The organism is Azospirillum brasilense (genome assembly GCF_005222205.1).
GTDB classification, from domain to species: Bacteria; Pseudomonadota; Alphaproteobacteria; order Azospirillales; family Azospirillaceae; genus Azospirillum; species Azospirillum brasilense_G.
This window is the reverse complement of sequence record NZ_CP032346.1, coordinates 281,940-337,370: the sequence shown is the minus strand read 5'-3', so window position 1 is coordinate 337,370 and position 55,431 is coordinate 281,940. Positions and strand designations below refer to the sequence as shown.

At 68.8% G+C, this 55,431-nt stretch carries 56 protein-coding genes and 1 pseudogene (2 of these 57 running past the window's edge); 23 read left to right on the top strand and 34 right to left on the bottom strand.

Annotated features, from left to right (window positions below; translation table 11 throughout):
- Together D3869_RS34465 and D3869_RS15610 are read right to left on the bottom strand one after the other, a co-directional pair.
- Positions 1-1,428 carry the 5' portion of a PP2C family protein-serine/threonine phosphatase gene (locus tag D3869_RS34465; protein ID WP_137140914.1) on the bottom strand. It extends 561 nt beyond the left edge of the window, so 1,428 of the gene's 1,989 nt are visible here — the first part of the coding sequence; it begins with the start codon at positions 1,426-1,428; its stop codon lies beyond the left edge, outside the window.
- A gap of 156 nt (positions 1,429-1,584) precedes the next feature.
- Complete coding sequence (locus tag D3869_RS15610) at positions 1,585-2,589, bottom strand: zinc metalloprotease HtpX (RefSeq protein ID WP_137140913.1); 1,005 nt, start codon at positions 2,587-2,589, stop codon at positions 1,585-1,587.
- 233 nt (positions 2,590-2,822) lie between these two features.
- Here D3869_RS15610 and D3869_RS15605 point away from each other — a divergent pair, with 233 nt between their 5' ends.
- Positions 2,823-3,734: a DnaJ C-terminal domain-containing protein gene (locus D3869_RS15605; RefSeq protein WP_137140912.1), complete on the top strand. Its 912-nt coding sequence runs from the start codon at positions 2,823-2,825 to the stop codon at positions 3,732-3,734.
- Between the two features lies 1 nt (position 3,735).
- A complete protein-coding gene (locus D3869_RS15600) occupies positions 3,736-4,104 on the top strand; it encodes a chaperone modulator CbpM (RefSeq protein WP_137140911.1) in 369 nt (122 codons plus the stop codon).
- Position 4,105: 1 nt separating this feature from the next.
- Here D3869_RS15600 and D3869_RS15595 read toward each other — a convergent pair whose 3' ends face one another.
- Both D3869_RS15595 and D3869_RS15590 read right to left on the bottom strand, forming a co-directional pair.
- A complete protein-coding gene (locus tag D3869_RS15595; RefSeq protein ID WP_014198714.1) occupies positions 4,106-4,297 on the bottom strand; it encodes a hypothetical protein in 192 nt (63 codons plus the stop codon).
- 324 nt (positions 4,298-4,621) lie between these two features.
- Complete coding sequence (locus D3869_RS15590; protein ID WP_137140910.1) at positions 4,622-5,551, bottom strand: NAD(P)/FAD-dependent oxidoreductase; 930 nt, start codon at positions 5,549-5,551, stop codon at positions 4,622-4,624.
- Positions 5,552-5,728: 177 nt separating this feature from the next.
- Here D3869_RS15590 and D3869_RS15585 point away from each other — a divergent pair, with 177 nt between their 5' ends.
- The 3 genes from D3869_RS15585 to D3869_RS15575 all read left to right on the top strand — a co-directional run bounded on the left by D3869_RS15585 (position 5,729) and on the right by D3869_RS15575 (position 7,044).
- Positions 5,729-6,118 carry an Hpt domain-containing protein gene (locus D3869_RS15585; RefSeq protein ID WP_137140909.1) on the top strand — a complete coding sequence of 130 codons (390 nt, stop codon included), beginning with the start codon at positions 5,729-5,731 and terminating at the stop codon, positions 6,116-6,118.
- Positions 6,119-6,193: 75 nt separating this feature from the next.
- Positions 6,194-6,565, top strand: a complete 372-nt coding sequence (locus D3869_RS15580) for a response regulator (protein ID WP_247895871.1) — start codon at positions 6,194-6,196, stop codon at positions 6,563-6,565.
- Between the two features lie 98 nt (positions 6,566-6,663).
- Positions 6,664-7,044, top strand: coding sequence for a hypothetical protein (locus tag D3869_RS15575; protein WP_014198709.1), 381 nt, complete (start codon positions 6,664-6,666; stop codon positions 7,042-7,044).
- A gap of 7 nt (positions 7,045-7,051) precedes the next feature.
- Here D3869_RS15575 and D3869_RS15570 read toward each other — a convergent pair whose 3' ends face one another.
- Together D3869_RS15570 and wrbA are read right to left on the bottom strand one after the other, a co-directional pair.
- Entirely contained in the window at positions 7,052-7,999 is a 948-nt protein-coding gene (locus tag D3869_RS15570) for a glutathione S-transferase family protein (RefSeq protein WP_137140907.1), read from the bottom strand.
- A gap of 67 nt (positions 8,000-8,066) precedes the next feature.
- Complete coding sequence (gene wrbA / locus D3869_RS15565; RefSeq protein WP_137140906.1) at positions 8,067-8,669, bottom strand: NAD(P)H:quinone oxidoreductase; 603 nt, start codon at positions 8,667-8,669, stop codon at positions 8,067-8,069.
- 126 nt (positions 8,670-8,795) lie between these two features.
- Here wrbA and D3869_RS15560 point away from each other — a divergent pair, with 126 nt between their 5' ends.
- Entirely contained in the window at positions 8,796-9,734 is a 939-nt protein-coding gene (locus tag D3869_RS15560) for a LysR family transcriptional regulator (protein WP_137105249.1), read from the top strand.
- Between the two features lie 31 nt (positions 9,735-9,765).
- Here the strand turns inward: D3869_RS15560 and D3869_RS15555 are convergent, their stop codons facing one another.
- Entirely contained in the window at positions 9,766-11,052 is a 1,287-nt protein-coding gene (locus D3869_RS15555; protein ID WP_247895870.1) for a tetratricopeptide repeat protein, read from the bottom strand.
- A 600-nt stretch (positions 11,053-11,652) separates the two neighbouring features.
- Between D3869_RS15555 and D3869_RS15550 the strand changes: the two genes are divergently transcribed.
- The 5 genes from D3869_RS15550 to D3869_RS15530 all read left to right on the top strand — a co-directional run bounded on the left by D3869_RS15550 (position 11,653) and on the right by D3869_RS15530 (position 16,151).
- Entirely contained in the window at positions 11,653-12,297 is a 645-nt protein-coding gene (locus D3869_RS15550) for a transglycosylase SLT domain-containing protein (RefSeq protein ID WP_247895869.1), read from the top strand.
- A 57-nt stretch (positions 12,298-12,354) separates the two neighbouring features.
- Positions 12,355-13,194: a 23S rRNA (adenine(2030)-N(6))-methyltransferase RlmJ gene (locus tag D3869_RS15545; RefSeq protein ID WP_137140903.1), complete on the top strand. Its 840-nt coding sequence runs from the start codon at positions 12,355-12,357 to the stop codon at positions 13,192-13,194.
- Positions 13,195-13,304: 110 nt separating this feature from the next.
- Positions 13,305-14,300, top strand: a complete 996-nt coding sequence (locus D3869_RS15540; protein WP_137140902.1) for a hypothetical protein — start codon at positions 13,305-13,307, stop codon at positions 14,298-14,300.
- Between the two features lie 31 nt (positions 14,301-14,331).
- A complete protein-coding gene (locus tag D3869_RS15535; RefSeq protein WP_137140901.1) occupies positions 14,332-15,333 on the top strand; it encodes a hypothetical protein in 1,002 nt (333 codons plus the stop codon).
- 92 nt (positions 15,334-15,425) lie between these two features.
- Positions 15,426-16,151 (top strand): fused DSP-PTPase phosphatase/NAD kinase-like protein, encoded by a 726-nt coding sequence (locus tag D3869_RS15530; RefSeq protein ID WP_247895868.1) that lies wholly within the window; start codon positions 15,426-15,428, stop codon positions 16,149-16,151.
- A gap of 22 nt (positions 16,152-16,173) precedes the next feature.
- On the opposite strand, the gene D3869_RS15525 is transcribed toward D3869_RS15530, so the two are convergent.
- Complete coding sequence (locus D3869_RS15525; protein WP_175426504.1) at positions 16,174-17,952, bottom strand: tetratricopeptide repeat protein; 1,779 nt, start codon at positions 17,950-17,952, stop codon at positions 16,174-16,176.
- 469 nt (positions 17,953-18,421) lie between these two features.
- Between D3869_RS15525 and D3869_RS15520 the strand changes: the two genes are divergently transcribed.
- Positions 18,422-20,989 carry a hybrid sensor histidine kinase/response regulator gene (locus D3869_RS15520; protein ID WP_247895867.1) on the top strand — a complete coding sequence of 856 codons (2,568 nt, stop codon included), beginning with the start codon at positions 18,422-18,424 and terminating at the stop codon, positions 20,987-20,989.
- Between the two features lie 21 nt (positions 20,990-21,010).
- On the opposite strand, the gene D3869_RS15515 is transcribed toward D3869_RS15520, so the two are convergent.
- Positions 21,011-22,804: an ABC transporter ATP-binding protein gene (locus tag D3869_RS15515; protein ID WP_137140898.1), complete on the bottom strand. Its 1,794-nt coding sequence runs from the start codon at positions 22,802-22,804 to the stop codon at positions 21,011-21,013.
- A 176-nt stretch (positions 22,805-22,980) separates the two neighbouring features.
- Here D3869_RS15515 and D3869_RS15510 point away from each other — a divergent pair, with 176 nt between their 5' ends.
- Positions 22,981-23,997, top strand: coding sequence for a patatin-like phospholipase family protein (locus D3869_RS15510; RefSeq protein WP_137140897.1), 1,017 nt, complete (start codon positions 22,981-22,983; stop codon positions 23,995-23,997).
- A gap of 41 nt (positions 23,998-24,038) precedes the next feature.
- Here the strand turns inward: D3869_RS15510 and D3869_RS15505 are convergent, their stop codons facing one another.
- The gene (locus D3869_RS15505; RefSeq protein ID WP_137140896.1) at positions 24,039-24,353 is read right to left on the bottom strand and encodes a hypothetical protein; all 315 of its coding nucleotides are present in this window, start codon (positions 24,351-24,353) and stop codon (positions 24,039-24,041) included.
- 181 nt (positions 24,354-24,534) lie between these two features.
- Here D3869_RS15505 and D3869_RS15500 point away from each other — a divergent pair, with 181 nt between their 5' ends.
- Complete coding sequence (locus tag D3869_RS15500; protein WP_137140895.1) at positions 24,535-25,065, top strand: GNAT family N-acetyltransferase; 531 nt, start codon at positions 24,535-24,537, stop codon at positions 25,063-25,065.
- A 79-nt stretch (positions 25,066-25,144) separates the two neighbouring features.
- On the opposite strand, the gene D3869_RS15495 is transcribed toward D3869_RS15500, so the two are convergent.
- Entirely contained in the window at positions 25,145-25,324 is a 180-nt protein-coding gene (locus tag D3869_RS15495) for a hypothetical protein (protein WP_014198692.1), read from the bottom strand.
- Between the two features lie 140 nt (positions 25,325-25,464).
- Positions 25,465-26,217: a porin gene (locus D3869_RS15490; protein ID WP_247895866.1), complete on the bottom strand. Its 753-nt coding sequence runs from the start codon at positions 26,215-26,217 to the stop codon at positions 25,465-25,467.
- Between the two features lie 304 nt (positions 26,218-26,521).
- Between D3869_RS15490 and D3869_RS15485 the strand changes: the two genes are divergently transcribed.
- Positions 26,522-28,411 carry a potassium/proton antiporter gene (locus D3869_RS15485; RefSeq protein WP_137140893.1) on the top strand — a complete coding sequence of 630 codons (1,890 nt, stop codon included), beginning with the start codon at positions 26,522-26,524 and terminating at the stop codon, positions 28,409-28,411.
- Positions 28,412-28,439: 28 nt separating this feature from the next.
- On the opposite strand, the gene D3869_RS15480 is transcribed toward D3869_RS15485, so the two are convergent.
- Entirely contained in the window at positions 28,440-30,521 is a 2,082-nt protein-coding gene (locus D3869_RS15480; protein WP_137140892.1) for a putative bifunctional diguanylate cyclase/phosphodiesterase, read from the bottom strand.
- A 344-nt stretch (positions 30,522-30,865) separates the two neighbouring features.
- Positions 30,866-31,741 (bottom strand): RNA polymerase sigma factor RpoH, encoded by an 876-nt coding sequence (gene rpoH / locus D3869_RS15475; protein WP_137140891.1) that lies wholly within the window; start codon positions 31,739-31,741, stop codon positions 30,866-30,868.
- Between the two features lie 252 nt (positions 31,742-31,993).
- Here rpoH and D3869_RS15470 point away from each other — a divergent pair, with 252 nt between their 5' ends.
- Both D3869_RS15470 and D3869_RS15465 read left to right on the top strand, forming a co-directional pair.
- Positions 31,994-32,368: a response regulator gene (locus D3869_RS15470; protein ID WP_137140890.1), complete on the top strand. Its 375-nt coding sequence runs from the start codon at positions 31,994-31,996 to the stop codon at positions 32,366-32,368.
- A 144-nt stretch (positions 32,369-32,512) separates the two neighbouring features.
- Entirely contained in the window at positions 32,513-33,523 is a 1,011-nt protein-coding gene (locus tag D3869_RS15465) for a M23 family metallopeptidase (protein WP_137140889.1), read from the top strand.
- A gap of 15 nt (positions 33,524-33,538) precedes the next feature.
- On the opposite strand, the gene D3869_RS15460 is transcribed toward D3869_RS15465, so the two are convergent.
- From D3869_RS15460 to D3869_RS15430, 6 genes are all read right to left on the bottom strand, one after another.
- Positions 33,539-33,994 carry a hypothetical protein gene (locus D3869_RS15460; RefSeq protein WP_137140888.1) on the bottom strand — a complete coding sequence of 152 codons (456 nt, stop codon included), beginning with the start codon at positions 33,992-33,994 and terminating at the stop codon, positions 33,539-33,541.
- Positions 33,995-34,182: 188 nt separating this feature from the next.
- Positions 34,183-34,671: a YajQ family cyclic di-GMP-binding protein gene (locus D3869_RS15455; RefSeq protein WP_137140887.1), complete on the bottom strand. Its 489-nt coding sequence runs from the start codon at positions 34,669-34,671 to the stop codon at positions 34,183-34,185.
- 108 nt (positions 34,672-34,779) lie between these two features.
- Entirely contained in the window at positions 34,780-35,316 is a 537-nt protein-coding gene (locus D3869_RS15450) for a hypothetical protein (protein ID WP_137140886.1), read from the bottom strand.
- 22 nt (positions 35,317-35,338) lie between these two features.
- Positions 35,339-35,974, bottom strand: a complete 636-nt coding sequence (locus tag D3869_RS15445) for a hypothetical protein (protein ID WP_137140885.1) — start codon at positions 35,972-35,974, stop codon at positions 35,339-35,341.
- Positions 35,971-36,522: a MotA/TolQ/ExbB proton channel family protein gene (locus tag D3869_RS15440; protein WP_247895865.1), complete on the bottom strand. Its 552-nt coding sequence runs from the start codon at positions 36,520-36,522 to the stop codon at positions 35,971-35,973. The genes D3869_RS15445 and D3869_RS15440 overlap by 4 nt, the downstream gene beginning before the upstream one ends.
- Positions 36,523-37,044: 522 nt before the next feature.
- Positions 37,045-37,455 carry a bacteriohemerythrin gene (locus D3869_RS15430; RefSeq protein ID WP_137140882.1) on the bottom strand — a complete coding sequence of 137 codons (411 nt, stop codon included), beginning with the start codon at positions 37,453-37,455 and terminating at the stop codon, positions 37,045-37,047.
- A gap of 168 nt (positions 37,456-37,623) precedes the next feature.
- Here D3869_RS15430 and D3869_RS15425 point away from each other — a divergent pair, with 168 nt between their 5' ends.
- A complete protein-coding gene (locus tag D3869_RS15425; protein WP_137140881.1) occupies positions 37,624-37,917 on the top strand; it encodes a DUF3072 domain-containing protein in 294 nt (97 codons plus the stop codon).
- 25 nt (positions 37,918-37,942) lie between these two features.
- Here the strand turns inward: D3869_RS15425 and D3869_RS15420 are convergent, their stop codons facing one another.
- From D3869_RS15420 to D3869_RS15395, 6 genes and pseudogenes are all read right to left on the bottom strand, one after another.
- Positions 37,943-38,947, bottom strand: coding sequence for a peptide ABC transporter ATP-binding protein (locus D3869_RS15420; RefSeq protein WP_094306968.1), 1,005 nt, complete (start codon positions 38,945-38,947; stop codon positions 37,943-37,945).
- Positions 38,947-39,936: an ABC transporter ATP-binding protein gene (locus D3869_RS15415; protein ID WP_137141970.1), complete on the bottom strand. Its 990-nt coding sequence runs from the start codon at positions 39,934-39,936 to the stop codon at positions 38,947-38,949. Before D3869_RS15415 ends, D3869_RS15420 begins: the two co-directional genes overlap by 1 nt.
- A gap of 8 nt (positions 39,937-39,944) precedes the next feature.
- Entirely contained in the window at positions 39,945-40,871 is a 927-nt protein-coding gene (locus tag D3869_RS15410) for an ABC transporter permease subunit (protein ID WP_137140880.1), read from the bottom strand.
- Positions 40,872-40,879: 8 nt separating this feature from the next.
- A pseudogene (locus D3869_RS15405) lies at positions 40,880-41,889 on the bottom strand (ABC transporter permease subunit).
- 132 nt (positions 41,890-42,021) lie between these two features.
- Positions 42,022-43,623: an ABC transporter substrate-binding protein gene (locus D3869_RS15400; protein ID WP_137140879.1), complete on the bottom strand. Its 1,602-nt coding sequence runs from the start codon at positions 43,621-43,623 to the stop codon at positions 42,022-42,024.
- Positions 43,624-43,759: 136 nt separating this feature from the next.
- Entirely contained in the window at positions 43,760-44,230 is a 471-nt protein-coding gene (locus tag D3869_RS15395; protein WP_137140878.1) for a GNAT family N-acetyltransferase, read from the bottom strand.
- A 260-nt stretch (positions 44,231-44,490) separates the two neighbouring features.
- On the opposite strand from D3869_RS15395, the gene D3869_RS15390 reads away from it, so the two are divergent.
- A complete protein-coding gene (locus D3869_RS15390) occupies positions 44,491-44,883 on the top strand; it encodes a hypothetical protein (RefSeq protein WP_137140877.1) in 393 nt (130 codons plus the stop codon).
- Between the two features lie 58 nt (positions 44,884-44,941).
- Here D3869_RS15390 and D3869_RS15385 read toward each other — a convergent pair whose 3' ends face one another.
- Positions 44,942-45,706 carry a class I SAM-dependent methyltransferase gene (locus D3869_RS15385; RefSeq protein WP_137140876.1) on the bottom strand — a complete coding sequence of 255 codons (765 nt, stop codon included), beginning with the start codon at positions 45,704-45,706 and terminating at the stop codon, positions 44,942-44,944.
- A gap of 113 nt (positions 45,707-45,819) precedes the next feature.
- Here D3869_RS15385 and D3869_RS15380 point away from each other — a divergent pair, with 113 nt between their 5' ends.
- Complete coding sequence (locus D3869_RS15380; protein WP_137140875.1) at positions 45,820-46,617, top strand: helix-turn-helix transcriptional regulator; 798 nt, start codon at positions 45,820-45,822, stop codon at positions 46,615-46,617.
- Between the two features lie 29 nt (positions 46,618-46,646).
- The gene (locus D3869_RS15375; RefSeq protein WP_137140874.1) at positions 46,647-47,603 is read left to right on the top strand and encodes a DMT family transporter; all 957 of its coding nucleotides are present in this window, start codon (positions 46,647-46,649) and stop codon (positions 47,601-47,603) included.
- Here D3869_RS15375 and hutU read toward each other — a convergent pair.
- Genes hutU through hutI form a run of 4 tightly spaced genes read right to left on the bottom strand, consistent with a single transcriptional unit; the run spans position 47,581 to position 51,243 of the window.
- The gene (hutU, locus tag D3869_RS15370) at positions 47,581-49,269 is read right to left on the bottom strand and encodes a urocanate hydratase (protein WP_137140873.1); all 1,689 of its coding nucleotides are present in this window, start codon (positions 49,267-49,269) and stop codon (positions 47,581-47,583) included. The genes D3869_RS15375 and hutU overlap by 23 nt on opposite strands.
- 43 nt (positions 49,270-49,312) lie before the next feature.
- Complete coding sequence (locus D3869_RS15365) at positions 49,313-49,738, bottom strand: type II toxin-antitoxin system VapC family toxin (protein WP_137140872.1); 426 nt, start codon at positions 49,736-49,738, stop codon at positions 49,313-49,315.
- Complete coding sequence (locus D3869_RS15360) at positions 49,735-49,983, bottom strand: hypothetical protein (RefSeq protein WP_014198665.1); 249 nt, start codon at positions 49,981-49,983, stop codon at positions 49,735-49,737. Before D3869_RS15360 ends, D3869_RS15365 begins: the two co-directional genes overlap by 4 nt.
- 45 nt (positions 49,984-50,028) lie before the next feature.
- On the bottom strand, positions 50,029-51,243 hold the full coding sequence (hutI, locus tag D3869_RS15355; RefSeq protein ID WP_137140871.1) for an imidazolonepropionase: 1,215 nt from the start codon (positions 51,241-51,243) through the stop codon (positions 50,029-50,031).
- Between the two features lie 48 nt (positions 51,244-51,291).
- Here hutI and D3869_RS15350 point away from each other — a divergent pair, with 48 nt between their 5' ends.
- The gene (locus D3869_RS15350; RefSeq protein ID WP_137140870.1) at positions 51,292-52,167 is read left to right on the top strand and encodes a ChbG/HpnK family deacetylase; all 876 of its coding nucleotides are present in this window, start codon (positions 51,292-51,294) and stop codon (positions 52,165-52,167) included.
- A 172-nt stretch (positions 52,168-52,339) separates the two neighbouring features.
- The gene (locus tag D3869_RS15345) at positions 52,340-53,125 is read left to right on the top strand and encodes a class I SAM-dependent methyltransferase (protein ID WP_137140869.1); all 786 of its coding nucleotides are present in this window, start codon (positions 52,340-52,342) and stop codon (positions 53,123-53,125) included.
- On the opposite strand, the gene D3869_RS15340 is transcribed toward D3869_RS15345, so the two are convergent.
- The 3 genes in view from D3869_RS15340 to D3869_RS15330 are tightly spaced (each overlapping or abutting the next) and all read right to left on the bottom strand, a layout consistent with a single transcriptional unit that may run on beyond the window.
- Entirely contained in the window at positions 53,089-53,502 is a 414-nt protein-coding gene (locus tag D3869_RS15340; protein ID WP_137140868.1) for a GtrA family protein, read from the bottom strand. The genes D3869_RS15345 and D3869_RS15340 overlap by 37 nt on opposite strands.
- Positions 53,499-55,136, bottom strand: a complete 1,638-nt coding sequence (locus D3869_RS15335) for an AMP-binding protein (protein ID WP_137140867.1) — start codon at positions 55,134-55,136, stop codon at positions 53,499-53,501. The genes D3869_RS15340 and D3869_RS15335 overlap by 4 nt, the downstream gene beginning before the upstream one ends.
- Positions 55,133-55,431, bottom strand: partial view of a MarR family winged helix-turn-helix transcriptional regulator gene (locus tag D3869_RS15330; protein WP_137140866.1) — the 3' portion only. It continues 235 nt past the right edge of the window; 299 of the gene's 534 nt are visible here — the last part of the coding sequence; its start codon lies off the right edge, out of view — the gene reads right to left on this strand; the stop codon is at positions 55,133-55,135. Before D3869_RS15330 ends, D3869_RS15335 begins: the two co-directional genes overlap by 4 nt.

Genomic DNA, 55,431 nt, shown 5'->3' with positions numbered 1-55,431 from the left:
CAGGAAGGCCGCCGGGACGCCCCAGCCGGAGACCCCGGCCACCACCAGCAGGCAATGGCGCTCGTCCAGCTCGATCACGTCGTAGAAGTCGCCGCTGACCGCCGGACCGGGGACCAGCAGGCCGAAGAACTGGCTGTCGCGCCCGGCGGGAAGCTGCTGCGGCAGCAAGTTCGCCTGCACGTCGCGGGCGGCGCGCTGCTCCTCCTCGATCAGCTGTTCGGCGGCGGCCAGCTTCTCCGTGCGGGTCTCCAGCTCGGCCGTGCGCATCAGCAGCTGGGCGTCCAGCGTCTCCTCGCGGTAGGACGCCTCCAGCGCCATGCTGCGGAAGACGCGGGCGAGGCGGCCCATCTCGTCGTTGCGCTCCATCGCCTCGTTCAGGGTGAAGGGGTTGAAGCGTCCGGCCTCGACGGCGGCGACGGCCTCGCCCAGCCGTTCGATCGGGGCCATCTGGCTGCGCGCGAAGCGGACGGCGCCGTAGACGCCCGCCGCCAGGACGAGCAGGCCGACCAGAACGCCGATCTTCACATGGCGACCGACCACCGACGACAGGTCCTCCGCCGGCAGGCGGACCACCGCGATGCCCGCCCCCTGCCCGGCCGCCCCCTGCCCCGCCACCGCCGGCACCGGGGCGAAGGCGGTCAGCCGGTCGCCCTCGCGCAGCAGGCCGGTCTCGCCGGCCGCCGCCGCGGCCTTTGCCGCCTCGACCGCCCGCTCCGACAGCGGCCCGGCGCTGGGGCCGGTGGCGTGCACGGCGAGGCGACCGTCGCGCTCCAGCAGCCACGCGCCCTCCACCGTGCCGCTGGCCAGCAGGGAGGCCATCACCCCGTCCACCCCGGCCTTGCGGGCAATGTCGCCCAGCCGGCGCACGTCGGCGCCGACCTGGACGATGCGCGGCTTGTCGACGCCGGCCACGCCGGCGAACTTCATCAGCTTGCCGCCTTCGGTGGCGGCGTCGGTCACCACCTTCTCCGGCGCGCGGTTCAGCAGGCCGTAATAGGGAGCCTGGCGCGGCTGCGCCCGGGAGTCCGGGCCGAAGGTGATGTCGGGGCCGGGGATGTTGTGCAGATAGGCGCGGCCCCGGTTGTCGGTGACCCAGATCTCGTCCGGCCCGCCGCCGTCCGCGACGGCCTTCAGCCGGTCGGTCACCGCCTTGACCGGCGCCTTGCCCGCCTCCATCACCGCCACGAGATGGGCGGCGAGCGTCGCCTCCGACAGCAGCCGGTCGCCGAGCAGAGCCTCGACGTCGCGCGGGACCTCGCGCGCCAGCGTGGCGGAGCGGGCCAGCAGGGTCGCCGCGCCGCGGCCGTCCGCTTCCACCCGCGACTGGATCGCCGAATGGGTCGTCCAGGCCAGCAGAATCGTGACCAGCGCCACCGCCAGCGTCACCAGCCCGGAGATCAGGAGGACCAAACGCCCTTGAAAGGTCATGGAGGGGACCCGCCTTTTGTAGCCAACCGACCGCCGCGGGCGCTCCGCCGTCCCCGGACAAGCCTGGGATCTGGAAAAATTGCCCGACCGCGCCCGTCGGTTCTACCCAGCCGGGCACCCCGAGTCCAGGAGTGGCGGACGCGCCCCCCTGTAACCTCAGTACCAGTAGCCGCCGATGCGATAGCGCGGGCGCCGCAGCGCCGCCGGCATGGCGAGATGCGGCGGGGCGTGCAGGGGATGGGCGTCGAGCCCCGGCAGGACCGGCGGCGGGGTGCGCAGCGCCATCAGGCGGCGCACGCGCTCCTCGGTCTCCGGGTGGGTGCGCAGCAGCGACGGGATGTTCTGCGCCCGGCGGCGCCCGGGAAAGCGCAGCCCCTCCCACGGGCTGTGCTGAAGCCGCTCGATGCGGGCGAGCGCCGAGGCCACGCCCTCCGGGTCGCCGGTCAGGTGGGCGGCGTCGAGGTCGGCGTCGAATTCCCGGGTGCGCGAAAGGGCGAGCTGCAGGAGCACGCCGATCCAGGGTGCGGCGATAAGCAGCAGCACCAGCAGCCAGGGAACCGCCTCATGCCGCATCATCAGCAGGGGCAGGTTGAGAATCAGCAGGGCCATGCCGAAAACCGACATCAGCCGGGTCAGGCTGGTCACCGTGTCGGCCAGCCCCATCACGGTCAGGTCGTTGTTGCGCACGTGGCTGACCTCGTGGGCCAGCACGCCGGCCAGCTCGCGCAGGCTGAGCGCGCGCAGCAGCCCGTCGGTGACCGCGATGGCCGAGCGGCTGCGGCTGCCCACGGCGAAGGCGTTCAGCGCCGGGCTGGCGACGTACCACAGCTCCGGCACCGCGGGCAGTTCCGCCCGACGGGCGATGGCGGCCAGCGCGTCGAACAGGACCGGGGCCTCCGCGTGTCTCAGGCGGCGGGCACCGAACATGCCGAGCACCATGCGCGGCGACAGGCGCGGGCTGAACAGCAGGCTGATCGCTCCGCCAAGCAGCGCCCACAGCACCCCCTCCACCCCCGCCAGGATCATCCCGCACAGCGCCAGCAACAGCACCATGCCGCCGAGCAGAAGGAGGGATTGCAGGACGTTCGCGATCTTGTGGCGCCGCCGCAGGTCGGCGGTCGCCTGATCCGTGGGCATGAAGGACCGGTGACTGTGCGGCATGACGGGGGCTCCCTCCCTGACCATCTCCCTTTGGAACCGTTCGACCGGAGACGGGTCCGGCCCGCCTCATATTGGCGCGTGCCGCCCCGCCGTCATCCCGACCGCAAGCACAGGCGTCGTGCGCTGGACGGAAGGGCACCCCTCTTGATTTGCGGGGGAGCGTCGAACACATACACGTCGAACGTGCTCACCCGTCAGCCGCTGACCCCCGCTTTTCAATCACGGTCATCGCCATGAGCAATCCCTACGAGATTCTGGGCGTATCCCCCACCGCGTCGGACGACGAAATCCGCAAGGCCTACCGCAAGCTGGCCAAGAAGCACCACCCCGACCTCAACCCCGGCAAGGCGGAGGCCGAACAGCGCTTCAAGGACATCAGCGCCGCCTACAGCCTGCTGTCGGATGCCGACAAGCGCGCCCGCTTCGACCGTGGGGAGATCGACGCCTCCGGCCAGGAACGGCCACAGCGTCAGTATTACCGCGACTTCGCCGAAGGCCCGGCGGGCGCCCGCTACGCCCACGCCGAGGGCTTCGCGTCGGACGATCTGGAACACATCTTCGCCGACCTGTTCGGCGGCGGGCGCGGCTTCGCCCGCGGCGGCGCCATGCCGATGAAGGGCGGCAACCTCAGCATGGCGCTGACGGTCGATTTCCTGGCGGCCGCCAAGGGCGGCAAGCGCCGCGTCACCATGCCGGACGGGAAGACGCTGGACATCGACCTCCCCGCCGGGCTGGAGGACGGCGGCACCATCCGCCTGAAGGGCCAGGGCCTGCCCGGCAGCAACGGCGGTCCGCCCGGCGACGCGCTGGTGACCGTCAAGGTCACCCCCCACCCCTGGTTCCGCCGCGACGGCGACGACATCCATCTCGACCTGCCGGTGACCCTGGCCGAGGCGGTGCTGGGCGGCAAGGTGCGCGTCCCGACCATCGACGGGCCGGTGATGCTGACCGTTCCGAAGGGGGCGAACAACGGCACGCGCCTGCGGTTGAAGGGCAAGGGCCTTCCAGGAGCGAACAGCGCGCGCGGCGACCAGTATGTGACGCTGCGCATCGCTTTGCCCGACGCCCCCGACCCGGCGCTGGAGGCGTTCGTCCGGGATTGGAAGTCCGACCACAACCCGAGACGGGACATGGAGGCCGCGTGAGATGGGCCAGGACGACAGGCAAGCGGACGGCGCGGGATGGCGGACCGAGGAGGTGCTGGCCACCTGCCGGCGCGTCTCCTCCGCCCAGCTGACGGTGTGGGTGGAACGGCACTGGCTGCGGCCGCGGCACGAGGGGACCGGTTTCGTCTTCAGCGCGGCCGACATGGCCCGGCTGGAACTGATCTGCGATCTGCGGGAGGATCTGGCGCTCGACGACGAGGCGATGCCGGTCGTGCTGTCGCTGCTCGACACCGTCTATGGGCTGCGGCGTCGCCTGCGCGTGCTGGCCGAAGCCATCGGCGATCTGCCGCCGGAGGCCCGCTATCTCCTGCAGGACGAGCTGCGGAAGCGGGAGGAGAAGGAAGAGTAGCTCAGCTCCGGACGCCGAAGGCCCGTCCGCTCAGCGCGATGTCCTGATTGAAGCCTTCCGCGACCCGGTCGTTGCCGCCGGACTGCATGCACAGCGTCACGTTGATGGCGCTGAGGATGGCGTGGTCGATCTGCTCCGGCTTGGCGTTGTGGCGTTTGATGGCTTGAAGCGCGCGGGTCACGGATTGGGCCATGGAGCAGGTTCCGTTCGTTCTGGCAGGCTGCCCGGGTTGATCGATGACGGCATCATGCCGCCCCTTCGCTCGTCCCGCTGTGCACCGGGCCACAACCCGCCGCACGGACCGCCTTTCGCAATGGCGAGAGTCCTAAGGCCCAAATTCTTAATCAGGTGTAAACGTCCGGCCGAGCCCGAAAGGCATAACCCTTTATGCCTTTCCTGGAAGCTCCATCAAACCAAGAGCATAGCTCAAGCCATTGGCTTGGTATTACCACTCATTAATGTCAAATGCGACATTTTGCCCGGCACCATTGGCCGCCCGATAGTGCGGCTGCGCCCCTCAGAGGTCCCCGTCCTCCGCCAGGAGTCGGCGATGGATGGCGGTGGCGGCGATCGCGGCCTGTCCCATGGCGACCGAGATCTGGTTCAGCCCCTCCACGATGTCGCCCGCGGCGTAGAGCCCTTCGATCCCGGTCTGCTGGTGCCCATCGGTGACCAGCCGTCCGTCCGGGCCGATGCGCACGCCCAGCCCCTTCACCGGTTCGATGCGCGGGTGGCAGCCCAGGGCGGAGTACAGCGTGTCGAAGGTCAGCCGCTCGCCGGACGCCGTGGTCAGGGCGGCGATCCGCCCGCCCTCGGTGTGGATTTCCACCACCGGCTCCTCGACGGCGCGCAGCCCGGCCTCGGCCATGCGGCGCTCCTCCGCCTCTTCCAGGGTCATCGGTTCGCCCAGCGTCAGAAGGGTGATGTCGCGGGAATAGGTGCGCAGGAACAGCGCCTCCCCCAAAGCCCCGGTGCCGTGGCCGATGACGCCGATGCGATGGCCGGTCACCTCGAACCCGTCGCAGATCGGGCAATGGCGGACCAGCCCCCGCTGCACCGCCTGATAGAGGTTGGGCAGTTGCGGCTCGCGGTCGATCACGCCGGTCGCGGCCAGCACGGTGCGGGCGCGGTACAGCCGTCCGTCCTCCGTCCGCACGCGGTAGCCATCGTCGCCCCGCTCCACCGTGGTCACCGTTCCCGGCACGATCCGAGCCCCGTAGCGCTCCGCCTGGGCGCGCATGCGGGCCAGCAGTTCGTCGCCGGTTACCCCGTCCGGAAAGCCCGCGTGGTTGTGGGACAGCGGAATCCAGGAGGCCCGGCTCGCCCCGGAATCGACCACCAGGAAACGGCGGCGGTAGCGCGCCAGATAGATCGCCGCGGTCAGTCCGGCGGGACCACCGCCGACGATCAGGGTGTCCAGACGCTGTTCTTCGGTTGTGGCAATCATCGCTTGGGCGTCCCAGCGGTCGTTGGCGACGTTGGGGAACAGGCTGTGCCTCCCCAGGTTCCACAGCGGGGTGCTGCACCGCCGAAGCGTCCATTCGCCGCGCCGGCCTTGGCTTGACCGGGTTGAATTGCCCCACGCACTGTACGGCCATACCGTGTCCTGCCGGGAGCCGCAGCCGTGCCCCAGCCCTCGTCCGCCCCATTCGAACCGCCGACGCCCAACACCGCCCCATGCGACCGGGACATCCTCGATGTCGAACCGATGCTGCGCAACTTCGGCGGTCCCGGCCCCACCGTCACGATGCTCTACGCCCTGTTCCTGGAAAACGCCGATGAGCTGTCGCGCGCCTTGAAGGAACGGCTGGCCATCGGCGACCTGGACGGCGTCCGGATGGCCGCCCATTCGGCCGCGGGGGCCGCCCGCACCGCCGGGGCCGGTCGGCTCGCCGACCTCTTCGGCTCGGTGGAGGACGCGGCCCTGCGCGGCGACGCGGCGGTCGCGCGCCGGGATGCGGCGGCCCTCGACCGCGCGCTGGCCGACGTGAAAATTTTGATCGCACGCATTTGAGTTTCTTTCGCGCTGATATATCATGCGGATGCAACCCAAGTTGGGTAGCCCACGGGACGAAGCGCGAGGGTGGCCGTGTCGTTCAATTCCTGCGCGGTGCTGGTCGTCGAGGACGAGGTGGTGACCCGCAGCGTCTCGGTGCGGCTGCTGAAGCAGCTGGGCGTCGGCACGGTGATCGAGGCCGCCGACGGGGCGGAGGCGCTGGCCCGCTGCAACCGCGTCGATTTCGACGCGATCTTCTGCGACGTGGACATGGCGCCGATGGGCGGTCTGGCCTTTCTGGAGGCTTTGGACGGGCGGGCGCCGGTCATCATGCTGACCAAGCACGACGGGTCGGACGTCGTCCTGTCGGCCCTGCGCTCCGGCGCCACCGGCTATCTGGTGAAGCCGCTGACCCCGCTCGGCCTGCGCGAGAAGCTGGAAAAAGCGCTGACCGCGAAAGGGTAGAACCTTGACCGCGACATTATACTTTTTGTAACCACGGCGGAATTATTCTGTACACGGTGCATTGCTGCACCCTTGTGCGGATTGCCGGGAGATTCCGCATGCCCATGAATGTTCTGGAAGTGGCGATTTACGCCATGGTGCTCACCGCGTCGCAGCCGCGCCCCTACGAGTGCGTCGCGGTGCAGCCGGAGGGGGTGAACTGCACGAACGGCCTCGCCGTGGCGTCCGAGACGCCGAACGGAGTCATGGCCTTCAACACCGGCGTGCAGGTCATCAAGGACAACCAGGGCCGCGTGCGGCTGAGCAACGGGATCACCACCCATTTCGATTCCTCGGCCTGGGTGGCCTTCAAGAACCCCGGCGGACAGACCCTGGTCAGCGTGCGCAAGACCGGGCCGTTCCGCTTCAAATTCTCCAACAGCTTCCAATGCGAGATGATCGGGCAGAACCAGGACATGGCCCGCTGCTACAAGCCCTGAGGTTCGCTCACCCCACCCCGTCCCGTCCGTGCGGCGCGTCGAGGTCCAGCGCCGGCCCCTTCGGCACGACGCCGGTCGGGTTGATCATGGTGTGGCTCGCGTAATAGTGCCGCTTGATGTGGTGGAAATCGACCGTCTCCGCCACGCCGGGCACCTGATAGAGCTCGCGCAGATAGCCGGACAGGTTCGGATAGTCGGCGATGCGGCGCAGGTTGCACTTGAAGTGGCCGACATAGACGGCGTCGAAGCGCACCAGCGTGGTGAACAGGCGCCAATCGGCCTCGGTCTGCCGGTTCCCCAGCAGATAGCGCTGCTTGGCCAGCCGCTCGTCCAACTCGTCGAGCGCCGCGAAGAGGGCGTCGAACGCCTGCTCGTACTTCTCCTGGCTGGTCGCGAAGCCGGCCTTGTAGACGCCGTTGTTGACACGGTCGTAGACGAAGGCGTTGAGGCGATCGATCTCCTCCGCCAGCTCCGCCGGGTAGAAATCCAGCGAGGCGTCGCCGAAGGCGTCGAATTCCCGGTTCAGCATGCGGACGATCTCCGCCGATTCGTTGCTGACGATCGTCCCGGTCTTCTTGTCCCACAGCACCGGGACGGTGACGCGCCCCGAGTAGGTGGGATCGGCCTTGGTGTAGACCTCGTGCAGGCGAGTGGAGCCGGTGACCGGATCGGGTTCGGGGAAGGTCCAGCCCTCCTCCCGCATCAGGGGATCGACCACGCTGACGCCGATGGCGTCCTCCAGCCCCTTCAGCTTGCGCAGGATCAGCGTGCGGTGCGCCCAGGGGCAGGCCAGCGACACGAACAGGTGATAGCGGCCGGCCTCCGGCTGGAACGGCGTCGAGCCGTCCGCCCGCACCCAGTTGCGGAACTGGGTTTCCGGGCGGACGAAAGCGCCGCCGCTTGTCTTGGTGTCGTACCACTGGTCGTGCCAGCGGCCGTCGATCAACAGGCCCATGCCCTGAACTCCCCTCGATCCGGTGCCGCCTCTCCCGCCCGGACGGCGGGAGAGGGGCGCCCTACCCTCAACCGTGCAGCTTCGTGGCAATCTCCGCGACGTGACGCCCCTGGTAGCGGGCGCCGTCCAGTTCGACCGCGCTCGGCTGGCGGGAGCCGTCGCCGCCCGCGATGGTGCTGGCGCCGTAGGGGCTGTTGCCCATCACCTCGTCCACGCCCATCTGGCCCTGGAAGCTGTAGGGCAGGCCGACGATCACCATGCCGTGGTGCAGAAGCACGGTGTGGGTGGTGAGGATCGTGCTCTCCTGCCCGCCATGCTGGGTGGCGGAGGAGGAGAAGGCGGCGCCCACCTTGCCGACCAGCGCGCCCTTCATCCACAGGCCGCCCGTCTGGTCGAGGAAGTTCTTCATCTGGCCCGGCATGTTGCCGTAGCGCGTCGGCACGCCCAGGATGATGGCGTCGTAGTTGGCCAGTTCGTTCGGGTCGGCGATGGGAATGTTCGGCTCTTCCTTGAAGTGCGCCTTCTGCCGCACCTCCTCGGGGACCAGCTCCGGCACGCGCTTCACCGTCACCTCGGTTCCCGGAACCGAGCGGGCGCCTTCGGCCACCGCCTGTGCCATGGTGGAGATGTGGCCGTAGCTGCTGTAATAGAGCACCAGAACCTTCGCCATGTCTCGTCTCCCCTCTGTCGTTGCGGCCGCGCCGGAGGCTGCGGCGTCCCAAAAGATAGCGCGTTGCCCCGTTTCGGCAAATCCAGGGCGCTGGAACTTCATTGTTCCCGGGTGTAGAACAATGGGATGGATCGCCTCGACGACATGATGGCCTTTATCAAGGTCGTGGACACCAAGAGCTTCACCACCGCGGCGGAGCGCCTGAACCTGTCCAAGTCCGTGGTTTCCCGCCGCATCGCGGAGCTGGAAAACCGGCTGGGGGCGCGGCTGCTGAACCGCACCACGCGCAAGCTCAGCCTGACCGAGGTCGGGCAGGCCTATTACGAGCGCTGCACCCGCATCATCGCCGACCTGGAGGAGGCGGAGCAGGCCGTCGCCGACCTCCACGCCGCCCCGCGCGGGCGGCTGAAGGTCAACGCCCCGGTGTCTTTCGGGCTGCTGCATCTGGCCAAGGCGGTCGCCGAGTTCCTGGAGCGCTACCCGTCCATCGAGATCGAGATGGACCTGAACGACCGCTACGTCGATCTGATCGACGAGGGCTACGATCTGGCGGTGCGCATCGGGCGGCTGCGCGACAGCTCGCTGATCGCCAAGCGTCTGGCCCCCAACCGGCAGGTGGTCTGCGCCAGCCCGGCCTATCTGGAGAAGCACGGAACTCCTCAGACGCCGGATGATCTGTCCAACCACAACTGCCTGATCTACACCAACGTTCCGACGGCCGAGCAGTGGCAGTTCCGCGTCGGCGACGCCATGCGGTCGGTCCGTGTGTCGGGGTCGCTGCGCACCAACAACGGCGACCTGCTGCGCGAATCCGCGATCGCCGGGGTCGGCATCATCGTGCTGCCCACCTTCCTGTGCGGCGAGGCGCTGTCCAAGGGGCAGCTCCAGTGCCTGCTGCTCGACTATTACATAGCAGAATCGAACGTCTTCGCGGTCTACCCGCAGAACCGACACCTGTCGCCGAAGGTCCGCGTCTTCGTCGATTTCCTGGCCGAACGCTTCGGCCCGCGCCCCTATTGGGACTGCGCCCTGCTCAGCCTGCAGCCCTTCCGGGCGGAGGCGTGACGGCGACGCCCCCATCCCGAACGGCGTTTCGTCAGTGTTCCGGCTTCTCCATTATAAAGAGGAGACCCGGCACGCCCACGCCCTTCTCCCGGCGGGGGGAACAGGATTCCATCAGCCGCACCGTCAAGCCCGCCGCCGCCGCGGTCTCCCGCAGATAGGCTTCGCTGTGGGCGTAGCGCCGCGACGGGCCGAGCGCGTAGCCGGAGGCCGCCGCCTCGCCGTCCAGACGCTCCACCGTCGCGGCGAAGCGGCCCGCCGGACGCAGGGCCTTGGCCGCGCCCTCGAACAGCGTGGTCAGGTTGCCGAGATAGACCAGAACGTCGGCGGCGACCAGCAGGTCCCAGGCTCCCGGAGCCCCCGCCACCGCCGCGACCACGTCGCCGACCGACAACTCATCATACAATGCGCGGGCGCGGGCCTTCTCGACCATGCGCGGGGCGAGATCGACCCCGGCGAGATGCCCGGCCAGCGGGCGGAACGCCACGCCCGCCAGCCCGGTGCCACAACCAAGGTCGAGCACCCGCAATCCAGATGCGGGCCCCAGCCGGTCCACCGCCTCGCGCAGCAGGGCCGGCGCGGAGTAGCCCAGCTTGCCCACCAGGTCCTGGTCGAAGCGGTCGGCGTAGCGGTCGAACAGGGCGCGCACATAGGCCGCCGACAGGTCTTCCCCGGCGCCGCCTTCCAGCGCGGCGATCAGCGCCGCGCAGCCGAGTCGGCCGTCCGAGTCGAGGCCTTCGGCACGGCGCAGCGCCGCCAGCGCCTTCGCCGGCTCCTGCAGCATGATCCAGGCGCGTCCAATGGCGGCGTGCAGGTCCGCGTCCTCCGGATCCCGGCGGGACAGGGGCTGAAGCAGTTCCACCGCGCCCAGCGCGTCGCCGGCCTCGACCAGCAGGGCGGCCAGCTCCAGTGACGCCTCGCGGTCGCCGGGGCGCAGGGCCACGGCCTCGCGATACTCCTCCAGCGCGGCGTCCCGCCGGCCCGCCGCCGCCAGGGCGCGGGCCAGAGCCAGCCGGGCCGTGGCGGAATCCGGCCGCTCCGCCGTCAACACCTGCCCGGTGGCCACGGCTTCCTCCAACCTGCCGGCGGCGCGCAGCGCCTCGGCCAAGGCGATCCGCCAGGGCCATACGCCGGGGTCGAGCGCCACCGCCCGCCCGCAGGCGGCCAGCGCTCCGGCGGCCTCGCCCGCGTCCCGCGTGCTGTCGGCCAGGGCGCCCCAGGCCTCGCCCGACCCCGGATCGGCGGCACAGGCGAGCCGGAAGGCACGCGCCGCCCCGGCCGCGTCGGCGGCGTAGAGTCGGTCATAGCCAGTCTGGAACAAGATGCCCGGAACGTCTCCGGGTTGGACGAGGGGGACTGCCCCCTCCCGGTCGGCTTGAGCCGTCGAATCGCGATCCACGATCACTTCGCTGTGGGAGATGCGCTGTCGCCGCCCCCGCTCCGGGAGACTCCGGAATGCGGGAGACGACACGAACTCCTGCACCAGCTTGCACGCGCGCGCAAGGGTCATCCGAAGGAGGTCGTCCGGCGGCGAATCGTGCTTCAGACCGTCGCATTAGGCCGTTTGGACGAAATTGTACGCCGTTCGCACAATCCACCTCTTTCGGTTTTTCAAAGCGCTTCGGAATCAGTGCCTTATTGGCTAAGGCCGAGACCCTGGGTGGGTTTTTCCCGCCGCCTTGTGACATCGTTCGATCGAAAGGCGTGGTATTACCGGGCAGCAAATAGATTGACGCTGTATAAAATTTTTGGAAGTGTGGCTTCGGCGCCCGATGGTGGGCGCTGAACTTTCGGGTAGGAGGCGGTCACCGTAAGCGACTCGGTGACCGGTAATGGCGGCCCCGCGCGGGGGGCCAAAACGAAGCCGGATGAACCCGGCAACGAAGAGGGGACCGAGGATATGCAGGATCGAACTCAGCGCGTGCGACGCACGTATGGCGGCTGGATCGCTCTTGCACTGGGCTTAGCCGCCGCTCCGGTCCTCCTCGCCAAGCCCGCCGCCGCCCAGGACAGCAGCTGCGTCTCCCACGCCGTGGAGGCCGAGCGCAAGTTCAACATCCCCTCCGGCCTGCTCGTCGCCATCGCCCTGGTGGAAAGCGGCCAGGACGGCGCCCCGACCCCCTTCGCGATGAGCGTGGAAGGCCGTCCCGTCTACGCCCGCAACGCCAACGACGCCGCCCGGCATCTCCGCGACAAGCGCGGCCAGCTTCGCCAGAACGTCTATGTCGGCTGCATGCAAATCTCGCTGGGCACCCACCGCGGCGAGTTCCAGCCGGTGGAGCGGATCGTCGATCCCCGCGAGAACGTCTATTACGCCGGCCGTCTCCTCCTTCGCCTTCACGGCGAGCAGGGAAGCTGGAAGACCGCCGTCGCCCGCTACAACGGCGGCTCCACCCGTCAGGCCCAGAACTACGTCTGCAAGATCTGGCAGCACCTGAACGAGCTGGACCCGAAGAGCGCCAAGCTGCTGGAATCCGCCCGCTGCGGCGACTCCGAGCCCACCAGCATCGCGCCGAGCACCCGCCGCACCTTCCGCAACGCCCAGCAGGTCGCCTCCCTCGACTGATAACCCGGCTTCGCGGGGGATGGCGCGGAACGCCCCGATGGGCTAAATCCCTGCCCCATGAACTACCGTCACATTTTCCACGCCGGCAACCCCGCCGACGTGATGAAGCACGCCGTTCTGGCGCTGATCATCGATCATTTGCGCGCCAAGCCGGCACCCTTCTGCGTGCTCGACGCCCACGCCGGGATCGGGCGCTACGACCTGGACTCCGAACCGGCGCGCAAGACGTTGGAGTTCCAGGACGGAATCGGACGGCTGTTCGGCCAGCCGGCGCCGCACCCGGCGCTGCGGCCTTATCTCGACGCGGTGAACGCGCTGAACCCGGACGGGCGGCTGCGCTGGTACCCTGGATCGCCGCGGCTGGCGCGGGCGCTCCTGCGCGAACAGGACCGGCTGCTCCTCAATGAATTGCACCCCGATGACTGGCAGACCCTGAAGGCGGAGTTCGCGGGGGACCGTCAGGTCTCGGCCTTCAAGACGGACGCCTATCAGGCGCTGAAGGCCCATCTGCCGCCGCGGGAGAAGCGCGGCCTCGTCCTGATCGACCCGCCCTTCGAGCAGCCCGACGAGTTCGCCCGCATGGCCGAGGGGCTGAAGGCGGCGCACCGGCGCTGGTCCACGGGCATCTATGCCCTGTGGTACCCGATCAAGGAGCGTGCCGCCGTCTGGCGCTTCCAGGAGGCGGTCGAGAACACCGGCATCCGCAAGATCCTGATGGTCGAGCTGACCTGGCACCCGGAGGACACGCACCTGCGGCTGAACGGGTCCGGCCTGCTGATCGTCAACCCGCCCTGGACGCTGGACGACACGCTGCGCGACCTGCTGCCGGCGCTGCACGCCGCCCTGCCCGCCACCGGCGGCGGCTGCACGGTCGATTGGCTGGTTCCCGAGGGGTAAAACCGCCCGTTTCAATCGGAAAGCGGCAACCGGTCACAGAGGTTGCCGTTGCAACGGCCCCGCCACTCGCCATAGGCTGAACGGGATTACTCCGTTCCGGCAAGGCCACGATGTCCCGTTCCAACGATTTCGCCAGCAGCTTCGCCAAGGCCCACGCCGATGCCGGGCTGGAGCGCGTGTCGGTCGCCCACATTCTCCAGACCATCCAGAAGGACCCGGCCTTCCTGTTCAGCGAGGAGTTGCGGCGCGGCGGCGGCCAGTGCCCCGTGCACGCCGCTCCCAACGCCGACGACGCGGACAAGGTGACGGTCAACACGCTGCTGGCCTATCTGTTCGAACGGCTGCGCGACCATGTGGCGTCCAAGCTGCCGCTGGACGAGCGCGGGCAGGTCATGCTGCCGATCCCGCCGCGCTCCCCGCACGGCATCAACCCGGCCGACCGCGCGGCGATGGCGGCGGCACCGCTGGACGTCATGGCCTCGGTCCTGCGCGACGCCACCTGCCACCTGCTGGACGGCCTCATCACCGGCTGGGCGGCCGATCTGCTGTCGGAGGAGGAGCATTACCGCGCCCAGGGCACGGGCGAGATCTCCGCCGCCGCCGCCGCCACCTTCATCCTGCGCACGACGCTGGAGGATTCGCCGCTTTACCAGCGCGCCGGCTACGACATGCTGTCGATCACCAAGACCGGCAGCCACACCGCCATCCACATCTGCTGGGCCATGGTGGAGGCCGCGCCCCTGCTGCTCCCGGACAAGGATGCGGCGGCCTATGACGACCTCGTCCGGCGCAGCCTGAAGCAGGTGGTGCCGCTGTCGATGGCCAGCCTGGGCATGCTGGTCCATTACATGGAAGCGTCGGGGATCGAGCCGCACGACGGCCTCGCCATTCATCTGCTGCCCAAGGACCAGACCGCCTTCGTCCTCGACGAGGCCGGGCTGATCTGCCTCAACCCGGAGCCGATCACCCGCTTCGCCAAGCCGGAGGAGCGCCACTACACCGGTTGCCCGGCCTTCTACACGCCCGGCTTCATCAAACTGTATCTCGACATCGTGGCCAGCATCGCCATGGACTACGGCGTCTACGACCGGCTTCGCGACCGCTGACCGTCCTCATTCACGAGATTGACGCCCCATCATGGCCCGCTCCAACGACTTCGCCCTGACCTATCTCGCCGCGCATGAGGAGGCCGGGATGAGCCGGATCAACCTCGCGCCGATCCTGCACCGCATCACCGAGGACCCGAACTACCTCTTCACCGAGGAGCTTCAGCGCCTCGCCGGCCAGTGCCCGGCCCACGCGGACACCCGCAAGGAGGATTACGAGAAGGTCGCGATCAACACGCTGCTGGCCTTCCTCTACAACGACCTGCGCGACCACATCACCAACCGCATGCCGCTCGACGCCGACGGCCATCTGCTGCTGTGCAACCCGCCGGACTCGCCGCACGGGCTGGACGTCGCCGACGCCGCCGGGCTGGACGCCGCCCCGGCGGAGACGCTGATCGGCTTCCTGCGCGACAGCGTGTGCCACCTGCTGGACGCCATCATCAAGGACTGGGCGATCAAGGTGACGCTGGAGGAGGAGCGCTGCCGGGCGGAGGGCGCCATCACCCCGCTCGCCGCGGCCAGCTTCGTCCTCGCCAACACGCTGGAGGCGTCGGTGCTGCACGCGCCGTCCGGCTACGACATGCTGTCGATCACGAAGACGGGCAGCCACACCGCGCTCCACGTCTGCTGGAACCTGTGCGAGTCGGCGCCGATGCTGAAGCCCGGCCTGACCCCGGCCGAATACGACGACCTGTCGCGCCGCAGCCTGAAGCAGGTGCTTCCGCTCGCCATGGGCAGCCTGGGCATGCTGTGCCAGTTCATGGGGGCCGGCCACATCGAGGCCGACGACCATCAGGCCATCCATCCCCTGCCCCGCCACCAGACCGCCTTCGTCTATGACGCGGAGGCGCCGGGTGGCATGATCGTCCTGAACGCCGACCTGATCGAGCCGACCGCGCAACCGGGCGAGCGCCATTACACCGGCTGCCCGGCCTTCTACGCCAACGGCCTGATCAACCTCTACATGGAGATCGTGCTGTCGCTGGCCGCGCGGTACGACATCTACGGACGGGTCCTGCGGGCCGGATGAGCAAAGCGCCGCACTGACCAGCGGCGCGGCAGCCTTGACGCCACGCAAAGTGTGCCTATCTTGGCGGCCTTGTCGATTTGGAGACTGCTTGCGTGGCCACCACCAGGAAGATGTTGCGCCGTTACACGACCACCGCGCTGGCCGACGGGATCAAGCGGGCGCGCGGGCGCATGATCTCCCCGCTGCAACGGGCACTCGGACATGTCGAGAGCGTGTTCATCGACCATGCCTGCTTCCGGCTGGTCTATTCGAACACCCACCGCATCTCCCCCAACATGTACCGGGCGAGCCAGCCCTCCCCTTCGCACATCCGCGAGGCGGCACGCCAAGGCGTCAAGACCATCCTGAACCTGCGCGGCAGCCGCGATTGCGCCTCCTACATCCTGGAGGCCGAGGCCTGCCGGGCGGCCGGCCTGACGCTGGTGGACTTTCCGGTCAACTCCCGCGACATGCCGAAGAAGGAGACGCTGCTGAAGGCCCGCGACCTGTTCGCGACCATGCAGTATCCGGCGCTGCTGCACTGCAAGTCGGGGGCGGACCGCGCCGGCTTCATGTCGGCGCTCTACCTCTTCATCCACGAGGGCGTGCCGCTGGAGCGGGCGACCAAGCAGCTCCACTGGAAGTACGGCCACTTCAAGCAGGCGAAGACCGGCATCCTCGACTATTTCTTCGAGCTTTACGCCGCCTACAACGAGAAGCGCCCGATCGCCTTTTGGGACTGGGTGGAGCGCGTCTACGACCCGGTGGAGGCCAAGGCCAGCTTCCGCTCCCGCGAATGGGCGGACACGGTGGTCGACCGGGTTCTGGGGCGGGAGTGACCGCGGGAATGAGCGGGGCGCCTCACTTCGCCCCGACGAAGTGGCAATAGGGGAAGGCCAGGAAATCGAAGCGGCGCACCCGGACCGGGTCATGCCGGTTCAGCCAGTCGAGCACCGCGTAATGGGCCATCTGATCCAGCATCCAGTAGACCTCCGCCCCCGCCAGGAAATGCCCGATGTAGGAGCCGATCAGCGACAGGAAGCGGTCGCCGCCGGGGGTGTTCTCGTAGACGGCGAACCCGACCGGAATTTCCCGTGACGGACCGCGGCGGCGACCGTCGAGCATGAGGCCGACGTCGTACCCGGCCATCTCCGCCCGCAGAGCCGTCAAATCTCCGGTGATCCAGGCGTCGGTGTCGACCACCATCAGCGGGCGATCCAGCCGGCGCAGCCACTGCAACGCGCGGAGAAAGCGGGCGGAGGCGTAGTAGGTGACGCGCTTGATGTCGGTCCACCCCGCCATGTCCGGCCGATCCAGCGAGAAGCCCACCCTCAGCCGTCCATCGGTCCGCCAGCGCGCCATCGCCCGCTCCGTCTCCGCAGACGGCACCACCACATGGACGGCGATCATGGCGCCCGGCATCCGCTCCGCCAACGACTCCAGCAGCGCCGGGGCGAAGCGCTGGAAATAGACGTCGTCGCAGCAGAGGAAGACCAACGGTTCCCCGGCCGGGGCGGGCGCCGGCTCGCAGCGGCATTCCAGGGGCGCCATGCCCGCCAGCACCGCTTCGACCGGCGGCAGGGTGTGGAAGAAGGCGTCGTCGGCGCGCAGCATGGTCCACAGGCCCAGCTCATGCTCCCGCGCGACCTCAGCCGCGCTGAAGCGCCGCCGGAAGCGTCGGCTCAGCCACGAGGCGAGGACGAGCCGGTCCCGACGGTAGGCGTGGAAACCGACGACCGAGGCCGCGACCGTGTCCTTGGGGTGGCGCCGCAGACGGATCCAGGCAGCCCTCGCGCCATCGCGCAGCACCGTGTCGGACGCCATCCCCACCTGCACCAGCGTCGCCACCGCGGCGACGTGCAGCCAGTCGGCCTCGTCGTCGTCCGGGCGGGCGGCGACGGCCCGGCGCAACGCGCCGATGGCCTCCTCGACCAGCGCCCGGTCGACCGCGAAGGGTTTTCCATCCTGCACGCCCATCGCCCCGCTGCGCTCCAGCAGACGGCGCCCCAGCAGACGGTTGGCCCGATGATGGTCACCGTCCCGCTCCAGGGCGGCGCGCGCCATCGCTTCCGCCGCCGCCGCATCCCCGACCGCCAGACACGCCTCCGCCGCCGCCGTGCAGGTTTCGGCGTCCGCCGCCGGGTGGCGCGCCGCGGCGGTCCGCCGTGCCGCCTCGTCCAGCCGCGATCCCCACTGGTCCCGCAGCGTCTTGAGGTTGCCCGCCGCCGCGGCGTGACCGGGTTCGAGCGCCAGGGTCCGCCGATAGCTCGAGTCCGCGCCCGCCGCCTTCTCCTGCTGCTTCAACCCGTTGCCGAGGTTGAACCAGGAGGCTGCGTGCGCCGGGTCGAGGGACAGTGCCCGGTGCAGGCAGGCGATGGCCTCCATCCCCTGGCCGGCCAGGCGCAGGGCGGCGGCCAGGTTGCTGTAGCCGGCAACGACGCCGGGCTCCAGCCGCAGGATGGTCCGGAAATGGTCGGCGGCCTCCGCCGGGCGTCCGGTCTGCACCAAAAGCATCGCCAGCATCTGCAGCGCGCCGCGATTCGCCGGCTCACGCTCCAGCACCCCCCGGTAGAGCGGCTCCGCCCCCGCATGGTTGCCGGATTTGTGCAGGCGGATCGCGTCGTCGAGGGCAGGTTCCATGGGGCGGGACCATAGACCGGATCGGTCCCGACGCCAATCGCCGCCGTCGGCCGCCGGCCGAAGCGATCCTGGGCGGCGCGTTGCGGATCGGGACGCCCCGGACCTCATCCCATGAGGGAATGGATCGATTATCAACCAATTATTGCGTGGTATGATACGATCTGGTTCAGAGTTGCCCGCAACCGGTTAGCCTGGAAATGGTCTGCGAAATGCCTCGGTATGTTCGGACCGGACACGCCTTCCCGACCGCCCGCCCCGCCAACCCCATGCTCCTTTCACCGCTCCCAGAGCAGAATCGCGCTCCCGCGCCGTCTGAACGGGCCTGGGCCGTCAGCAAGGGCGATGCCAACCACGTCGGACGCGGTCATCGAGCGATCCGGTCCATGGTTGCGTTTGAACGCCGGCCGACTCGATGAGTCCAAACCGGGAGACACCGCAGCGTTCGACCGGGCGCTCGAACCGGCGTCCGATGTGGCTGCTGCGGCCGCAACGGGTGCGGAGCTGGCTCGTCCTGCTGGTCATGGCGGTTGCGATGCCGCTGGTCCTTTTCTCGGTGTTCCTCCTGATCCGCAACGTCGATGCGCAGGCCCGGCAAACGGAACAGCTCGTGCTCGACCGGACGCGCCTGCTGGCCGAAGACGTGGAACGCGAGGTCAGCCGTCAGATCGCCGCAGCCGAGGTGCTCTCCACGTCGGAAAGCCTGACGACGGAGGATCTGGCCGCTTTCCACCGGCAAGCCGTCGTCGTGCGCGACCGTCTGGGCACCAACGTGGTTCTGCGCGACCCGCAGGGCCGGCAACTGGTCAACAGCCGGGTGCCCTGGGGGGCGGCGCTGCCGGACGGCACCGTGTTCGAGGCCGACCAACGGGTGATCGACACGGGACGGCCGCAGATCACCGGCCTCTTCATCGGCGACATCAGCCGGACGCCGCTTCTGGCGGTGGTCGCCCCGGTGATCCGCGACGGCCGGATCCGCTACCTGCTGAACGTCACCATCCCCCAGGAGCGGCTTCAGGCCATCGTGTCGCCGGAGCGCATTCCGGCGGGCTGGCGGGCCGGGGTGATCGACCAGGACGGTGTCGTCATCGCCCGGTCGCACTTGTCCGAGCAACTCGTCGGAAAACCGCTTCCCACCTCGCTGTGGAGCGGCATGCAGAACATGCCCGACGGAATCCACCACGCCGTCAATCTGGAAGGGGTGGAGGCGATCCAGGCCTACAGCCGGTCGCGGAGCTTCGGCTGGGTGGTCGCGACCAGCGTTCCCACGGCCCTGGTGGCGTTCCCGGCGCGTCATACCCTCCTGCTCTTCACCGGCGGCGGCCTCCTTCTTCTGCTGACCGGCATCGGGGCGGCGGTTCTGTTCGGGCGGCGCCTCACGCGCTCCGTCTCCCAACTGGCCGGAGCGGCGGAAGCGCTGGGCGCCGGACACCCGGTGCCGCCGCCCGACGGCGGCGTGGCCGAGATGGAGGCGGTGGGCCGCGCCATCCGCAACGCCGCCGACCTCATCCGGCGGCGCGAGGCGGCCCTGGCGGAAAGCGAGGCCCGCCACCGGGCCATCGTGCAGACCGCGGTGGACGCCATGCTGGTCATCGACGAGACCGGCACGATCCAGAGCTTCAACCCGGCGGCGGAACGCATCTTCGGGTACGAGGCCGGCGAAGCGGTCGGCCGGAACATCCGAATCCTGATGCCGGAACCCTATCATTCCGCCCATGACGGCTATCTGGAGGCCTACCAGAGCACGGGCGAGAAGAAAATCATCGGCATCGGGCGCGAGGTGGAAGGGCGGCACAAGGACGGTTCGATCTTCCCGATCGAACTGGCGGTCACCGAATGGACCACCGGGGAGCGCCGCTACTTCACGGGCATCGTCCGCAACATCACCGAGCGCCGCCGCGCCGAGGACGCCCTGCGCGCCTCAAAGGCGGAAGCCGACCGCGCCAACGTCGCGAAATCCAAGTTCCTCGCCGCCGCGAGCCACGACCTGCGGCAGCCGGTCCAGGCGATGATGCTGTTCCAATCGGCACTGGCGGAGCGGCTGGACGGGCACCCAGCGGCCCCGCTTCTCGACTCCATGGGGTTGGCCATGGACGGGTTGCGCATGCTGCTCGACAGCCTGCTCGACGTGTCCAAGCTGGATGCGGGGCTGATCGTTCCCCAACTGCAGGATCTGCCGATCGGCCCGATCATGGAGCAGTTGGGCGCCGAGTACCATCCCCAGGCGGAGGCGAAGGGTCTGCGGCTGCGCGTGGTGCCCTGCGCCCTGACGGTCCGCAGCGATCCGGCCCTGCTGATGCGCATCCTGCGCAACCTTGTGGAAAACGCGCTGCGCTACACCGAGCGGGGCGGCCTGCTGATCGGCTGCCGCCGCCGGGGCGACCGCCTGCTCATCGAGGTGATGGACTCCGGCATCGGCATCCCGGCCAACCAGCATGAGGAGATTTTCGAGGAGTTCTATCAGGTCGCCAACCAGGAACGGGACCGCAGCAAGGGGCTGGGGCTCGGCCTTGCGGTGGTGCGCCGTCTCGCCCGCCTGCTCGGCCACACGATTCACCTGCGCTCAAGAATGGGGGCCGGGTCCGCCTTCGGCGTCGATGTGCCGTTGATCGCCCGCCACGCCACCCGCTCCGAACCGGTGAGAGCCCGTCTGATGGCGGCCGACGGGCGCGGCATGATCCTGGTCATCGACGACGAGCCGCTGATTCGCCACGGCCTGCAGGCCATGCTGGAGGGGTGGGGGTATCGGGTGCTGACCGCGGGCTCCATCGAGGACGCGGTCCGGCACGTCGAAAGCGGGGAATGGCCGAGCGCGATCCTGGCCGACTATCGCCTGCGCGACGGCGAGACCGGGCTGGACGCCATCCGGGCGGTGAGCAAGCGGCTCAGGACCCCGGTGCCGGCGACGATCATCACCGGCGACACCGCCCCGGAGCGTCTGGCGGAAGCCCGCGCGGGCGGCCACACCCTACTGCACAAACCCATCGCCGCCCACGAACTGCGCAACGCCGTGGTGGAGATGATGCCCGCGGCCGACTGACCGCGGGCCGGGGGTGGCGGATCAGGGCGCCAGCAGGGCGGCCTCGCCGTCCTCGCCGAACTGGAGCTTGCACAGGCGGGCGTAGGTGCCGTTCTGAGCGATCAGGGTGTCGTGGGTGCCCTGCTCCAGGATGCGCCCGCCCTCCATCACGACGATCCGGTCGGCGTTGCGCACGGTGGCCAGCCGGTGGGCGATGACCAGCGTCGTGCGCCCCTGGGTCAGCCGCTCCAGCGCGCCCTGCACCAGCCGCTCGGACTCGCTGTCCAGCGCGCTCGTCGCCTCGTCCAGAAGCAGGATCGGCGCGTCCTTCAGGAAGGCGCGGGCAAGCGCGAGGCGCTGCCGCTCGCCGCCCGACAGCTTCACCCCGCGGTCGCCGATCACCGTGTCGTAGCCCTCCGGCAGCCGGGCGACGAAGTCGTGCGCGGCGGCGGCCTTGGCGGCGGCCACGATGTCGTCGAAGGGGGCGTCCAGCCGCCCGAAGGCGATGTTGGCCCGCACCGTGTCGTTGAACAGCACCGTGTCCTGGCTGACCAGGGAGATCACGCCGCGCAGGCTCTTCAGGGTCACCGCCCGCACGTCCTGCCCGTCGATCAGCACCTGACCGCCGGTCGCGTCGTAGAGGCGCGGGATCAGGTTGAACACGGTGGACTTGCCGGCGCCGCTGCGCCCGACCAGGGCCACCGTCGCCCCCGCCGGAACGTCCAGGTCGATGCCCTTCAGCGTCTCCGTCCCCTCCTCGTAGGCGAAGCGGACGCCGCGCAGGGACACGGCGGCGCGCTCCACCGCCAGGGGCTTGGCACCGGGCTGCTCGGTGATGGTCGGCTTCTCGTCCACCAGTTCGAAGATGCGCTGGGCGGCGGCCAGCCCCTCCTGGAGCACGGCGTTCAGCGTGCCGATGGCGCGCACCGGCTGCGCCGCCATCAGAAGCGCGCCGACGAAACCGGAAAAGGCGCCGACCGAGCCCTCGCCCATCGCCATGCGGTAGCCGGCGAAGGCGATCACCCCGGCCACCGCGGCGCCGCCCAGCACCTCCATCATCGGGTCGATGCGCGAGCGGGCGCGGGTCGCCTTCATGGTCAGGGCGAAATTGTCCTCGAAGGCGCGGGCGGCGCGGGCGCGCTCGTACTCCTCCAGCGAATAGGTCTTGACCATGCGGGCACCCGCCAGGCTTTCCGTCAGCAGGGCGGTCATGTCGCCCATCTGCGCCTGGGTGTCGCGCGACACGCGGCGCAGCCGCTTGCCGATGTTCACGATGGGAATGGCGGCGATCGGGTAGATCAGGAAGACGATCAGCGACAGCACCCAGTCGAGATAGAACATCGACCCGACCAGCGCGATCACCGTCAGGATGTCGCGCACCAGCCCGGTCAGGGTCCGCGACAGGGCGTTGCGGATCAGGTCCACGTCGCTGATGAAGCGGGAGGTCAGCGTGCCGGTGGGGGCGGCGTGAAGCTGCGCGGTGTCGGACCTCAGCAGATGGTCGAACATCGACAGGCGCACGTCGGTGATGATCCGCTGCACGATGTCGGTGGTCACCACCGTCTGGGAATACATGGACAGCGCCTTGACCGCCGTGACGACGATGATCAGGAGCGGGATGACCAGCAGCATGCCGCGGTCCTGCTCGGAGAACATCGAATAGGCTTGGTCAATCAGCAGCGGGTAGGCGCCGGTCGCCGCCGCCACCACGGCCATCAGCAGGAAGGACAGCATCAGCTTGCCGGTGTAGGGGCGCACCCATTCCCGCAGCATGCGGCCGACCAGCCGTTCCGTCGCCGCGTCGAGGCGCAGCCGTTCTCCGCTCTTCTTGCTCACGTGTCGATCTTCCTGTAGCGCAATCGCGATGGCTTAGCCGATGGCGCCGGTGCTTGTCCACCGAGCCCTCATCAACCGGGCCTTGTCCACCGGGGCGGGACCGATCAAGCTTCCTTAACCGGGCGGATGGCACGATACCGGCCGGAACGCGCTCCACCCTGTGCAAAGGAGGCGCCATGGCGGCGGACGGCGGAAACGGACAAGGGCCCGGCAATCGCTACGGCCAGCATCATCACCGGCCGCGCATCGGTCTGGCGCTGGGCGCCGGGGTGGCGCGGGGCTGGGCGCACATCGGCGTCCTGCGGGCGCTGGCCCGCTACGGGATCGAGGCGGACATCGTCTGCGGCAGTTCGGTGGGGGCGCTGGTCGGCGGCCTCCATCTCGCCGGCAAGCTCGACGCGTTGGAGGAGTGGACGCGCAGCCTGACCCGGATGAAGATCGTCGGCTATCTGGACCTGCGGCTGCGCCAGGGCGGCGGGCTGATCGGCGGGGACCGGCTGGTGGCCGAGATGCGCCATCATCTGGGCGACGTCCTGATCGAAGAGCTTCCCAACCCTTTCGCGGCCATCGCCACCGATCTGGTCACCGGGCACGAGGTGTGGATGCGCAACGGCCCGTTGGTGGACGCGCTGCGCGCCTCCTTCTCCCTGCCCGGGGTCTTCCCGCCGGTGCGCTTCGAAGGGCGCTGGATGGTCGACGGCGCCCTGGTCAACCCGGTGCCGGTGTCGGCCTGCCGGGCCCTGGGCGCCCAGATGGTCATCGCGGTGAATCTGGCCGCCGATATCATCGGCAAGTCGCGGCGCCCCGGCGCCGCCGTGCCCACCGCGGCGGGGTTCGACCTTCTCAAGCTGATCGACGAGGAGCAGGGGCCGGACGGCGAGGCCAAGCCGCGCGCCGGCTTCCGCGTGCCCATCGGCGCGCTGAGCCGCCGCATCTTCCGGCGCGATTACGAGGGGCCGAGCCTGTTCGGCGTCATGGTGTCCTCGCTGGGCATCGTCACCGACCGCATCGCGCGGTCCCGTCTGGCGGGCGAACCGCCGGACGTCCACATCACGCCGCGGCTGGGTCACATCGGCCTGTCGGAGTTCGACCGTGCGGAGGACTGCATCCGCGAAGGGGAAGCGGCGGTCGAGCGCGTCCTCCCCGACCTTCAGGACGCGTTGAGGGTGTTCGGTTACGCGCCCCCAATCTGAGCCCCGGTCTGAGCCCCGGCCCGAGCCCCGGTATAGCGGTGTCAGGCGGTCAGGTCGACCGCCGCGCCGCGCCGGTCCTTCTCGCCGGACAACTGGCGCTTCAGTTCCTCGGCGATCTGTTTTTCGACCGCGGCGCGCTTCTCCGCCGGCATGGACGCGAGGGACTCCTCGTCCAGCTTCATGCGGGCGAGAATCTGGTCCCGGATGCGTTGGGCCGGCGACTTCCGCGCCTCCTTGAGGAAGGCGTCGGCGGCGCTGACTCCGCTCGCCTCCTTCTCCGGTTCGGTCTTCTCGCTCTGCGCCGTGAACTTGGCGACGACGCGGGAGACGTTGCTGATGTAGCTGGAGATTTGCATGACGGTTTCTCGTGACCGATGGGCTGAGAGATCCGACAAGCAAGTTTTGTGCAACCTAAAATATGCTTGGCAATCAACCGCATGCATGGGATTGCTGATGGCGTGGATGTGCCGGGCGGCAAAAATGACCGGCTCATGATCTGCCGGCTTCCGGTTCCGGCCCCTTCCGCCGAGACGATGCATGGACCCCATCACCACCGACCGCCTGATCCTGAGGCCCTTCCGGAATGGGGACGCGCCCGACCTCCTCGCCTATCTGCGTCGCCCCAGGGCGAGCTGCTTCCTCTCGCTCAAGCTGGACGATCTCGACGCGGCGGCCGCGGAGGTGGAAACGCGCAGCCGAAGCGACGAACACGTCGCCGTGTGCCTGCGCAGCACCGGCCGGGTGATCGGCGACCTGTTCCAGGTGCCCGAGCCGCCGGACACCTATGCGGTCGGCTGGAACTTCAACGCGGATTTTGCCGGGGCCGGTTACGCCGTCGAGGCCGCGCGGGCTCTCTTCGGACATCTGTTCACGGTGAAGCAGGCCCGCCGCCTCTACGCCTATGTCGAGGAGACCAACGTCGCGTCGCAGCGCCTGTGCGAACGGCTCGGCATGAGGAAGGAAGGCCTGTTCGTGGAGTTCATATCCTTCGAAACGGACGGCGACGGGCTGCCCATCTTCGAGAACACGATGCAGTACGCCATCCTGCGCAAGGAATGGCGGGCCTAGAAAAGCGAAAGCGCGCCGCGCCTTGGTCGGCGCGACGCGCTTGTCGTCATCGGCAACGGATCGTGTCCGTCGCGTCCGGTCAGCGATCCAGGGCCGTGCCCAGCGCGGCGCCGCCCAGGCCACCGATGATGGCGCCACGCTTGCCGTCCACCGCGTAGCCGCCCGCGGCGCCAGCCGTGCCGCCCACCACGCCGCCGGTCGAACAGGCCGCGAGCGTCAACAGCGCAATGGCGGTCCCGATCAGGCGCAAACGAGACATGTCCAAACCCTCCTTGTGGTGCTTCTCGCTCCTATAAACAGGCGAGAAGGCGATTTGCTTCCACGACACCGCGATTCCGTCGGGAAACCACCCTTGGATGAGGACGAAAGAGGGATGCCGGGCCCGTTCGGGACCCCTTTTCAGAACAGAACACGGGTTCCGACGCGCAGCATCGTGCTGTCGGACGGGTCTCCGCTGTAGGTCATGGTGCCCAGATCGGCGGTGACGCTGACCTTCGGCGACATGCGGAACCGCAGGCCCGTGGACCAGGCCTCCTGCGGGGCTTCGGCGCCGACCTGGCTGTGGGCCAGCCGCCCCATGACCGTCCAGCCGCGCAGCGGCGTTCCCTGCTCCAGATACAGGCCGGCGTTGAGCGTCCGCCGCGCCGCGCCGCCGTCCGGCAACTGCTCGCGATAGCCGGCGCCGACCGTCACGCCGGGCAACGTCACCTGACCGCCGACCACCCAGGACCGGCGGGGCGTGCCGCGGTCCTTGGCGACGGCGGCCTTCCCCGCCCCCGCGGTGATGCGCAGCCGGGCCTTGCCCAGCCGCCCGTCATGCCGCACCACACCCTCAACCACATGGCGGGCGAGCGGATCGGCCGCCCCCAGCTCCGTCCGCACGGGGGTGTAGCCGAGCCCGATGTTGAAGCCGTGCAGGCGCGGCGAATAGTAGGTCGCCCGCGCGTCCGGACCGCCGAAGGCGCCGTCGTTCATGAAGACCGGGTCGGAGAACCACTGATCGCGCACCGGCGTGGTCACCACCATCCGGCGCGACGCGCTTTCCGTCTGTCCGACCTCCAGGGCGCCCCAGCCGCCGAGATCGATCGCCTTCTTGTCGAACCGGATCGGCGTGGCGCCGCCGCCCGCCGCCGTGCGATCCAGGTCGGGCAAGGATCCCGCCGTCGCCGCGGCGGATGACAGGACAAGCATCAGGGCTGCAAAGGGCAGAGATACGGAGGGCAGAGATACGGGGGGTGGTGCCGGAATAAGCCGTGTACGAAACATGAAATGCCCCTCGCCCGTTGCATTAACCCGGAAGGATTGTAGCCCGCTGCAATGCTGCATTGCGGGAGACATTTCTGTATTATTTTAGGAACATTGGGAAATTTTGGCCGCTGCGTTGCACTCGCGCCCAAGAATTGCCAAAATCGGATGACCGCGAAGGCGGCATCATCCCCATTCCGGCGCGAGGACTATGGAGACGGCGAGCACCATCATTCTGATCGGGTCGTCGCTGCTGATCGTCAGCATCCTGACCAGCTATCTCGCGCTGCGGATCGGCACGCCGCTGCTGCTGATCTTCCTGGGCGTCGGCCTGTTCGCCGGGGTCGACGGCGTCGGGGGCATCAGCTTCAACGACGCGGACAGCGCCTTCTTGATCGGCTCCATCGCGCTCGCCGTGATCCTCTTCGAAAGCGGCCTGGACACCAAGCTGTCGAGCTACCGCGCCGCCGCGTGGCCGGCGCTCAGCCTCGCCACATTCGGGGTCGCCATAACCTCCGGGGTCATCGGCGTCGCCGCGCATGGTCTGCTGGGCCTGCCCTGGATCGAGTCCTTCCTGGTCGGCGCGGCGGTCAGCTCCACCGACGCGGCGGCGGTGTTCTTCCTGCTGCGGGTCGGCGGCATCACCATCCGCGACCGCGTGCGCTCGACGCTGGAGATCGAGTCCGGCAGCAACGACCCGACCGCCATCCTGCTGACCGCCATGCTGGTGGAGGCGGCGCTGCACGGCTGGGGGACGCCGCTGGAGCTGGCCGGCTTCCTGGTCAAGCAGATCGCCGGCGGGGCGGTCCTCGGCGTGCTGGGCGGCGCCGGGCTGGCCGCCTTCATCAACAAGGCCCGCCTCGACCCCGGCCTGAACCCGGTGGTCACCCTGGCCTTCGCCCTGTTCCTGTTCGCCGGCACGAACGAGCTGGGGGGCAGCGGATTCCTCGCCGTCTACGCCGCCGGCCTCGTCGCCGGCAATGTGAAGCTGCGCGGGGCGCTGGGCCTGCGGCAGTTTCACTCGGGCCTGACCTGGCTCAGCCAGATCGTGATGTTCGTCATGCTCGGCCTGTTCGCCACACCGCATGATTTCGGGGCGATCGCCCTGCCCGCCCTGGCGCTGGCCGTCCTGCTGATCCTGCTGGCGCGCCCGCTGGCGGTGTGGCTGTGCCTGCTCCCCTTCCGCTTCTCGGCCAACGAGAAGACCTTCATGGCCTGGGTCGGGCTGCGCGGCGCCGTCTCGATGCTTCTGGCGCTGGTGCCGATCCTGGGCGAGTTGCCGGGTGGTCAGGTGATCTTCAACACCGCCTTCCTGGTGGTGATCGTGTCGCTGGCGGTGCAGGGCTGGACCATCGGACCGATGGCGCGCTGGCTGAAGCTGATCGTCCCGCCGCGGCGCGGCCCGGTCGAGCGGTTCGAGCTGGAGCTGCCCGGCGGGGCCGACCAGGAGATGGTCGCCTACACCGTCCACCCCAAGAGCCCCGCCGCCCGCGGCCAGCGCACGCCGCGCTTCGCCCGCCCTTCGCTGGTCATCCGCGACGGGCGCGTGGTGCCGCTGCACAAGGCGCGGACGCTCCAGGCCGGGGACATGGTCTATCTGTTCACTCCGCCCGGCCAGCTGCCGCTGATCGACAAGCTGTTCGCCGAGAGCCGCCCACTGGATCAGGACGACCGCGAATTCTACGGCGATCTGGCGCTGAACCCCGACGCGACGGTGGAGCAGATCGCCGAGATGTACGGCCTGCCCCTGTCGCTGGCCAACGCCCAGCGCTCGCTGCGCGATCTGCTCCGCAACGAGTTCGGCGGCGCCTGCGAGCTGGGCGACCGGATGCGCATGGGCGGCGTGGAGCTGATCGTCCGCGACATGCAGGACGGCCAGATCACCTCGGTCGGTCTGGCGCTGGAGCCATCGGCGATGGACAAGCCCCGCGTGCCGCTGTTCCAGGGGCCGGAACGGCTTTGGCAGACGATGCTGTCCTGGTGGTCGAAACGCTCCTTCCGCCGCTGGCAGCGCCGGGAAACCCGCCGCGAGCGCCTGCCCGCCCGCGCCCTGGAAGCGCCCGCCCTGACCGGGAAGGAGCCGGAGCGGCTGGAGGGATGACTCCCGTTCCGGCCCTCCCGCCCGACGCTCAGGCCATCGCGGGCTGCTGTTGGGCGCGGATCATCGCGGCGAAGGCGTCCGGGGCCGCCGGGCGGCCGAACAGATACCCCTGAAGCAGGTCACAGCCGACGGACACCAGGAAATCCCGCTGTTCCTCCGTCTCGACCCCTTCGGCCACGGTGACGAGGCCGAGGCCGTGCGCCATGCCGACCGCGGCGCGGACCAGCGCCCCGTTCTTCAGGTTGTCCGGGATGTCCGCCATGAAGGCGCGGTCGATCTTCAGCTTCGACACCGGGAGCTGCTGGACATAGCTGAGCGACGAGTAGCCCGACCCGAAATCGTCGATGGCCACCTGGACGTCGATCGCCTCCAGCTCAGTCAGGGTCTGCACGGCGGCCTTCAGATCGCGCACCGCCGCCTGCTCGGTGATCTCCAGCCCCAGCCGCCCGCGCAGCTCCGGGTGGCGGCCCAGCAGCTCCTCGAGGCGGGCGCTGAGGTTGCCGCGCAGGAATTGCGGGCCGGAAATGTTGATGAAGATCTGGTTGGGAAGGGTGCCCGCCTTCTCCCACGCCGCCATCTGCTCGACGACGGCGGTCAGAACCCAGTCGGTGATGGGGACGATCAGGCCGCTTTCCTCGGCGACCGGAATGAACTCGCCCGGGGAGACCGGCCCCAGCGTGTGCTGGTTCCAGCGCAGCAGCGCCTCCGCCCCCACGATCCGGCCGGAGCGCGCCTCGACGATGGGCTGGTAGGCCATGTGCAGCTCGTTCCGCTCGATGGCGTGGGCGAGATGCATGGTCAGGAACATGCGCCGCGTCGCCGCCGCCGCCATCTCCGGGGTGTAGAAGCAGACGGCGTTGCCGCCGTTGTGCTGGGCGGCCTGAAGCGCCAGCTTGGCCTTGGCGTTCAGCTCCTCCAGCGTGCGGATGTCGGCATCCTGCACCGCGGCGCCGATCGACAGGCGCAGCCGCACCCAATGGCGGTCGGCGTAGATGGAGGCGGTCAGCCGGTCGTGCAGCAGATCGGCCAACGTTTCCGCCTGCTCGGCGCTCTCGACGCGGGACAGGGCGGCGAACTCGTCGGCGGCGATGCGGCAGACATAGGTCTGCTGCGGCAGAACCTCCGTCACCCGGCTGACCATCGCCTTCAGCGCGGCGTCGCCGACATGGAAGCCGAACGCCTCGTTGATGTCGCTGAACTGGTCGACGTCGAGCGCGTAAAGCGCGAACAGCCCCTCTTCCTGGCCGGGGAAGGGCGTGGCCAGCACCGCCTCGCACTCCTCCAGGAAGGCGGTGCGGGTCAGAACCCCGGTCAGCGGGTCGTGCCGGGCGAGATAGGTCGCCCGCTGCTCCGCCGCCAGCCGTTCGGAGATGTCGCGGATGATGCCGACGAACACGACCTCACGCGCCAGCCGGGCCTCGCCGACGCTGAGATGGATCGGAAACACCGCGCCGTCCTTGCGGCGCCCGAGCGCGTCGCGCCCGATGCCGATGATCTTGGCGCGCTCCGTCTCCAGATAGCTGCCGATGTACTTGTCGTGGTCGCGGGAAAAGGGCGGCGGCATCAGGACGGAGACATTCCGCCCGATCAACTCCTCCTCGTCGTAGCCGAACAGGGCGCGGCAGGACCGGTTGACCGTGCGGATGATGCCGTGGCGGTCCGCCACCACCACCCCGTCCACCGCCGCATCGAGCAGCGTGGTCACGAAGGGATCGCGGCGCAGGACGAAATCGGCGATGCGGGCCGGATCGGTCACGTCCTGGAACAGCCCCAGGAAGCCCTGCCCCCCATCGCCGGTGCGGTGCGGCAAGACACAGCCGCTCAGCACCCCGCGCCCGCCGTCCGCGCGCTCGATCTCGCAATCCACCGGAGCGGCCTCCCCGGTCTGGCCGGCACGCTCCAGCGCCTGCGCCACGGCGCGCGCCAGGGGATGGTCGAATTCGGCCAGGGGCCGCCCGGCCAAGGCCTCGGGCGACGTCCGCAAGACGGCGGCGAAGATGGGGTTCGCGAACAGGCAGCGCCGCCCGGCGTCGGCATAGACCAACGCGAAGGACGCCTGCTGCATGAGGCTTTCGGCCAGCGACGCCAGGAACGCCGCCGTCGTCGGCATTGCCGGTGCGGACGGGCTGTCAGGACCCTGATGCTCTGCTGGAGACACGTTGGACAAAACCGTACCCGCTCACCAAGGCGCCCCCGAGGCTGGAGACCAAGCCTGCCCCCCAGGGGTGCACAGAAACTGAGTTGTCATTATGACGGCTTGCGGGCCGATTTCCAACAAATTGCGGCGAAATCACAACATCTGCTGCATCCGCAATTCCCCGTACCACAACCGCAGGCAGGAGAACGCCGTCCCGTCTCACGCGGTGGAACGGTGCCGGCGGCGCGAAGCATCCCGCCTGGATTTAGGTCTTTCGATATACATCAGGACGCAGAGGGAGGCAAGAAGCCCCCCCTTCATGCGGCTGCGGCGAGTTCCCGCACCCGCTGGGACAGCTTCTGGAAGGCGCGCTCCTCAATCTGGCGGATGCGCTCGCGGCTGACGCCGTAAACGGCGGCCAGATCCTCCAGCGTCTTGGGCGACGGGCTGAGGCGGCGGGCGGTCAGGATGTCGCGCTCACGGTCCTTCAGCACCGCCATCGCGTCGCGCAGCAGGGCGCTGCGGTGCATCGCCTCGTCGCGCTCCAGCAGGCTGTCCTCGGCGTTCGGACGCTCGTCGGGCAGGAAGTCCTGCATCTCGGCGGTCCCCTCCCCGGCGGAGAGCGGCGCGTTCAGCGAGGCCACCGGCTGGACAAAGCGGCGGTTCACCGCCACCACGTCGCTTTCCGGCACGTCGAGTTCCTGCGCGATGCGGGACACGCTCTCCGGCTTCAGGTCGCCGTTGCCGAACTCGCCCAGCTTGCGCTTCAGGCGGGACAGGCCGAAGAAGAGCTTCTTCTGGGCGCCGGTGGTGCCCAGCTTCACAAGGCTCCAGGAGCGCAGGATGTATTCCTGGATGGACGCCTTGATCCACCACATCGCGTAGGTGGAAAGGCGGAAGCCGCGGTCCGGCTCGAATTTGCGGACGGCGGTCATCAGGCCGATGTTGCCCTCGCCGACCAGATCGGTCATGGGCAGGCCGTAGCCGCGGAAGCCGGTGGCGATCTTGACGACCAGACGCAGATGGCTGGTCACCAGCTTGCGGGCCGCCTCCATGTCGCCATGCTGGCGCCAGGCGGTGGCCAACACATACTCCTCCTCCGCGCCCAGGACCGGGAAGCGGTGGACCTGCTCGATGTAACGGGACAGCGACTCGCCGGGAAAAGGCGTGGTCAGCGTCAATGCGGTGCTCATGTCACATCCTCTTGAAAGCGATATGACCCAATCCGCCGGCCCCCGTGCTGGGCGACCGGCGCCCTCTCCGGGAAGGCACCTCACAGTGTACGCGTACGGAACGCCAAGTCAACGCCGCACGGACAGAGTGCCGGGCGCCTTGACGTGGATGCATGGCCGCGCCGGCCCATAAACGGGGCGTAAACCAGCCCGGCCTTATTCAGGTCTGAAAACCCCGAACCCAAACACCGAATCATGAGAGGGCGGACTCCGATGGCCGACATCCTTGTCGTCGATGACGACCCTGTATCCTTGAGCATCGTCAGCAAGATTCTGGAAAAGGAAGGCAACAGCGTGACCGGCTGCACCGACGCGCGGGCGGCCATCGAGTCATTGACCTTCCATGAGTTCGATCTGCTGGTCACCGACCTCATCATGCCCGATCATGACGGGTTCGAGGTCATCCAGGCGGCCAGAAGCCTTCGACCGGACCTGCGGATCATCGTCCTGTCCGGAATCGACGAGCGGGTGCCGCCGGAGCTGACCATGCAGGCCCTGACCAAGCTGGGTGTCGCCCGGATGGTCCGCAAGCCGATCAAGCCCGCGGTCCTCGCTTCCGAAGTGCTCGCGGTGCTGATCGGCGGCTGAAGGGCCCTGGATGGAGAGCCCTGGGTGGGGAGCCCTGGGTGGAGGGTAATGGCCGGGCGGCGTATGGCTTCCTTGCGGTTGCGTCGGGACGGGGCTTGCCTCACCCTTCCCCCGCAAACCCGCCCACCGCCCCGGAACGTCTGCATGATCCGCGCCGCGCTCACCACCGCCTTGTCCGCAGGCCTGTTCCTGGGCGCGCTGGCCATTGCCGGCCCCGCGGCGGCGGAGGCGCCGGCCTTCGGATTGCCCGTCGACTGCCGGGTCGGGGAGACCTGCTTCATCCAGAACTACGTCGACGAGGACTCCGGCCCCGGCTGGCGCGACCATGCCTGCGGGCGGCTGAGCTACGACGGCCACGACGGCACGGACTTCCGCCTGCCCGACTACACGGCGATGGACAAGGGCGTCGCCGTGCTGGCCGCCGCCGCGGGAACCGTCCTCAGGGTGCGCGACGGCATGGAGGATGTGAACGTCAACCTCATCGGCCGCGATACGGTGATGAAGGTCGGGGGCGGCAACGCCGTCATCATCGACCATGGCGACGGCTGGCAGACCGCCTACCTGCACATGAAGCGCGGCAGCGTCGCGGTCACCCCCGGCCAGCGGGTGGAGGCCGGGCAACGGCTGGGCGAGGTCGGGCTGTCGGGGTTGACCGAGTTCCCCCACGTGCATTTCGGCGTGCGCCACAACGGCGCGGTCGTCGACCCCTTCGTCGGCCAGCAGCCCTTCACCGCCTGCGGCCAGACCATGGCGCCGCTGTGGAACGCCGCCACGGCCAAGGCGCTCGCCTACCGGCCGACCGCCGGCCTCGGCGCCGGCTTCGCCACCAGCCGGGTTCCGGAGGCCGAGCCGGCCCGCCACGGCGAGTTCGCCGGCGAGACGCTGACCCAGGATTCGCCCCTGCTGGTTCTGTGGTCCGACATCATGGGCGTCCGCGACGGTGACACCCAGCGGGTCCGCATCCTCGACGGCAACGGCCGGTCACTGTTCGACAACAGCAAGGGCATCACCGGGGACAAGGCCGCGTGGTTCGCCTATCAGGGGTTGAAGCGCCCGGCGTCGGGATGGCCGAAGGGACCCTACAAGGGCATCGTGACGCTGACCCGCGACGGCCAGACGGTCGTCACGCTGGAACGTCGGCTGGAGGTTCGCTGAGCCGCCCTTCCCTGCTTACGGAGCCGATCCCGTCTTCATGCGGTCGGGCACGCCCTGGGTCAGCAGCGTGGTCAGCCAGCGGAAGTTCGGTGCGCTTTCGGCCTGCAGCGCGCTCTGCACCACCTGCATCGCCCCCTCGGCGTTGGGCGCCGTCAGGTCGGGAGTCTGGCCGTCCATGGCCGGGCCGCCGGACGCCGAATCCGCATCGCTCTGCGCAAAGACGCTGACGGCGCCGACGCCCAGCCGGTGGGCGATCGCCGAGCTTCCGGTGACCGGCCCCGCCGCGGAGGACGCCATCAGGGACGCGCCGCCATCCTCGCCGCGGACGCCGTTCAGCTGCTCCAGCATCGCGGCGAACTGGCCGGCGAGTTCCCCCGCCTGCCGGGGCGCACCCGTGCCTTTGCGCTCCAGAAGCTCTTCAGCCCGGATGCGCATCAACTGGGAAGCGTCGGCGTTGGCCGGTATCGACATGGCGCGTGGACCCTGCGGCGTTCGGCTACCGGATCAGGGCAAGCAAGGGACGGGCCATCATCGGAAGAGGCCGGGGGCCGGTCGGCTCGGCTCCCTCGCCGCCCGGGCGCCCGGCAAAAATTTCCGCCCCACCCGGCAAGATTGACCGGCCGCCCGGCAAGAATGACCCTGCGGAGCCTTGCCGCCGGTCAGTCCCGGAAGTTCAAATACTGCAGGGGCTGCTCGATCTTAAGCCCGCGGACCAGCGCGATGGCGTCCTGGAGGTCGTCGCGCTTCTTGCCGGTGACGCGCAGCTCGTCGCCCTGGATGGAGACCTGGACCTTCATCTTGGCGTCCTTGATCGCCTTGACGATGGTCTTGCCGAGGTCCTGGGCGATGCCCTGCTTGACGGTGACGACCTGGCGCAGCGCGTCGCCCGCCGCCCGCTCCGGCGGCTTGGAATAGTCCAGGGCACCGGCGTCCAGCTTCCGCCGGGTGACGTAGACCCGCAGCAGCTCCTGCATCTGCTCCAGCTTGGGGGGGTCGTCGGCCAGCAGGGTGATGTCGTTCTCGGTGCGCTCCACGCTGCAGCGCGAGCCCTTGAAGTCGAAGCGGGTCTCGATCTCGCGGCGCATGCCGTTCAGCGCGTTGTCGATTTCGTGGATGTCGGTCTTGGACACGATGTCGAAGGACGGCATGGGTCTCTCTTTGCTCAAGCGGGGTGATTCGCGGAACCGTAGACGAGGCCGCACCCCGCCTTCAAGGGGCCATCACGGAGGCTGTGACGGAAATCGGCCCGTCGGGACTCAGGTCGGTTGGCCGGGGTGCTGGAACTCGATTCCCGGATTCCCGCCCGGTCCGCCGTTGCCGGGGGCGTTCTCATAGGGTTTGTCCGGCATCTTCGGCTGCGGCTGCGCGTAGAAGCGCGGCTCCCGGTCGTCCCAGGACCGCTCGAAGGGCAGGCGCATCATCGGGTTGGTGCCGTTGCGCTGGGCCTCGCGCTGGGCCTCCTGCAGCTGCTCCGCCATGCGGCGGTCCCAGGGCAGGCGGTAAAGGTTGGGCGCCTGCTCCCAGAGCAGGGTGAGGTAGATCGCTTCGTTCTCCACCAGCGTGGCGCTCAGCACCTTGGCCTCACGCACGTTGGCGCCCATCCATTCCAGCGTGACCGGCTTCGCCCGGCCCAGCAGGGTCGCCGGTGCGGCGTAGGCCGCCGGCAGAAGCAGGGCGAACAGCAGCAGGATCACCACGCGGGCCATCGGGCTGCGCGTCCAGCGCAAAGCCGACAGGACGAGCAGCAGGGTGACGACGGCGACGAAGCCGAAGATGACGGTCAGGCTTTCCATGGCGCACTCCCGGTCCGGCGGGTCAATTCTTGGCCGAGCGCAGCGGCTTGAACACGGCGTTCAGGGACCCCGGCACCAGTTCGCCCCGCTCCGTCAGGGTGAAGCGGAAGGCGGTGATCTCCTGCCCTTCGTGGTCCAGCCGGACGCGCGTTGCGGCGACGGTGGCAGCCCCCGATTCATGCTCCGCCTTGACGCGGGCGACCACCCGGACCCAGATGGGAAACACATTCTCCAGGTTGCGGAACATATGCACGTTGACGGTGTATTCCCCCGGAGGAATACCACGGGAGTAGGAGGTCTCGAAATTGATCTCCGTGGGATCGGCGTAGGCGCCCAGATCGTCGCGCAGCAGGTTGAAGATCAGCCCCGACTTGTTCGAGTAGCCGACCGGCACGTCGCCCGGCGCCTGCACCCACAGATCGACGTCGCTGCGCAGCTTGTCGTCCCAGCGCGCCTCGATGATGACGTTTCCCGGCGGTTCCATGCCCGCGGCGGCGGATGACGAGGATTCGTTCTGCTGATTGGCCTCGGTCTTCTTGGCCTCGTTGATGAAGGGGACCGCCAGAACCGCGCAGGCCACGAAGCCGCACAGCAGCAGCGTCAGCAGGTCACGCGCGACGAGCACACCGGTTTGGTCCTCGCCCAGGAAATCGTTCATGATGTGGCCTCACCGCCGAGCGCGCCGTAGGGGGCCGCCTGCGGCGCGGCGAACTCCGGGGTTCCCGTCCGCGGAGCAAGCCGCGAGCGGGCGTGGGCCTCGTCCATGATGAGCGCGCACAGCGACGCCGTCGCCCCGCGCAGGAGCTGGAGGTTGCAGGTGGTCCACAGGCACAGCGCACCGCCCAGCATGGTGGCGTAGATCGCTACGCCCAAACCGCTGGCCAGCGTGGTCACCATGGCGCCGGCCGAGGCGGCGTTGCCCACCATGTCGGGCGTGATGTTCGCGGCGAACAGGCTGAAGCCCCAGGCCGTGCCGATCAGGCCGAGCATGCCCAGCGCGTTGGCGATGTGCTGAAGGTGCGAGATCCGGGAGAACAGGCGGATTTCCAGGGCGCGCTCGCTCTCGACCTTCATCAGCCGTCCGCCGCCGAGCTTGGCCTTGTCCAGTTCACCGCCGATCTTCCACACCCGATAGGCCGACATCACCAGACCGACGATGAAGACGATACCAATGATCGCGGTCGCCACGGCGATGTGCCCGGTCAAGACCCGGTCCAGCCACCCCTGCGCATAGAGGACGAAAACGAACGCCGAAATCGTCAAATTGAAGGCGACGAATTTTGCCTTGAGGAGCCACTGTTCTTCCATGGTTTTGACCCTATGACGGTTGCGTGTGTCTCCGGATCGTCATGTTCAGGCGGCAAAGACGCGCAAAGGCCGCGCCACGGAAAGCCGGAGGGCGATGGCGGGATCAGGAGAGCGGGGGACGAATGCGTGGCGGCGCGCGCTGACAGCCCCGGTGCAGTCGGTCCGGGCGCTGGTGGCGGGACGGCTCCGTGTCGGCCATCGGTTCATCGGCGCACCTTCGCCGGAATTGCGCGACGACGGAGTCTTTCAGGAGTCATCCGTCACGTCATGAACCCCGGCCCAGGCCAAGAGTTCCCGACACCTGGCGACGGACCTGCCGGGTCGACGCGCGACGCGGCGGGGGAAAACCCGTGATGGGAGAGAGGAAGGGAGCGACCCGGAGCGTTCCGTCCCGGCAATCGTCCTTACGGAAATGGCCCTTTACGCCACGCCCTTTTCCTTCAGGAAGGGGCCATATTTCTTGTCGGTACCCTGGATGTGCTTGATGAGCCAGTTCTTCAGGAAGTTCATCACCTCCATGCTCAGCGTGGCGGTGGCGCCGGCGTGATACTTGCGCTGCACCTCCAGCACTTGGTTGGCCAGCGCGTCGTGTTCCGCCTTGTGGGCCTCGCGGTCCGGATAGCCGAGGCGGGCGAAATGCTCCTCCTCATGGGTGAAGTGGGACTTGGTGTAGGCAACGAGGCTGTCGAGGATGCCGCCCAGCGCCTCCTTGCTGCGCCCCGCCTGGACGGCGTCGAACAGCTCGTTGACCAGGGCGACCAGTTGCTTGTGCTCCTCGTCGAACTGCGCGATCCCGACGCTCAGCTTGTCGTTCCACACCATCAGCGGCATTTCGTTCCGTCCCCTCGCGCTGGACCACACCTCACCGGCCGGAGATAACCCCAGCGCGCGAAAGGGTAACGCCTTCCGCATGGCGCTTCAACGGTCGGCGAACCAACGCGCGGAACCAATCCCGCTGGCAGCTGTTCGACAGACGTTTCCAACGAAAAGGAACATTTCATGAACACGAAGCGCAACGACGAGCGTCAGCACCACCCCCAGCCCCGTCGCGGAGACGCAGCGAATCCGGGGAGCAACCCGAAAACCGCGGACGCCGGGGGTGCCGACCACTCGAACCGCGAGAAGGACCCGGACGATTGGACGACGGGGGACGAGCCGATGACCGGGGCGCAGGCCTCCTACCTGAAGACGCTCAGCGAGGAGGCCGGCGAAGGCTTCGATGGGGACCTGACGAAGGCCGAGGCCTCCAAACGCATCGATGCCCTTCAGGACAAGACCGGCCGCGGCGCCTGACGGGCGACGCCGCGGCCTTCGGCCCTCAGGCCATCTCTTCCGCGAAGTGGCAGGCGACCAGGCGCTCGTCCACGGGGCGCAGCGCCGGCACCTCGGTCGCGCAGCGCTCCGTGGCGTAGGGACAGCGCTTGTGGAAGGGGCAGCCCGGCGGCGGGTTCAGCGGCGAGGGCAGTTCGCCCTTGGGGATCACCCGCTCCGCCCGCAACGCCGGGTTCACCCGCGGCGTGGCGGCCATCAGGATGCGGGTGTAGGGGTGGCGCGGGCGGGAGTAGACCACATCCTTCGGCCCGTGCTCCACCGGGCGGCCCAGATACATCACCATGACCGCGTCGGCGATGTGCCGGACCACGCTGAGGTCGTGGGAGATGAACAGGTAGGCGAGGTTCAGCTCCTCCTGAAGATCCATCATCAGGTTCAGCACCTGCGCCTGGATCGACACGTCGAGCGCCGACACCGGCTCGTCCGCCACGACCACCCGCGGGTTCAGCATCAGCGCGCGCGCGATGGCGATGCGCTGGCGCTGGCCGCCGGAGAACATATGCGGGTAGCGGTCGACCTGATCGGGGCGCAGACCGACCTTCGCCATCATGGCGACGGCCCGCTCCCGCCGCTCCTGCTTGCCCATCGGGGTGTTGATGACCAGCGGCTCCGACAGGATCGAGCCCACGGTCTTGCGCGGGTTCAGCGATCCGTAGGGATTTTGGAAGACCATCTGGACGGTGCGCCGCAGCTCCTTCATCTCCGACGCGGTGCGCCCGACCACGTCGCGCCCGTCGTAAAGGAGCTGGCCCGAGGACGGCGGCTCGATCATCGTGACGGAGCGCGCCAGCGTCGACTTGCCGCAGCCGGACTCGCCGACCACCGCCAGCGTCTTCCCGGCTTCGAGCTGGAAGGACACGCCGTCCAGCGCCTTGACGGTGGCCGCTGGCTTGAAGGCGCCACGCTTCACCGCGTAGTGCTTGCGCAGGTGGATGGCTTCCAGCACCACCGGGCCGGTGGCCGGCATGACGTCGGTGAGAATGTCGGACATCACAGGACCTCCCCGGCGCCCACCGGAGCATCGGCGAGCGGGTAGAAGCAGCGCGCCTTGCCGGCGTCCACGTCGAACAGGGCCGGCCGCTCGATGCGGCAGCGGTCGGTGGCGAAGCGGCAGCGCGGGTTGAACAGGCAGCCCTGCGGCCGGTCGCCGATGCCCGGCACCACGCCGGGGATGGTCGGCAGCCGGCGCTTGCCCAGCGCACGCTCCGGCAGCGCGTCGAGCAGCGCGCCGGTGTAGGGATGGCGCGGCGCCTTGAACAGGGCGTCCACCGGGCGCGTCTCGGCGACCTGCCCGGCGTACATGACGACCACCCGCTGCGCCGTCTCCGCCACCACGCCCATGTCGTGGGTGATCAGGATCAGCGCCATGCCCCGCTCCTTCTGGAGGCGGACCAGGAGGTCGAGGATCTGCTTCTGGATGGTCACGTCCAGCGCCGTCGTCGGCTCGTCCGCAACCAGCAGGCGCGGGTTGCAGGCGATGGCGATGGCGATCATCACGCGCTGGTTCATGCCGCCGGAGAGCTGGTGCGGAAAGGCCGACAGGCGGCTTTCGGGGGCCGGGATGCCGACCTGCTCCAGCAGCTCGATGGCGCGGTTGCGCAGCGCCTTGCCGGACAGCCCCTCATGCACCTTCAGCGTCTCCATGATCTGGAAACCGACGGTGAAGCAGGGATTCAGGCTGGTCATCGGCTCCTGGAAGACCATGGCCACGTCCTTGCCGGTGATCTTCCGGCGTTGCGACGGGCTTATCGCCAGCAGGTCCTTGCCGCCGAAGTGCATGCGGTCGGCGACCACCGTGCCGTTGGAGCCGAGCAGGCCCATCACGGCGAGCGAGGTCACGGACTTGCCGGACCCGGACTCGCCGACGATGCCCACCACCTCGCCCTCGTCGACGGTGAGGTCGATCCCGTCCACGGCACGGAAGGTCCCGGCGCGCGTGGTGAACTCGACGGACAGGTTCTTGATGTCGAGAAGAGGCATGGCAGGCATCAGCGTTTCAGCTTGGGGTCGAGCGCGTCGCGCAGCCCGTCGCCCAGCAGGTTGAAGGCCAGCACCGTCACCAGGATGGCCACGCCGGGCCAGGTGACGACCCAGGGGGCGCGCTGGAGGAACTGGAGGGAGGAGGCCAGCATGGTGCCCCACTCCGGCGTCGGCGGCTGCGCGCCGAGGCCGAGGAAGCCCAGCGCCGCGGCGTCGAGGATCGCCGTGGAGAAGCCGAGCGTCGCCTGGACGATCAACGGCGCCACGCAGTTCGGCAGGATCACCACCAGCATCAGCCGCAGCGGCCCGGCCCCCGCGACGCGGGAGGCGACGACGTAGTCCTTGTTCGTCTCCGCCATCACCGCGGCGCGGGTCAGGCGGGCGTAGTGCGGGATGACCACGATGGACACCGCCAGCATGGCGTTGACCAGCCCCGGCCCGAGGATCGCCGCCACCACCACGGCCAGCAGCAGGCTGGGCAGCGACAGCAGGATGTCCATGAAGCGCATGACCAGCGCGTCGGTGACGCCGCCGAAGAATCCGGCGATCATGCCCAGCGCCAGCCCGACCGCCAGCGACAGCGTGACGACGATCAGGCCGATCATCATCGACAGCCGCGCCCCGAAGATCAGCCGCGACAGCATGTCGCGGCCGATGTCGTCGGTGCCCAGAAGGAAGGCCCAGCGCCCGCCTTCCTGCCAGACCGGCGGCACCAGGATGGCGTCGCGGTACTGGATGTTGGGGTCGTGCGGCGCCACCAGTTCGGCGAACAACGCCACTACGGCGATCAGCAGGATCACGGCGAGGCCGGCCATGGCCCCCTTGTTCTGCCGGAAATGGTACCAGAACTCGACCAGCGGGTGCGGCGGCTGGGAAACCGGCGGAGAAGCGGCCGGAAGGGTCTCCGGAACGCCCGTCGTCGTAGGAGTCGTCATCGCTCACCTCACCGCGAATGGCGGATGCGGGGGTTCAGGACGCCGTACAGAACGTCCACCAGCAGATTCACGGTCATCACCGTCGTCGCGATCAGCAGCACCCCACCCTGGAGCGCCGGATAGTCGCGGCGGTTGATGCTCTCGATCAGCCACTTGCCCACGCCGGGCCAAGAGAAGATGGTCTCGGTCAGGATCGCGCCGCCCAGCAGCGTGCCCACCTGAAGGCCGATCACGGTGACCACCGGGATCAACGCGTTGCGCAGCGCGTGCAGGCCGATCACCCGCTTGCCCGCCAGCCCCTTGGCCTTCGCGGTGCGGATGTAGTCCTCGCCCAGCACCTCCAGCATGGCGGAGCGCGTCATGCGCGCCACGACGGCCAGCGGAACGGTGCCGAGAACGATCATCGGCAGGATGAGGTGGTGCAGCGCCGACCAGAAGGCCCCGTATTCGCCGGCCATCAGCGTGTCGATCAGCATGAAGCCGGTCACCGGCTCCACGTAATAGAGCAGGTCGAGCCGCCCGGACACCGGAGTCCAGCCCAGACCCACCGAGAAGAACAGGATCAGCAGCAGGCCCCACCAGAAGATCGGCATGGAATAGCCGGTCAGGCTGATGCCCATCACGCCATGGTCGAAGACCGAGCCGCGCCGCACCGCCGCGATGATCCCCGCGGGAAGGCCGACCACCGTGGCGAACAGCATGGCAAGCGCCGCCAGCTCCAGCGTCGCCGGGAACAGCGTCACGAATTCGCTGAACACGGAATTGCGCGTCACCAGCGACACGCCGAGGTCGCCCTGGAGGACGCCGCCGATGTAGTCGAGGAACTGGTGCCACAGGGGCCGGTCCAGCCCCAGCTCGTGCCGCAGTTCGAGAAGCCGTTCGGGGGGATCCCGCGCTCGCCGACGCGCACCTCGATGGGGTCGCCGGGGACAAGGCGGATCAGAAGGAAGGTCAGGAAGGTGACGCCGAGAAAGGTCGGAATCACCAAGCTCACCCGCGTCAGGATGAAGCGTAGCATCGGATCGTCACCGGGGGCTCGAAACGAAAGCAAGGGGGCCGCAGCCCCCTTTTTTACCTCTGCATCCGCAAAGGGAAGCCGGGAGTTTAATGCCCCGGCCACCGCTTTGTAAAGCCGCTTGCTACGCTGAGTTTATTGTTTCAAATCGACGCCGTAGAAGCGATGGATGCCGAACGGGTCCATCTTGTAATCGACCACATTCTTGCTCAGCGCCATGTGCACGACCGAGTGCGCGACGGTCAGCCACGGGGCCTCTTCCTTGAAGATGACCTGCGCCTGCTCGTACAGCTTGGTGCGGGCGGCGATGTCGGTGGTGCGCTTGGCCTGGACGACGAGGTCGTCGAACTCCTTGTAGCACCACTTGGCGATGTTCGACCCGCCGGCACGCGCGGCCTCGCAGCCGAGCAGGACGTGCAGGAAGTTGTCCGGGTCGCCGTTGTCGCCGGTCCAGCCCAGCATGCCCATTTGGTGCTCGCCGGCCTGGAGGCGCTTGCGGTACTCACCCCACTCGTACTGCACGACCTTGGCCTTGATGCCGACCTTGGCGAGGTCCGCCTGCATCATCTCGGCCATGCGCTTGGCGTTGGGGTTGTACGGGCGCTGCACCGGCATGGCCCACAGGTCGGTCTCGAAACCGTCCGGGAAGCCGGCCTCGGCCAGCAGCTTCTTGGCGCGCTCCGGATCGTAGGGGTAGTCCTCGATCTCCTTGTTGTACGACCACATGGTCGGCGGGATCGGGTTCTTCGCCGGGACGCCGGCGCCCTGGTACACCGCGTCGACCACGGCCTTCTTGTCGATGGCCATGTTCAGCGCGCGGCGGACACGCACGTCGTCGAAGGGCTTCTTGGTGACGTTGAAGGCGAGATAGCCGACGTTCAGGCCCTCCTGCTCCATCAGGGTGATGGCGCTGTCCTTCTTCATCGCCTCCAGATCGGCCGGGTTGGGATACGGCACGATGTGGCACTCGCCGGCCTTCAGCTTGGCGTAGCGGACGGCGGCGTCGGGCGTGATGGCGAAGACGAGGTTGTCGAGCTGCGCCTTGCCGCCCCAATAGGGCTCGAACGCCTTGTAGCGGATGACCGCGTCCTTCTGGTAGGCGACGAACTGGAACGGGCCGGTGCCGATCGGCGCCTGATCGATCTTGTCGATCTGGTTCTTCTTCTGCAGGGTCTCGGCGTACTCGGCGGACTGGATGGGCGCGAAGGGCATCGCCAGATTGGCGATGAAGGGCGCCTCGACCTTGTTCAGCGTGAACTTGACCGTGTAGTCGTCGACCTTCTCGATCGACTTCAGCAGGTCAGGCATCGCCATGTCGTTGAAGTAGTCATAGGCGCCGCCGGACACCTTGTGGAAGGGGTGATCCTTCTTCCACTGACGGTTGAACGACCACAGAACGTCGTCCGCGTTGGCGTCGCGGGTCGGCTTGAAGTCGTTGTTGCTGTGCCACTTCACACCCTTGCGCAGGTGGAACGTGTAGGTCAGCCCGTCCTCCGACACCTCCCACTTTTCGGCGAGGCCGGGGACCACCTTGGTGCCGCCGTACTCGAACTGCACGAGGTTGTTGTACACGGGCAGCGAGACGTCGAAGCTCGTTCCGGTCGTGTTGACCATCGGGTTGAAGTTTTCGGGGCTGCCCTCGGAGCAATAGACGAGGGTCTTGGCGGCCTGGGCCGGCGCAGCAAGCGCCAAGGTGGCGGCAACGCCGAGCCCGGCACCCAGCAGGATGCGCTTCATTCCTAACAACCTCCCGTGTTCGGTCGAATGGCCGCCCGTTCTTTTCGGCGGCCGGTGATGCGGGTTCATTTGGCGCGTGGCCGAATCGTCTGTCAACACGCAACCAAGCCGCATCACGCAAGCTCCACGGGAGGCGTCAGGCCAAGCGGAATTTCAGGCGCGGCCCGATCTCCGTGAAGCCCTCGCGCTGGTAGAATCGCAGGGAATCCGGCCAGTCCGCGGCGGACGGCGCTCCCACCTCGACCCGCGTCCAGCGATGGGCGCGGCCGTGGTCCAGAACGGCCCGGATCAGCACCCGCCCCACCCCGGCGGAGCGCGACTCCGGTGTCACGTACAATTCCCGGATCGTCCCGAACCGGCCCAGGGCGGAGATGCAGGCCCCTTCCGACAGGGTCGCGACGCCGAGCGGGCGCCCCGCCCCGTCCTCGGCCAGGAAGACCGTATAGGACTCGCCGGCGCCGTTCAGCAGGGATTCGGCGACGGCCAGCATGACGGCCCGCGGCGTGTCGTTCTGCCCGGCGGTGATTTCCGACAGCAGTGCCGCCACGAGACCGGTGACCGTGGCCGCGTCGGCAAGGCCGGCCTTTCGCACATGAACGTCGATCATGTCCATGCATCTCCGCTCACGTTTCGCACAGCAATCGAAGTTGGGATGTCATTGACCACCCATTCTCCTGAGGTCCCCGGTGCTGCTCACAAGGTATAGCTCTGGAAGCGGGCATCGTTCCGTTAACCTTGCCATTCCTTGCATCGCACACCTTAACCTTAAGCAGAACGACTTTAGATGAAGCAAAAATCAAGAAGGCTTGCGATTTTCTGCAACTTTGAATTATAATATGCGCGACAATACGTATCAATGGACACGATATGCGCCTCTTGGTCGCCTTAGGTTGCGGGATGATGCTGTCGATTGCACCGGCAGTGGCTCAACAGCAAGGCCCTGACATCCTCAAAATTTGGCAACAGTTCTCGGTTTCCAATGCGCTTGCCAGCAGATGCGCAAAGCCCGACAACGAAAAACTCACTAAATTTCTAGAAAATTACCAAATTATATCCACTCATGCGGCTCATCGTCTCAAGCAAATCAATCCGGAATGGAGCCCCGCTCGCATTGATATGGTAATGGCAGAACACTACAGCAACATTGACAGAACAATATCAGAAATACTCGTTGAGGAAACCTGCGATAGTCAAAGAACCAAGGAGGCGTTGCAGCGGTTTGATGCACAGGCCGACATGGATTTATCAAAAAGCAGGTAAAATATGTTCAGAGAGGGAGGCTGTTACCATCACCTCCCTTCTGACATTGCGTTGAAGGTCAGCAAGCCTCCGCTTCGATGGTCAGGCTGTCCAGGAGAAAGCTGCCGTCCTCCAGGATGTCGAAGTGGCGGCGCACCTCGTCGGAGGCGAGATCCTGCAAGGCGCGGATCGCCTGGGCCCGCAGGTCGGGGGTGGAGGTGCGGGCGGTCCAGACGGCGAACTCCATGCGCAGGCGGCGCGGCGTCAAGCCGGTCACCGCGAAGCCGGCGCGGGACAGGGCGGCCATCCATTCCGCAGCGCTGTAGTTGCGGACGTGCGAGGTGTCGCGCAGCAGCTCCACGGCCTGGAGATGGGTGTCCAGCAGCGGGTGGCCCGGCGACACGATGTCCACGAAGACCGCCCGCCCGCCCGGACCCAGCACCCGCCGCGCCTCGCGCAGGCCGGCCTCGGCGTTCAGCCAGTGATGGGCGCTGAAGCGGCTCAGCACCACGTCGAAATGGCCGTCCGGGAAGGGCAGACGCTCGGCGGGGGCCTGGGTGGTGGTGATGTTGGTCAGGCCGCGCTCCGCCGCGGTGCGGGCCACCACCTCCAGCATCGGGGCGGTGACGTCCACCGCCACCACTTCGCCGGCGTGGGGGGCGGCGCGGTAGGCGACATGGCCGCCGCCGCAGCCGAGATCCAGCACGCGGGCGGCGTTCTTGCCGCGCAACGCGTCCTCGATCTGGTCCAGGTCCGCGCCCGAGGCGTGGACGGCGCTGGTCACATAGGCGTCGGCGCGCTGGCCGTATTGCGCGGCGACGACGCCGTGGTGGCTGTTGGTCATGGTGGCGATTCCCGTTGGTGATTGTTGGGGCGTGTTTGTCGTGATGCCCCAGCATCGGCCGTCCGGCAAACTGGTACAAGGCAAGCGCTTATCCTGGTATAAGCGCTGCCACCATGAGTTCCGACGACGATGCGCGGCACCGGCTTGGCGCCTTCCTGCGCGCCCACCGGGAGCGGCTGACCCCGGCCGAGGCCGGCATCCCGCTGACCGGCTCCGCCCGCCGCCGCACGCCCGGCCTGCGGCGGGAGGAGGCCGCACAGCTCTGCGGCCTTAGCCCGACCTGGTACACCTGGCTGGAACAGGGGCGCGAGGTCTCCGTCTCACCGCAGGCGCTGGCGCGCATCGCCGGGGCGCTGCGGCTGACCGCGGCGGAGCGCGTCTATCTGTTCGAGCTGTCGCGCAAGCGCGATCCCGACGCCGACGCGATGGACGGATCGGACCAGCCGCCAGCTCCGCTGCTCGCCGCTTTGGAGTCGATGACGGCGCCGGCCTACTTGCTCGACCGCGTCTGGAACGCCCGCGGCTGGAACGACGGCGCCGCCCATCTCTTCTCCGGCTGGCTGGGCGGGGCGGAGCGGAACCTGCTGCGCTACGTCTTCCTCGATCCCACCGCGCGGGGCTTCATCGCGGACTGGGAGGACCGCGCCCGCCGGCTGCTCGCCGAGTTCCGCGCCGACACCGCCCGCCGTGCCGGCGATGCGGAGGTGACCGCCCTGGTCGATGGCCTGCGCGCGGCCTCGCCCCGCTTCGCCCGGCTGTGGGAGGACCAGGGCGTGCTGGAGCGGGAGGGCGGCACCCGCGGCTTCACCCATCCCCAGGACGGGACGCTGGTCTACGAACAAGTGACGTTGTGTCCCGCCGGACGATCCGACTACAAGCTGGTGATGCTGCTGGGGCCGCAGGCTCCGTAAGACGCCCACCGACACGCTCCGGACGCCCCATGGACCGCCAGCCGCGCAACGCCCCCCAGAGCAACGCCGTCTTCACTGCCTACAGCCTGTATCTGCTCTCCTCGGCCTTCTTCGCCTCCAACGTGGTGATCGGGCGGGCCGCGGCCGCCATCGTGCCGCCGGTCGGGCTGGCCTTCTGGCGCTGGGTGCTGGCCTTCCTGATGATCCTGCCGCTGGCCCTGCCCGGCCTGATCCAGCACCGCCATGTTCTGCGCGCCTCGTGGAAGCGCTTTCTTCTGCTGGGCGCGCTGGCCCAGGGCGTGTGCGGCGCCGTCGTCTACATGGGGCTGGAGCGCACCAGCGCGACCAACGCCGCCCTCATCTACGCCACCAGCCCGGTCATCATCCTGATGATCGCCGCCCTGTGGCTGCGCGAAAAGGTGACGCCGCGGCAGGCCGCGGGAATCGCCGTCGCCATGGCCGGCGTGCTGGTGATCCTGACCCGCGGCGACGCGCAGGCGCTGCTGCATCTGTCCTTCAACGCCGGCGACCTGCTGATCCTGGTGGGGTCGGCGGCCTGGGCGGTCTACACGGTGCTGCTGCGCCAGACCCGCAGCTCGCTGCCGGTGGTGACCATGTTCGCGGCCAACGCGCTGGCCGGTGTCGTCGTGCTCGCCCCCTTCTACGCGTGGGAGACGCTGGCCCTGCGCCCCGTCCCGCTGAGCCTGGACGCCGCCATCCGCATCGCCGGGGTGGCGCTGTTCGCCTCCGTCCTGGCTTTCCTGACCTACCAGAAGACGATCAACCTGATGGGTCCGGCGCGGGCCGGCACCTCGCTCTACGTCATGCCGCTGTGGGCGGCGGTGGCGGCCTGGGCGCTGCTGGGGGAACAGCTCCAGATGTTCCACCTGCTCGGCGTCCTGCTGGTTCTGCCGGGGGTGGCGCTGGCGACCCTGCCGCCGCGCGCCGCCCCCGCAAAACCGATCAGCCGATCATCGGAAGCGTGAGCCCCTGCTCCTTCGCGCAGTCCTTGGCGATGTCGTAGCCGGCGTCGGCGTGGCGCATCACGCCGGTGCCCGGATCGTTGGTCAGCACCCGCTCCAGCCGCTTGGCCGCGGCGTCCGTCCCGTCGGCGACGATGACCATGCCGGAATGCTGGCTGAAGCCCATGCCGACTCCGCCGCCATGGTGCAGCGACACCCAGGTCGCCCCCGAGGCGCAGTTCAGCAGCGCGTTCAGCAGCGGCCAGTCGGACACCGCGTCCGACCCGTCGATCATCCCCTCCGTCTCGCGGTTGGGGCTGGCGACGGAGCCGCTGTCCAGATGGTCGCGCCCGATGACGATGGGGGCCTTCAGCTCGCCCTTCGCCACCATCTCGTTGAAGGCGAGGCCGAGCCGCGCCCGGTCCCCCAGACCCACCCAGCAGATGCGCGCCGGCAGGCCCTGGAAGCGGATGCGCTCGCGCGCCATGTCAAGCCAGTTGTGCAGGTGCGGGTTGTCGGGGATCAGCTCCTTCACCTTGGCGTCGGTGCGGTAGATGTCCTCCGGATCGCCGGACAGGGCGGCCCAGCGGAAGGGACCGATGCCGCGGCAGAACAGCGGCCGGATGTAGGCGGGGACGAAGCCGGGGAAGGCGAAGGCGTCGGCCACCCCCTCGTCCTTGGCGACCTGCCGGATGTTGTTGCCGTAATCCAGCGTCGGCACGCCCATGGCGTGGAAGTCGAGCATGGCGCGGACATGGGTCGCCATCGACGCCTTGGCCGCCGCGACCACCGCCGCCGGGTCGCTGCGGCGCTTCGTCTCCGCCTCCTCCATCGTCCAGCCGGCGGGCAGATAGCCGTTCAGCGGGTCGTGGGCGCTGGTCTGGTCGGTCACCGCGTCGGGGCGGAAGCGCGGATAGGTCTTGGCGCGGCGCACCAGCTCCGGGAACACCTCCGCCGCGTTGCCGAGCAGACCGACCGACACCGGCTTGCCGGCGGCCTGGGCCTCCCACAGGATCGCCATGGCCTCGTCCAGGCTGGTGGCCGAGCGGTCGAGATACTTGGTCTCCAGCCGCCGCTCGATGCTGCGGGCGGAGCATTCCACGGCCAGCATGGACGCCCCGGCCATGGTCGCGGCCAGCGGCTGCGCGCCGCCCATGCCGCCCAGCCCGCCGGTCAGGATCCAGCGGCCCTTCAGGTCGCCGCCGTAATGCCGCCGCCCGACCTCCACGAAGGTCTCGTAGGTGCCCTGCACGATGCCCTGGCTGCCGATGTAGATCCAGGACCCGGCGGTCATCTGGCCGTACATCATCAGGCCCTTGGCATCCAGCTCCCGGAAATGGTCCCAGGTCGCCCAGTGCGGAACGAGGTTGGAGTTGGCGATCAGTACGCGCGGCGCGTCGGCGTGGGTGCGGAAGACGCCGACCGGCTTGCCCGACTGGACCAGCAGCGTCTCGTCCTCGTTCAGGGTCTTCAGCGACGCGACGATGGCGTCGAAGCAGTCCCAGTTCCGCGCCGCGCGCCCGATGCCGCCATAGACCACCAACTCGTCCGGGTTCTCAGCCACGTCGGGGTCGAGGTTGTTCATCAGCATGCGCAGCGGCGCCTCGGTCAGCCAGGACTTGGCGGACAGCTCCGTGCCGTGCGGCGCCCGGATGACCCGGCGATTGGCCGGCGGCTTGGTGTCGGACATGTGACTCGTCCCTCTCGGATTCAGCTTGATGCGTTTGTTGTTTTCAGACGGGAACCGTGCCGCCGCCCAGGAGGACGGTCAATGCCTCCCAAGGGGTGGAGCGGGTGCGGGCGTGCAGGCGCTTGTCCAGCGTGACGAGCGGCGCGCCGAGTTCCTCGGACAGCGCCAGATAAAAACAGTCGTAGGCCGGGTGATCGAGGGTCGCGGCAATGGAGAAGGCCCGCCGGATCAGCCCCGACGTCGGCACGAGCATCGTGTAGGCTTGCGGAATTTCCGCCAACGCCCGGTTCGCCTGCTCTTCGCCGATGAGACCGGACCGCCGCATCTTCCACAGGGCGTTCGTCACCTCTGGCACCACCAGGTCGGGGGCGACGAGCATCCCGTCGCCGCTGACAAGCTCCTGGGCCAACGGCGTGTAACCGTCCTGGATCGACCATCGCAACGCGACACTAGCATCGACGACGTTCACCGGTCGCGGTCCTCCCGGATGAGGTCCGTAATATCCGCATCCATGTCCGGCCGCGTCATGGCGGCTGTCCGCCGCATGCGCTCCAGCAGGTCGCGGCGGCGTGCATGCTCACCGGCTTCGCGCGCAAGAGCACCCGCCAGCAGGAGCTTCGCTTCCTCCTCCGGCGTTCGTCCGGTGCTGCTCGCAAGCGCCTTCAGACGATCGAGCGTGCCTTCCTCAACATCCTCAAGAACGATCTTGCCCATCGCGCCCTCCAGATGGGTTCAGAATACGCCATCGTACCGGCAACGTCACTCCACACCGCCCCGCACCAGCCGCCCGCCGCGCACCACCGCAGCGCAGGGATTGGCGCCCAGCCAGTAGCACAGCTCCGCCGGGTCGCCGACGTCCCACACCGCGAGATCGGCGGCCTTGCCGGGCTCCAGCGTGCCGTGGGTGGCGGCCATGCCCAGGGCCTGTGCGGCGTTGCGGGTGACACCGGCCAGCGCCTCCTGCGGGGTCAGGCGGAACAGGGTGCAGGCCATGTTCAGCATCAGCAGGAGCGACACGGCGGGCGAGGTGCCGGGGTTGCAGTCGGTGGACACCGCCATCGGCACGCCGTGGCGCCGGAACAGCTCGATGGGCGGCAGCTTGGTCTCGCGCAGCATGTAGAAGGCGCCGGGCAGCAGCACGGCCACCGTCCCCGCCGCGGCCATCGCCCGCGCGCCCTCCTCGCCGGTGTGCTCCACATGGTCGGCGGACAGCGCGTTGTAGCGGGCGGCCAGCGCGGCGCCGCCGCCGTCCGAGAGCTGGTCGGCGTGCAGCTTCACCGGCAGGCCCAGCCGCCGCGCGGTGTCGAACACGCGGGCCGTCTGCTCCGGCGAGAAGGCGATGCGCTCGCAGAAGGCGTCGACCGCGTCCAGCAACCCCTCCGCCGCCAGGGTGGGCAGGATCTCGTCGCACACCAGCGCGATGTAATCGTCCGCCCGCCCGGCGAATTCCGGCGGCAGAGCATGGGCGGCCAGCCCGGTCGTCCGCACCGCCACGGGGAAGCGCTCGCCCAGCGCCCGCGCCGCGCGCAGCATCCGCCGCTCCGTGGCGAGGTCGAGACCGTAGCCGGACTTCACCTCCACCACCGTCACGCCCTCGGCCAGCAGCCGTCGCAGGCGCACGGCGGCGCTCGCGATCAGGCTTTCCTCGTCGGCGGCGCGGGTCGCGGCGACGGTCGAGGCGATGCCGCCCCCGGCGCGCGCGATCTCCTCGTAGGTCGCGCCCTCCAGCCGCATCTCGAACTCGCGGGCGCGGTTGCCGCCGAAGACCAGATGGGTGTGGCAATCGATCAGCCCCGGCGTGACCCAGCGCCCGCCCAGGTCATGCTCCGCGGCGGCGCGGCCGGCGGGGCGCTCCTTGGCGGCGCCGATCCAGGCGATCCGCCCGTCCTTCACGGCGATCACCGCGTCCCGAACCGGTCCTGCCGGCCCCATGGTCGCCGCATGACCGTTGAACCACAGGCTGTCCCACTCCATCATCCCCTCCCCGGCTTAACGCCGCTGTCCACCCCACCTTACATCGCCATGCCCGACACCGACACCACCCCAGCCCCGCGTTCCATGCATCCGGTCCTGCTCTGCGCCGATGACTACGGCCTGTCGCCGGGCGTCAACGAGGCCATCCGCGACCTCATCGCCGCCGGGCGCCTGACCGCCACCTCGGCCATGACGCTCTGCCCCTATTGGGCGGAGGGAGCGGCGCCGCTGAAGGAGCTGTCCGACAAGGCCGACGTCGGGCTGCATTTCACCCTGACCGACCAGCCGCCGCTGGGTTCCCTGCCCAGACTGGCGCCGGACGGCAAGCTGCCGCCGCTGGGACGGCTGATGAAGCTGGCCTACAGCGGCGGCCTCGACCCCCAGGAGATCCGGGCGGAGCTGGCCCGTCAGCTTGACGCCTTCGCCGCGGCCTGGGGCGGCCCACCCGCCTACATCGACGGCCACCAGCACGTCCACCAGCTTCCCACCGTGCGCGAGGCGGTCGCCGACGCCCTGTCCGCCCTGCCGGGCGCCTATGTCCGCCTGTGCGGGGAGCCGGTGGGTGCCGTCCTGCGCCGCGGCGTGGCGGTGCCGAAGACTCTGCTGATCGGCGGGCTCGGCGGCGGGCTGGCGCGGCTGGCGCGGGCCCGCGGCATTCCCGCCAACGACCGCTTCGCCGGTGTCTACGACTTCTCCGGACGCCAACCCTTCCCGGACCTCATGGCGCGCTTTCTCGACCGTCCCGCCGGACGGCTGCTGGTGATGGTCCATCCCGGCATCCCGGACGAGGCCCTGCGCCGCGCCGACCCGCTGGTGGACCAGCGCAAGGTGGAGCACGACTATCTGAAGAGCCCGGCCTTCGCCGCCCTGCTCGCCGAGCGGAACATCCGGCTCGCCCGCTTCGCCGGGTTCCCGGCGACCTGACCCCGCTCCGTCCTCCCCTGGCGGCATAGTCCCCGCCGGTCATTCTTGACCATTCCGATTGTTCACACCTACCATGATTACGACACGGTCGGATCGAGGGGGCTCTTCCTGGCGAAGAGACGAACAACACAATCCCCTCGGCAAGAAACGACCCACAAAGGGGATGCGGGATATGCACGACAATGGGACGTCGTCCGGGCCACCGGGCGGACAGGGTTCCAGCGGCTGGGTCGATTTCTGGAACCGGCCCAACGCCATCTACGCGAATCAGCGCAATTTGGAAGCGCATTTCGCCTGCCTGCAGAACGACCTCGACGCCCATCTTCCGGAGGGGGGGACCGTCCTGGATTTCGGCTGTGGCGACGCGCTGGCGGCGGAGGCGATGGCGAAGCGCTGCGAAAACGTCTGGCTGTACGACGCCGCCCCCGCGGTGCGGCAACGCCTGCGCGACCGGCTGTCCGGCCATCCGGGAATCCGGATTCTCGACGACGACGACCTCGCGGCCCTGCCGACGGGCAGCGTCGATCTGGTGCTGGCCGTCTCCGTGCTGCAATACATCCCGCGTGAGGAACTGGACGGCGTCCTCCACCGCTGGCGCCATCTGATCGGGGCGCGGGGGCGCATCCTGATCGCCGACGTGGTGGAACCCGACACGCCGATGCTGCGCGACATCGCCAGCCAGCTCAGCATGGCGCGCCGGCACGGCTTCCTGATGGCGGCGCTGATGGGGCTCGGGCGGATGGCCCTGTCCGACTACCGCCGCATCCGGCGCGAGGCCGGCTTCTCCACCTACACACCGGCGGAGTTGCAGGCCCGGCTGTCCGCCGCCGGGCTGCGGGGCGACCGTCTGGCGAAGAACATCGGCCCGACGCCGCACCGCCATTCCTTCGTCGCCCGCCCTCATGGCGCGACGACCGGCGCTCAGGCGGCGGGCGATCCGGCCTTGAAGGTCCAGTAGCGGTTCGCGCCGAAGCTCCACAGCATCACCAGCGCCGTGGCGGCAAGCTGGGCCGGCAGGTAATGCAGGTCCAGCCGTTGCGCCAAGGCCCACATGATGGCGCTGTTCAGGCACAGCCCCACGGCCGCGACCGCCACGAATTTCGTGGCGGTGGGCAGGTGCTCCTGCTCGCTGCGGAAGACATGGCCGTAGTTCAGCAGGTAGCTGATGACGCCGCCGACGAGAAAACCCGCCGCCGAGGCCAGGACCGGCGGAGCCGCCGTCAGCTCCGACAGGGCGATCAGCACGCCGTAATGGCCGACAGCCGCGGCGCAGCCGACCACCACGAAGAGCAGGAACTGCACCAGCGGTGGATGGGCAGCCCGGTTCCCGGTCAATCCTCGCCGTCCACCCATTCCCTCTGCCGCAGCTTGTAGCGCTGGATCTTGCCGGTCTCGGTCCGCGGCAGCTGCTCCAGGAACTCCACCGCACGGGGGTACTTGTAGGGGGCGATCCGGTCCTTGACGTAGCATTGCAGCCGTTCCGCCAGATCGTCGCTGGGCCGCACGCCGTCGCGGGTGACGATGAAGGCCTTGGGGATGGAGCCGCGCAGCGGATCGGGCGCCGCGATGACCGCGCATTCCTCCACCGCCTCGTGGCCGAGCAGGACGTCCTCCACCTCCAGGCCGGAAATCTTGTAGCCGGCGGAGACGATCAGGTCGTCGGTCCGCGCGTGATACCAGAAATAGCCGTCCTCATCCATGCGGAAGGCGTCGCCGGTCAGGTTCCAGCCGCCCTGCACGTAATTCTCCTGGCGCGGGTCGTCCAGATAGATGCAGCCGGTCGGGCCGCGCACGGCCAGCCGCCCGATCTGGCCGGGGGGCAGCGGGGTCAGGCTGTCGTCGACCACGCGGGCCTCGTATCCCGGCACCACCATCCCGGTGGCGCCGGGCCGGACGGCGCCGGGCGGCGAATGCAGGACGGCGTTCAGCATCTCCGTGGTGCCGAAGCTGTCGAGGATCTCCATCCCCGTCACCGCCTGCCAGCCCTCCAGCGTGGTGGCGGGAAGCGGCTCGCCCGCCGAGACACAGGCGCGCAGCGTGCGCAGCCCCTCGGCCAGGGCCGGGTCCTCCTCGATCCGCGCGGTCATGGCGCGGTAGACGGTCGGCACGGTGAACATCACCGTCGCCTTGTGCCTTGCGGTCACCTCCAGCAGCCGTTCCGGCGTGGCGCGGTCCAGCAGCACGACCGACGCCCCCACCCGCAGCGGGAACAGCAGCATTCCCCCCTGCCCGTAGGCGAAGGCGAGCGACGGCGTGCCGCAGAAGACGTCGTCGCCGCCGGTCTTCAGCAGCGATTGCGGCGACAGGTCGGCCACCGCCAGAAGGTCCCGGTGGAAGTGCGCGGTCGCCTTGGGCTTGCCGGTCGTGCCGGAGGTGAAGGCGATCAGCGCCACGTCGTCGGCGGCGGTGTCCACCGCGGCGAAGTCGGCGTCCGTCTCCTCCAGCCACCCTTCCAGGTCGCCGCCGTTGAAGGTCACGACGGGCATCCCTCCACCCATCGCTTCCGCCGCAGCGTTCAGATCCTTGGCGAAGCGCGCGTCGCACAGCGCCAGCGAAACGGCGGCGCGCTCAATGATGCTCTCCAGCTCCGTCGCGCGCAGCAGCGGCATGGTCGGCACCACCACCGCGCCGGCCTTCAGCACCGCCAACCAGCAGGCGGCCAGCATCGGGGTGTTCGTCCCGCGCACCAGCACCCGGTTGCCCGGAACGATCCCGAACCGCTCGGCCAGCAGCCGGGCGATGCGGTCCACCGTGTCGCGGAACCGGCCATAGCTCCACACGTCGCCGTTGCCGATGACGCAGGGACGCTCGTCCCAGCCGCGCTCCCGCCAGACGTCCAGCAGGGCCGCGGCGGCGTTGAGACGCTCAGGATAGGTGAGTTCGGGGCGGTCGTAGGAGAAATCGGGCATCTGCTCCGGCGGCGGCAGCCGGTCGCGCGTGAAACTGTCGATGTGACCGGACCGAATCATCCCCTGACGCCTCCACCACGCACCGTGTTCTTGAGCTTTCCCAACAAACCCATCAACTGGACCACGTCGCCGTGGGGCATTCCCGCCGTCAGCTCGGCCAGCCAGCGGCGTTGCGCCGCCGCGATGGCCTGCGCCAGGGCGCTGCCTTCGGGAGTGATCCGGACGAACTGCATGCGCCGGTCGTTCGACGCCGCGGCGCGCGTGACCAGCCCGTCCACGGACAGCCGTTCTACAATGCCGGTGACGTTGCCGTTGGTGACCATCATGCGTTTCGACAACTCGCCCATGGTCAGCC

Coding starts and splice junctions, on each gene's coding strand:
- D3869_RS15595 (WP_014198714.1), bottom strand. CDS start 4,297: ATGGCCCAATCCGTGACCCGCGCGCTTCAAGCCATCAAACGCCACAAC.
- D3869_RS15480 (WP_137140892.1), bottom strand. CDS start 30,521: ATGCCGACGACGGCGGCGTTCCTGGCGTCGCTGGCCGAAAGCCTCATG.
- D3869_RS15560 (WP_137105249.1), top strand. CDS start 8,796: ATGGATCGCCTCGACGACATGATGGCCTTTATCAAGGTCGTGGACACC.
- D3869_RS15520 (WP_247895867.1), top strand. CDS start 18,422: ATGTGGCTGCTGCGGCCGCAACGGGTGCGGAGCTGGCTCGTCCTGCTG.
- D3869_RS15485 (WP_137140893.1), top strand. CDS start 26,522: ATGGAGACGGCGAGCACCATCATTCTGATCGGGTCGTCGCTGCTGATC.
- D3869_RS15495 (WP_014198692.1), bottom strand. CDS start 25,324: ATGTCTCGTTTGCGCCTGATCGGGACCGCCATTGCGCTGTTGACGCTC.
- D3869_RS15510 (WP_137140897.1), top strand. CDS start 22,981: ATGGCGGCGGACGGCGGAAACGGACAAGGGCCCGGCAATCGCTACGGC.
- rpoH (WP_137140891.1), bottom strand. CDS start 31,741: ATGAGCACCGCATTGACGCTGACCACGCCTTTTCCCGGCGAGTCGCTG.
- D3869_RS15535 (WP_137140901.1), top strand. CDS start 14,332: ATGGCCCGCTCCAACGACTTCGCCCTGACCTATCTCGCCGCGCATGAG.
- D3869_RS15605 (WP_137140912.1), top strand. CDS start 2,823: ATGAGCAATCCCTACGAGATTCTGGGCGTATCCCCCACCGCGTCGGAC.
- D3869_RS15505 (WP_137140896.1), bottom strand. CDS start 24,353: ATGCAAATCTCCAGCTACATCAGCAACGTCTCCCGCGTCGTCGCCAAG.
- D3869_RS15410 (WP_137140880.1), bottom strand. CDS start 40,871: ATGACGACTCCTACGACGACGGGCGTTCCGGAGACCCTTCCGGCCGCT.
- D3869_RS15570 (WP_137140907.1), bottom strand. CDS start 7,999: ATGGGCCTGTTGATCGACGGCCGCTGGCACGACCAGTGGTACGACACC.
- D3869_RS15430 (WP_137140882.1), bottom strand. CDS start 37,455: ATGCCGCTGATGGTGTGGAACGACAAGCTGAGCGTCGGGATCGCGCAG.
- D3869_RS15465 (WP_137140889.1), top strand. CDS start 32,513: ATGATCCGCGCCGCGCTCACCACCGCCTTGTCCGCAGGCCTGTTCCTG.
- D3869_RS15420 (WP_094306968.1), bottom strand. CDS start 38,947: ATGTCCGACATTCTCACCGACGTCATGCCGGCCACCGGCCCGGTGGTG.
- D3869_RS15350 (WP_137140870.1), top strand. CDS start 51,292: ATGCCCGACACCGACACCACCCCAGCCCCGCGTTCCATGCATCCGGTC.
- D3869_RS15610 (WP_137140913.1), bottom strand. CDS start 2,589: ATGCCGCACAGTCACCGGTCCTTCATGCCCACGGATCAGGCGACCGCC.
- D3869_RS15540 (WP_137140902.1), top strand. CDS start 13,305: ATGTCCCGTTCCAACGATTTCGCCAGCAGCTTCGCCAAGGCCCACGCC.
- D3869_RS15590 (WP_137140910.1), bottom strand. CDS start 5,551: ATGATTGCCACAACCGAAGAACAGCGTCTGGACACCCTGATCGTCGGC.
- D3869_RS15380 (WP_137140875.1), top strand. CDS start 45,820: ATGAGTTCCGACGACGATGCGCGGCACCGGCTTGGCGCCTTCCTGCGC.
- hutI (WP_137140871.1), bottom strand. CDS start 51,243: ATGGAGTGGGACAGCCTGTGGTTCAACGGTCATGCGGCGACCATGGGG.
- D3869_RS15335 (WP_137140867.1), bottom strand. CDS start 55,136: ATGATTCGGTCCGGTCACATCGACAGTTTCACGCGCGACCGGCTGCCG.
- D3869_RS15445 (WP_137140885.1), bottom strand. CDS start 35,974: ATGAACGATTTCCTGGGCGAGGACCAAACCGGTGTGCTCGTCGCGCGT.
- D3869_RS15545 (WP_137140903.1), top strand. CDS start 12,355: ATGAACTACCGTCACATTTTCCACGCCGGCAACCCCGCCGACGTGATG.
- D3869_RS15425 (WP_137140881.1), top strand. CDS start 37,624: ATGAACACGAAGCGCAACGACGAGCGTCAGCACCACCCCCAGCCCCGT.
- D3869_RS15385 (WP_137140876.1), bottom strand. CDS start 45,706: ATGACCAACAGCCACCACGGCGTCGTCGCCGCGCAATACGGCCAGCGC.
- D3869_RS15450 (WP_137140886.1), bottom strand. CDS start 35,316: ATGGAAAGCCTGACCGTCATCTTCGGCTTCGTCGCCGTCGTCACCCTG.
- D3869_RS15455 (WP_137140887.1), bottom strand. CDS start 34,671: ATGCCGTCCTTCGACATCGTGTCCAAGACCGACATCCACGAAATCGAC.
- D3869_RS15375 (WP_137140874.1), top strand. CDS start 46,647: ATGGACCGCCAGCCGCGCAACGCCCCCCAGAGCAACGCCGTCTTCACT.
- D3869_RS15395 (WP_137140878.1), bottom strand. CDS start 44,230: ATGATCGACGTTCATGTGCGAAAGGCCGGCCTTGCCGACGCGGCCACG.
- D3869_RS15600 (WP_137140911.1), top strand. CDS start 3,736: ATGGGCCAGGACGACAGGCAAGCGGACGGCGCGGGATGGCGGACCGAG.
- D3869_RS15360 (WP_014198665.1), bottom strand. CDS start 49,983: ATGGGCAAGATCGTTCTTGAGGATGTTGAGGAAGGCACGCTCGATCGT.
- D3869_RS15460 (WP_137140888.1), bottom strand. CDS start 33,994: ATGTCGATACCGGCCAACGCCGACGCTTCCCAGTTGATGCGCATCCGG.
- D3869_RS15525 (WP_175426504.1), bottom strand. CDS start 17,952: ATGGAACCTGCCCTCGACGACGCGATCCGCCTGCACAAATCCGGCAAC.
- D3869_RS15390 (WP_137140877.1), top strand. CDS start 44,491: ATGCGCCTCTTGGTCGCCTTAGGTTGCGGGATGATGCTGTCGATTGCA.
- D3869_RS15470 (WP_137140890.1), top strand. CDS start 31,994: ATGGCCGACATCCTTGTCGTCGATGACGACCCTGTATCCTTGAGCATC.
- D3869_RS15415 (WP_137141970.1), bottom strand. CDS start 39,936: ATGCCTCTTCTCGACATCAAGAACCTGTCCGTCGAGTTCACCACGCGC.
- wrbA (WP_137140906.1), bottom strand. CDS start 8,669: ATGGCGAAGGTTCTGGTGCTCTATTACAGCAGCTACGGCCACATCTCC.
- D3869_RS15345 (WP_137140869.1), top strand. CDS start 52,340: ATGCACGACAATGGGACGTCGTCCGGGCCACCGGGCGGACAGGGTTCC.
- D3869_RS15575 (WP_014198709.1), top strand. CDS start 6,664: ATGCCCATGAATGTTCTGGAAGTGGCGATTTACGCCATGGTGCTCACC.
- hutU (WP_137140873.1), bottom strand. CDS start 49,269: ATGTCCGACACCAAGCCGCCGGCCAATCGCCGGGTCATCCGGGCGCCG.
- D3869_RS15500 (WP_137140895.1), top strand. CDS start 24,535: ATGGACCCCATCACCACCGACCGCCTGATCCTGAGGCCCTTCCGGAAT.
- D3869_RS15400 (WP_137140879.1), bottom strand. CDS start 43,623: ATGAAGCGCATCCTGCTGGGTGCCGGGCTCGGCGTTGCCGCCACCTTG.